This window comes from Lentzea sp. NPDC054927, from assembly GCF_053610285.1.
Genome location: NZ_JBSGXZ010000032.1, coordinates 57,005 through 109,420 on the forward strand (window position 1 = coordinate 57,005; position 52,416 = coordinate 109,420).

Annotated in this window: 50 protein-coding genes (1 of these 50 running past the window's edge); 30 read left to right on the forward strand and 20 right to left on the reverse strand. The window is 68.3% G+C overall.

Annotated elements, in window-relative coordinates:
* A protein-coding gene (locus ACWGE0_RS32170; RefSeq protein WP_452264671.1) for an aldehyde dehydrogenase family protein crosses the window boundary here: on the forward strand, positions 1 to 1,086 show its 3' portion. The gene continues 420 nt to the left of window position 1, outside the view; only the last 1,086 of its 1,506 coding nucleotides appear in the window; its start codon lies beyond the left edge, outside the window; its stop codon occupies positions 1,084 to 1,086.
* Between the two features lie 21 nt (positions 1,087 to 1,107).
* Here ACWGE0_RS32170 and ACWGE0_RS32175 read toward each other — a convergent pair whose 3' ends face one another.
* Positions 1,108 to 2,100 (reverse strand): ABC transporter substrate-binding protein, encoded by a 993-nt coding sequence (locus tag ACWGE0_RS32175; RefSeq protein WP_452264672.1) that lies wholly within the window; start codon positions 2,098 to 2,100, stop codon positions 1,108 to 1,110.
* Positions 2,101 to 2,244: 144 nt separating this feature from the next.
* On the opposite strand from ACWGE0_RS32175, the gene dhaK reads away from it, so the two are divergent.
* From dhaK to ACWGE0_RS32200, 5 genes are all read left to right on the forward strand, one after another.
* Positions 2,245 to 3,237: a dihydroxyacetone kinase subunit DhaK gene (dhaK, locus tag ACWGE0_RS32180; RefSeq protein ID WP_452264673.1), complete on the forward strand. Its 993-nt coding sequence runs from the start codon at positions 2,245 to 2,247 to the stop codon at positions 3,235 to 3,237.
* Between the two features lies 1 nt (position 3,238).
* Complete coding sequence (gene dhaL / locus ACWGE0_RS32185; RefSeq protein WP_452264674.1) at positions 3,239 to 3,865, forward strand: dihydroxyacetone kinase subunit DhaL; 627 nt, start codon at positions 3,239 to 3,241, stop codon at positions 3,863 to 3,865.
* Positions 3,862 to 4,569: a dihydroxyacetone kinase phosphoryl donor subunit DhaM gene (gene dhaM, locus ACWGE0_RS32190; RefSeq protein WP_452264675.1), complete on the forward strand. Its 708-nt coding sequence runs from the start codon at positions 3,862 to 3,864 to the stop codon at positions 4,567 to 4,569. The genes dhaL and dhaM overlap by 4 nt, the downstream gene beginning before the upstream one ends.
* A 464-nt stretch (positions 4,570 to 5,033) precedes the next feature.
* Positions 5,034 to 6,809: a 3-hydroxyacyl-CoA dehydrogenase family protein gene (locus ACWGE0_RS32195; RefSeq protein WP_452264676.1), complete on the forward strand. Its 1,776-nt coding sequence runs from the start codon at positions 5,034 to 5,036 to the stop codon at positions 6,807 to 6,809.
* A gap of 57 nt (positions 6,810 to 6,866) precedes the next feature.
* A complete protein-coding gene (locus ACWGE0_RS32200; protein ID WP_452264677.1) occupies positions 6,867 to 7,454 on the forward strand; it encodes a DUF3558 family protein in 588 nt (195 codons plus the stop codon).
* Here the strand turns inward: ACWGE0_RS32200 and sigJ are convergent.
* Positions 7,451 to 8,338 (reverse strand): RNA polymerase sigma factor SigJ, encoded by an 888-nt coding sequence (gene sigJ, locus ACWGE0_RS32205; RefSeq protein ID WP_452264678.1) that lies wholly within the window; start codon positions 8,336 to 8,338, stop codon positions 7,451 to 7,453. The two genes, ACWGE0_RS32200 and sigJ, sit on opposite strands and share 4 nt — an antisense overlap.
* 65 nt (positions 8,339 to 8,403) lie before the next feature.
* On the opposite strand from sigJ, the gene ACWGE0_RS32210 reads away from it, so the two are divergent.
* A complete protein-coding gene (locus ACWGE0_RS32210) occupies positions 8,404 to 8,775 on the forward strand; it encodes a hypothetical protein (protein ID WP_452264679.1) in 372 nt (123 codons plus the stop codon).
* Here ACWGE0_RS32210 and ACWGE0_RS32215 read toward each other — a convergent pair.
* A complete protein-coding gene (locus ACWGE0_RS32215) occupies positions 8,772 to 8,978 on the reverse strand; it encodes an FmdB family zinc ribbon protein (RefSeq protein ID WP_319965956.1) in 207 nt (68 codons plus the stop codon). The genes ACWGE0_RS32210 and ACWGE0_RS32215 overlap by 4 nt on opposite strands.
* A 32-nt stretch (positions 8,979 to 9,010) precedes the next feature.
* On the opposite strand from ACWGE0_RS32215, the gene ACWGE0_RS32220 reads away from it, so the two are divergent.
* On the forward strand, positions 9,011 to 9,304 hold the full coding sequence (locus ACWGE0_RS32220; protein ID WP_452264680.1) for a hypothetical protein: 294 nt from the start codon (positions 9,011 to 9,013) through the stop codon (positions 9,302 to 9,304).
* Positions 9,305 to 9,322: 18 nt separating this feature from the next.
* On the opposite strand, the gene ACWGE0_RS32225 is transcribed toward ACWGE0_RS32220, so the two are convergent.
* Positions 9,323 to 10,015, reverse strand: coding sequence for an alpha/beta fold hydrolase (locus ACWGE0_RS32225; protein WP_452264681.1), 693 nt, complete (start codon positions 10,013 to 10,015; stop codon positions 9,323 to 9,325).
* Positions 10,015 to 10,557, reverse strand: coding sequence for a GNAT family N-acetyltransferase (locus ACWGE0_RS32230; protein ID WP_452264716.1), 543 nt, complete (start codon positions 10,555 to 10,557; stop codon positions 10,015 to 10,017). Before ACWGE0_RS32230 ends, ACWGE0_RS32225 begins: the two co-directional genes overlap by 1 nt.
* Positions 10,558 to 10,579: 22 nt before the next feature.
* Here ACWGE0_RS32230 and ACWGE0_RS32235 point away from each other — a divergent pair, with 22 nt between their 5' ends.
* The gene (locus tag ACWGE0_RS32235; RefSeq protein ID WP_452264682.1) at positions 10,580 to 11,110 is read left to right on the forward strand and encodes a histidine phosphatase family protein; all 531 of its coding nucleotides are present in this window, start codon (positions 10,580 to 10,582) and stop codon (positions 11,108 to 11,110) included.
* On the opposite strand, the gene ACWGE0_RS32240 is transcribed toward ACWGE0_RS32235, so the two are convergent.
* Both ACWGE0_RS32240 and ccrA read right to left on the reverse strand, forming a co-directional pair.
* On the reverse strand, positions 11,097 to 12,395 hold the full coding sequence (locus ACWGE0_RS32240) for a chromosome segregation protein (RefSeq protein WP_452264683.1): 1,299 nt from the start codon (positions 12,393 to 12,395) through the stop codon (positions 11,097 to 11,099). The two genes, ACWGE0_RS32235 and ACWGE0_RS32240, sit on opposite strands and share 14 nt — an antisense overlap.
* Before the next feature lie 36 nt (positions 12,396 to 12,431).
* Positions 12,432 to 13,745 carry a crotonyl-CoA carboxylase/reductase gene (gene ccrA, locus ACWGE0_RS32245; RefSeq protein ID WP_086663801.1) on the reverse strand — a complete coding sequence of 438 codons (1,314 nt, stop codon included), beginning with the start codon at positions 13,743 to 13,745 and terminating at the stop codon, positions 12,432 to 12,434.
* Between the two features lie 163 nt (positions 13,746 to 13,908).
* Between ccrA and ACWGE0_RS32250 the strand changes: the two genes are divergently transcribed.
* On the forward strand, positions 13,909 to 14,268 hold the full coding sequence (locus tag ACWGE0_RS32250) for an SPW repeat domain-containing protein (protein ID WP_363781209.1): 360 nt from the start codon (positions 13,909 to 13,911) through the stop codon (positions 14,266 to 14,268).
* 69 nt (positions 14,269 to 14,337) lie between these two features.
* Positions 14,338 to 14,922 carry a TetR/AcrR family transcriptional regulator gene (locus ACWGE0_RS32255; protein WP_452264684.1) on the forward strand — a complete coding sequence of 195 codons (585 nt, stop codon included), beginning with the start codon at positions 14,338 to 14,340 and terminating at the stop codon, positions 14,920 to 14,922.
* Here ACWGE0_RS32255 and mce read toward each other — a convergent pair.
* Positions 14,885 to 15,331, reverse strand: a complete 447-nt coding sequence (gene mce, locus ACWGE0_RS32260) for a methylmalonyl-CoA epimerase (RefSeq protein ID WP_452264685.1) — start codon at positions 15,329 to 15,331, stop codon at positions 14,885 to 14,887. The two genes, ACWGE0_RS32255 and mce, sit on opposite strands and share 38 nt — an antisense overlap.
* 124 nt (positions 15,332 to 15,455) lie before the next feature.
* Between mce and ACWGE0_RS32265 the strand changes: the two genes are divergently transcribed.
* The 5 genes from ACWGE0_RS32265 to ACWGE0_RS32285 all read left to right on the forward strand — a co-directional run bounded on the left by ACWGE0_RS32265 (position 15,456) and on the right by ACWGE0_RS32285 (position 20,727).
* A complete protein-coding gene (locus tag ACWGE0_RS32265; protein ID WP_452264686.1) occupies positions 15,456 to 16,646 on the forward strand; it encodes an acetyl-CoA C-acetyltransferase in 1,191 nt (396 codons plus the stop codon).
* 11 nt (positions 16,647 to 16,657) lie between these two features.
* A complete protein-coding gene (gene meaB, locus ACWGE0_RS32270; protein ID WP_452264687.1) occupies positions 16,658 to 17,608 on the forward strand; it encodes a methylmalonyl Co-A mutase-associated GTPase MeaB in 951 nt (316 codons plus the stop codon).
* Complete coding sequence (locus tag ACWGE0_RS32275) at positions 17,605 to 18,213, forward strand: hypothetical protein (RefSeq protein WP_452264688.1); 609 nt, start codon at positions 17,605 to 17,607, stop codon at positions 18,211 to 18,213. Before meaB ends, ACWGE0_RS32275 begins: the two co-directional genes overlap by 4 nt.
* 361 nt (positions 18,214 to 18,574) lie before the next feature.
* Positions 18,575 to 20,083 carry a GAF domain-containing sensor histidine kinase gene (locus ACWGE0_RS32280; RefSeq protein ID WP_452264689.1) on the forward strand — a complete coding sequence of 503 codons (1,509 nt, stop codon included), beginning with the start codon at positions 18,575 to 18,577 and terminating at the stop codon, positions 20,081 to 20,083.
* Complete coding sequence (locus ACWGE0_RS32285) at positions 20,074 to 20,727, forward strand: response regulator transcription factor (RefSeq protein WP_319965940.1); 654 nt, start codon at positions 20,074 to 20,076, stop codon at positions 20,725 to 20,727. The genes ACWGE0_RS32280 and ACWGE0_RS32285 overlap by 10 nt, the downstream gene beginning before the upstream one ends.
* An 11-nt stretch (positions 20,728 to 20,738) precedes the next feature.
* On the opposite strand, the gene ACWGE0_RS32290 is transcribed toward ACWGE0_RS32285, so the two are convergent.
* On the reverse strand, positions 20,739 to 22,061 hold the full coding sequence (locus ACWGE0_RS32290; RefSeq protein WP_452264690.1) for a glycosyltransferase family 2 protein: 1,323 nt from the start codon (positions 22,059 to 22,061) through the stop codon (positions 20,739 to 20,741).
* A 346-nt stretch (positions 22,062 to 22,407) separates the two neighbouring features.
* Here ACWGE0_RS32290 and wecB point away from each other — a divergent pair, with 346 nt between their 5' ends.
* Genes wecB through ACWGE0_RS32305 form a run of 3 tightly spaced genes read left to right on the forward strand, consistent with a single transcriptional unit; the run spans position 22,408 to position 26,068 of the window.
* Complete coding sequence (gene wecB / locus ACWGE0_RS32295; RefSeq protein ID WP_452264691.1) at positions 22,408 to 23,664, forward strand: non-hydrolyzing UDP-N-acetylglucosamine 2-epimerase; 1,257 nt, start codon at positions 22,408 to 22,410, stop codon at positions 23,662 to 23,664.
* Complete coding sequence (locus ACWGE0_RS32300; protein WP_452264692.1) at positions 23,661 to 25,442, forward strand: DUF2334 domain-containing protein; 1,782 nt, start codon at positions 23,661 to 23,663, stop codon at positions 25,440 to 25,442. The genes wecB and ACWGE0_RS32300 overlap by 4 nt, the downstream gene beginning before the upstream one ends.
* Before the next feature lie 11 nt (positions 25,443 to 25,453).
* Positions 25,454 to 26,068 (forward strand): hypothetical protein, encoded by a 615-nt coding sequence (locus tag ACWGE0_RS32305; protein WP_452264693.1) that lies wholly within the window; start codon positions 25,454 to 25,456, stop codon positions 26,066 to 26,068.
* On the opposite strand, the gene ACWGE0_RS32310 is transcribed toward ACWGE0_RS32305, so the two are convergent.
* The 8 genes from ACWGE0_RS32310 to ACWGE0_RS32345 all read right to left on the reverse strand — a co-directional run bounded on the left by ACWGE0_RS32310 (position 26,053) and on the right by ACWGE0_RS32345 (position 35,670).
* Positions 26,053 to 27,582 (reverse strand): alpha/beta hydrolase, encoded by a 1,530-nt coding sequence (locus ACWGE0_RS32310; protein WP_452264694.1) that lies wholly within the window; start codon positions 27,580 to 27,582, stop codon positions 26,053 to 26,055. The genes ACWGE0_RS32305 and ACWGE0_RS32310 overlap by 16 nt on opposite strands.
* 11 nt (positions 27,583 to 27,593) lie before the next feature.
* A complete protein-coding gene (locus tag ACWGE0_RS32315; RefSeq protein WP_452264695.1) occupies positions 27,594 to 29,132 on the reverse strand; it encodes an alpha/beta hydrolase in 1,539 nt (512 codons plus the stop codon).
* A gap of 14 nt (positions 29,133 to 29,146) precedes the next feature.
* Positions 29,147 to 30,673, reverse strand: a complete 1,527-nt coding sequence (locus ACWGE0_RS32320) for an alpha/beta hydrolase (protein ID WP_452264696.1) — start codon at positions 30,671 to 30,673, stop codon at positions 29,147 to 29,149.
* A 193-nt stretch (positions 30,674 to 30,866) separates the two neighbouring features.
* The gene (locus tag ACWGE0_RS32325) at positions 30,867 to 31,841 is read right to left on the reverse strand and encodes an ABC transporter substrate-binding protein (protein ID WP_452264697.1); all 975 of its coding nucleotides are present in this window, start codon (positions 31,839 to 31,841) and stop codon (positions 30,867 to 30,869) included.
* Between the two features lie 16 nt (positions 31,842 to 31,857).
* Positions 31,858 to 32,898, reverse strand: coding sequence for an ABC transporter permease (locus ACWGE0_RS32330; protein WP_452264698.1), 1,041 nt, complete (start codon positions 32,896 to 32,898; stop codon positions 31,858 to 31,860).
* Entirely contained in the window at positions 32,898 to 33,662 is a 765-nt protein-coding gene (locus tag ACWGE0_RS32335; protein ID WP_452264699.1) for an ATP-binding cassette domain-containing protein, read from the reverse strand. The genes ACWGE0_RS32330 and ACWGE0_RS32335 overlap by 1 nt, the downstream gene beginning before the upstream one ends.
* Positions 33,659 to 34,657 carry a class I mannose-6-phosphate isomerase gene (locus ACWGE0_RS32340; protein ID WP_452264700.1) on the reverse strand — a complete coding sequence of 333 codons (999 nt, stop codon included), beginning with the start codon at positions 34,655 to 34,657 and terminating at the stop codon, positions 33,659 to 33,661. Before ACWGE0_RS32340 ends, ACWGE0_RS32335 begins: the two co-directional genes overlap by 4 nt.
* 29 nt (positions 34,658 to 34,686) lie before the next feature.
* On the reverse strand, positions 34,687 to 35,670 hold the full coding sequence (locus ACWGE0_RS32345; protein WP_319966085.1) for a LacI family DNA-binding transcriptional regulator: 984 nt from the start codon (positions 35,668 to 35,670) through the stop codon (positions 34,687 to 34,689).
* Positions 35,671 to 36,049: 379 nt separating this feature from the next.
* Here ACWGE0_RS32345 and ACWGE0_RS32350 point away from each other — a divergent pair, with 379 nt between their 5' ends.
* The 7 genes from ACWGE0_RS32350 (at position 36,050) to ACWGE0_RS32380 (ending at position 45,534) form a co-directional block, all read left to right on the forward strand.
* The gene (locus ACWGE0_RS32350) at positions 36,050 to 37,504 is read left to right on the forward strand and encodes a glycoside hydrolase family 47 protein (protein ID WP_452264701.1); all 1,455 of its coding nucleotides are present in this window, start codon (positions 36,050 to 36,052) and stop codon (positions 37,502 to 37,504) included.
* Positions 37,505 to 37,711: 207 nt separating this feature from the next.
* A complete protein-coding gene (locus ACWGE0_RS32355; protein WP_452264702.1) occupies positions 37,712 to 39,928 on the forward strand; it encodes a GH92 family glycosyl hydrolase in 2,217 nt (738 codons plus the stop codon).
* Positions 39,929 to 39,956: 28 nt separating this feature from the next.
* Positions 39,957 to 42,203 (forward strand): helix-turn-helix transcriptional regulator, encoded by a 2,247-nt coding sequence (locus ACWGE0_RS32360; RefSeq protein WP_452264703.1) that lies wholly within the window; start codon positions 39,957 to 39,959, stop codon positions 42,201 to 42,203.
* A 110-nt stretch (positions 42,204 to 42,313) separates the two neighbouring features.
* Positions 42,314 to 43,108: a hypothetical protein gene (locus tag ACWGE0_RS32365; RefSeq protein WP_452264704.1), complete on the forward strand. Its 795-nt coding sequence runs from the start codon at positions 42,314 to 42,316 to the stop codon at positions 43,106 to 43,108.
* Between the two features lie 78 nt (positions 43,109 to 43,186).
* A complete protein-coding gene (locus ACWGE0_RS32370) occupies positions 43,187 to 44,098 on the forward strand; it encodes an ABC transporter ATP-binding protein (protein ID WP_452264705.1) in 912 nt (303 codons plus the stop codon).
* Positions 44,095 to 45,138, forward strand: a complete 1,044-nt coding sequence (locus ACWGE0_RS32375) for an ABC transporter permease (RefSeq protein WP_452264706.1) — start codon at positions 44,095 to 44,097, stop codon at positions 45,136 to 45,138. The genes ACWGE0_RS32370 and ACWGE0_RS32375 overlap by 4 nt, the downstream gene beginning before the upstream one ends.
* 60 nt (positions 45,139 to 45,198) lie before the next feature.
* Complete coding sequence (locus ACWGE0_RS32380) at positions 45,199 to 45,534, forward strand: DUF3817 domain-containing protein (protein ID WP_452264707.1); 336 nt, start codon at positions 45,199 to 45,201, stop codon at positions 45,532 to 45,534.
* Here the strand turns inward: ACWGE0_RS32380 and ACWGE0_RS32385 are convergent.
* The 3 genes from ACWGE0_RS32385 to ACWGE0_RS32395 are packed head-to-tail and all read right to left on the reverse strand — an operon-like array spanning position 45,506 to position 48,122.
* On the reverse strand, positions 45,506 to 46,549 hold the full coding sequence (locus tag ACWGE0_RS32385) for a phosphotransferase (protein ID WP_452264708.1): 1,044 nt from the start codon (positions 46,547 to 46,549) through the stop codon (positions 45,506 to 45,508). The two genes, ACWGE0_RS32380 and ACWGE0_RS32385, sit on opposite strands and share 29 nt — an antisense overlap.
* Complete coding sequence (locus ACWGE0_RS32390) at positions 46,546 to 47,592, reverse strand: phosphotransferase (protein WP_452264709.1); 1,047 nt, start codon at positions 47,590 to 47,592, stop codon at positions 46,546 to 46,548. Before ACWGE0_RS32390 ends, ACWGE0_RS32385 begins: the two co-directional genes overlap by 4 nt.
* A gap of 32 nt (positions 47,593 to 47,624) precedes the next feature.
* Positions 47,625 to 48,122 (reverse strand): MarR family transcriptional regulator, encoded by a 498-nt coding sequence (locus ACWGE0_RS32395; protein WP_452264710.1) that lies wholly within the window; start codon positions 48,120 to 48,122, stop codon positions 47,625 to 47,627.
* 50 nt (positions 48,123 to 48,172) lie between these two features.
* On the opposite strand from ACWGE0_RS32395, the gene ACWGE0_RS32400 reads away from it, so the two are divergent.
* The 4 genes from ACWGE0_RS32400 to ACWGE0_RS32415 are packed head-to-tail and all read left to right on the forward strand — an operon-like array spanning position 48,173 to position 52,144.
* A complete protein-coding gene (locus tag ACWGE0_RS32400) occupies positions 48,173 to 48,478 on the forward strand; it encodes an MTH1187 family thiamine-binding protein (protein ID WP_319965911.1) in 306 nt (101 codons plus the stop codon).
* Positions 48,479 to 48,535: 57 nt separating this feature from the next.
* Entirely contained in the window at positions 48,536 to 50,332 is a 1,797-nt protein-coding gene (locus tag ACWGE0_RS32405; protein WP_452264711.1) for a hypothetical protein, read from the forward strand.
* A 10-nt stretch (positions 50,333 to 50,342) separates the two neighbouring features.
* Positions 50,343 to 51,167, forward strand: coding sequence for an SCO6745 family protein (locus tag ACWGE0_RS32410; RefSeq protein WP_452264712.1), 825 nt, complete (start codon positions 50,343 to 50,345; stop codon positions 51,165 to 51,167).
* Positions 51,164 to 52,144, forward strand: a complete 981-nt coding sequence (locus ACWGE0_RS32415; RefSeq protein ID WP_452264713.1) for a tetratricopeptide repeat protein — start codon at positions 51,164 to 51,166, stop codon at positions 52,142 to 52,144. Before ACWGE0_RS32410 ends, ACWGE0_RS32415 begins: the two co-directional genes overlap by 4 nt.
* Positions 52,145 to 52,416 lie beyond the last annotated feature (272 nt).

A 52,416-nucleotide genomic window follows, 5' to 3' on the forward strand; every position in this document is an offset into this window, starting at 1 on the left:
TTGGGCGTCATCGGCGTCATCGGGCCGTGGAACTACCCGGCGCACACTCCGATGGGATCGATCTCCTACGCGCTGGCCGCCGGCAACGCCGTGGTGTTCAAGCCGTCGGAGTTCACGCCGGGCGTGGGCACGTTCCTCGCGTCCGCCTTCGCCGAGGCCGTACCGGAGTACCCGGTCTTCCAGGTGGTCACGGGCTTCGGCGAGACGGGCGCCGCGTTGTGCGCCTCGGGTGTCGACAAGATCGCGTTCACGGGCTCCACGCGGACCGGCAAGAAGGTCATGGCCGCGTGTGCGACGACGCTGACGCCGGTGCTGGTCGAGTGCGGTGGCAAGGACGCGTTGATCGTCGACTCGGACGCCGACCTGACCGCCGCCGCCGAGGCCGCGATCTGGGGCGCGGTGTCGAACGCCGGCCAGACGTGCGCGGGCGTGGAGCGGATCTACGTGGCCGAGGACGTCGCCGACGAGTTCATCGAGATCGCGGTGAAGCGGGCGAAGAAGCTCAAGCCGGGCGGCGAGCCGAACGCGAACCTCGGGCCGATCACGATGCCGTCGCAGGTGGAGATCATCCGCGAGCACGTGCAGGACGCGCTGGACCGCGGTGGCAAGGCGCTGGTGGGCGGCCCGGACTCGATCAGGCCGCCGTACGTCGAGCCGGTCGTGCTGACGGACGTGCCGGAGGACTCGCTGGCCGTCACCGAGGAGACCTTCGGGCCGACCGTGGTGATCAAGCGCGTGCCGAACGCGCTGGAGGGCGTGCGGCTGGCGAACCAGTCGAAGTACGGACTGGGTGCCGCCGTGTTCTCGAAGTCGCGCGGTGAGGAACTGGCGGCGGAACTGCGGGTCGGCATGGTGTCGATCAACTCGGTGCTGACCTACGCGGCGATTCCGGGGCTGCCGTTCGGTGGCGTCGGTGACTCCGGTTTCGGGCGCATCCACGGCGACGACGGGCTGCGCGAGTTCGCCTACGCCAAGGCCGTGACGAAGCTGAAGTTCGCGTCGCTGATCAACATGGCGACGTTCGACCGGTCTTCCATGGCGGGCAAGCAGATGCTGCGGCTCGCGCGGATGCTCTTCGGACGCTGAGCACCCGCGCGGCCGGGGGTCTTACGCGCCGAGCTGCTTCTTCATGTCGTCCAGGACCACGTTCGCGGCGAGCACGCCGAGGCCGAGGAAGTAGGTCTCGTCGAGCACCGGCTTGGCCTTGCCGGCCTTGACGGCGTTCAGACCGGTCCACAGCGGACCGCCGACCACCGAGGCCGTCGCGGTCTTGGCCGGGTCGCCGTAGGTGGAGTAGAGGATGAAGTCGCCGTCGGCCTTGCCGATCTGCTCCGCGCTCACCTCGGCGGCCAGGTCGTCCACCTGGGACGGTGTGGGCTGCCCGATCTTGGCGTCGATCAGGATCGTGCCGATGAAGGACTTCTTGGCGTACAGGCGGATGCGGCCCGGCATGAAGCGCAGTGCCGTCACGGTCGGGCGCACGCCGAGCTTCTTCTCGATGGCGTCACCGGTCTCGGTGGCCTTCTTCGTGTAGTCCTCGAGCATCTTCGCGGCGTCGGCCTGGCGGTCGAGCGCGGCGGCGTTGAGGAGGAAGTTCTCCTTCCACACGTAGCCGGGGCGCACCGAGAAGACGGTGGGGGCGATCGCCGCGAGCTTCGGGTAGAGGGCTTCCGCGCGCAGCTGCGAACCCAGGATCAGGTCCGGGTTGAGCTTGGTGATGGCCTCGAGGTTGAGGTTGTTGGTCGTGCCGACGTTCTCCGGCGTGCCGCCCTTGTCGCCGATGTAGGTGGGCATCGTGGGCGAGCCGTCGGTGTACGCGATGCCGACGGGCTTGATGCCGAGCGCGACGACGTTGTCGAGTTCGCCGGTGTCGAGCACGATCACCCGTTCGGGCTTCTTCTCGAGCTTGGTCTCACCCATCGCGTGCTTGATGGTGCGGGGGAACTCGCCGGGCTTCTGCGTCGTGCCGAACCCGTTGCTCAGTTCGTAGGCCTTGCCGAAGTCCTCGCCGCCCTGAGCGACGGTCGGTTTGTCCGGCGTGCTCGAGCATGCGGTCAGGGTCAGGGCGACTGCGACGAGCAGCGCTGCTCTCTTCGACACGACGTTGTTCCTCCACTACGGAACGTGATTTTGACCAGCGGTTGTTAGGGCGGCCTAACGGTACCGGGGTCGTTTGCCCGTTCCGAGTGTCAGACCCCCGGAGTAAGAAGGAACACGGTCACCGCCGATCGGGAGGGCAGTTCGATGAAGAAGATCATCAACGATCCGGAAACCGTGGTGCAGGACGCGCTGCGGGGCATGCAGGCTGCCCATGCCGATCTGCTGACCGTGCACTACGACCCAGCGGTCGTCGTGCGCGCGGACGCCCCGGTGCAGGGCAAGGTCGCGATCATCTCGGGAGGCGGATCGGGCCACGAACCGTTGCACGGCGGGTTCGTCGGGCGCGGCATGCTCGACGCGGCCTGCCCCGGCCCGGTCTTCACGTCGCCGACGTCGGACCAGGTCGTGGACGCGGTCGCACGGACGGACGGTGGCGCGGGCGCGTTGCTGATCGTGAAGAACTACACCGGCGACGTGCTGAACTTCGAGATGGCCGCCGAGCTCGCGGAGTCCGAGGTGCGCAGCGTCGTGATCGACGACGACGTGGCGGTGAAGGACTCGCTGTACACGGCGGGGCGGCGCGGTGTCGGCGGCACGGTGCTGCTGGAGAAGATCGTGGGCGCGGCGGCGGAGCGCGGCGACGATCTCGCGTCCTGCGAGGCGTTGTCCCAGCGGGTGATCTCGTCGGTGCGGTCGATGGGGCTCGCCCTGACCTCGTGCACGGTGCCGCACGTGGGCTCGTCGTCGTTCGACCTGGCGGACGACGAGATGGAGATCGGCATCGGCATCCACGGCGAGCCGGGCCGTCACCGCGTGCCGGTCGGGTCCGCGTCCGAGATGGTGTCGGCGTTGCTCGACCCGATCCTGGAAGACCTGCCGTTCGCGTCGGGCGACCGGGTGCTGCTGTTCACGAACTCGATGGGCGGAACTCCGTTGATCGAGTTGTACTTGGCGCACGGCATCGCGGAACAGCTGTTGGCTGATCGGGGGATCACGGTGGAACGCAGGCTCGTCGGCCCGTACATCACCAGTCTGGAGATGCAGGGCATGAGTCTCACGCTGCTTCGGCTGGACGACGAGATGATCTCCCTGTGGGACGCGCCGGTGCACACGGCCGCACTCCGGTGGGGAGTCTGAGGTGGGGTGCACGGCATCCGACGTCGTCGCGGCGTTGCGGGCGGCCGCTCTCGTGGTGCAGGAGCACCGCGACGAACTGGTGCGCCTCGACCAGGCGATCGGCGACGCCGACCACGGCGAGAACATGCGGCGCGGCTTCACCGCCCTGCTGTCCCGGCTGGACACCGAGGAGCCGGCCACCCCGGGCAAAGTGCTCAAGCTGGTGGCCACCACCCTGATCTCCACCGTGGGCGGCGCCGCGGGCCCGTTGTACGGCACGGCTTTCCTGCGCGCGTCGGCCGCGGTCGGCGACCTGGAGGAGCTGGACTGCGACGCGGTGGCACGCGCTCTGCAGGCGGCCCTGGACGGCGTGGTGGCGCGCGGCAAGGCCGTGGTGGGCGACAAGACGATGGTGGACGCCCTGACCCCCGCCGTGACAGCAGCTGCCTCGGTGAACGGCTCAGTGGCCGCAGTGCTGTCCGCCGCCGCCGATGCCGCGGAGGAAGGCGCCGAGTCAACGGTGCCGATGGTCGCGCGCAAGGGCCGCGCGTCCTACCTGGGTGAGCGCAGCGCCGGCCACCTGGATCCGGGATCACGCTCGACCGCCCTGTTGCTGCGGGCCTTCGCGGACGCGGCGGCCAAGGCATGACGGCGGCCTCGGACACCGGCCGCGTAGGGCTGGTAGTCGTCTCCCACAGCGACATGCTGGCCAACGGCGTGGCCGAACTCGCCGGCCAGATGGCGCCCGACGTCTCCGTGCTGCCCGTCGGCGGCACGGAGGAGGGCACCCTCGGCACCGACTACGCCTCCGTGGTCGAAGCCCTGGCGGACGCCGACTCCGGCGCGGGCGTCGTGGTCCTCTACGACCTGGGCAGCGCCAAGATGACCGCCGAGATGGCCGTGGAGTCCGCCGACGACCCGTCCCGCTACTCCGTGGTCGACGCACCTTTGGTGGAAGGCGCGGTAGCTGCCGCCGTTGCTGCACAAGGAGGTGCCTCGCTCGCCGACGTCGCCACCGCCGCCGAGGGAGCCTCGGGCGAGGCCCCGGTGGCCGCGCCGACCCGGCCCGCCCTGCACCTCGTGCCGGACGCGGTGTCGGCGGAAGTGTTGCTGACCAACGAGGTCGGGCTGCACGCGCGCCCGGCTGCGTTGCTGGCGCGGACCGTGGCCGAGCTCGACGCCGATGTCGTCGTCCGGTACGGCGACGAGGAAGCCAGCGCGGCGAGCGTGCTGGCGTTGATGGGGCTCAGCGCACCTGGCGGGAAGTCGATCACCGTGATGGCGACGGGGAAGGACGCCAGGGAGGCGGTGCGGCGGATCGAGGAGCTGGCGGAGAGGGGGTTCGACGACTGAGCGCTGCCTGGCGTTGGAAGGCGAGGGGCTGCGGACGCAACGCGGGGTTGTTCAGCGAGGCGAGACTCTTCGGTGGGGTGTGCTGCGCGAGGGGCGGCCCTCGGGTTCCCCTGAGGCCGCAGGATCAGACGTGCGGCGCATCCCGCGCCACCTATACGCGTCCGTACCCAGGTACCGCGTGTGCGGTCGCCCGTGCCGCCCCACTGCCCCCAACACCCGAGCCGAGCGCAACCCGCGCCGCCCTCTCGCGCCCCGAAGACCGCGGCCCCACCCCGGATGGCGCAACTTCGCGTTGCCCCACATGGGTTCATCAGGCAGAACGCCGGGTCTAGGCGTTTGCTAGACCGATAACTGTTTCGATCCTGATGGCGAAGCTCACGGCGCCCGTTTGTGTTGGGAGTGGCATAGTCGCCCGCAAGTTACTCCTTGGTAGCCCACGCTTTACCCCGCATGGGAGGTCTGCAGTGGCGCGCGAAATCAACACCGTCGGAGTCGTCGGCTTCGGAACCATGGGCGCGGGCATCGTGGAGGTACTCGCGCGCACCGGGCTCGCGGTGAAGGTGGTGGAAGTCGACGCCGCCGGTGTCGAGCGTGGCCTCGGGCACCTCGAGCACTCCACGAAGCGGGCCGTCCGGCGTGAGAAGTTGACCGAGGAAGAGAACGCTGCGCTGCACGGCAGGGTCGAGACCAGCCTTGAGCTGCAGAGCCTCGCCGGGTGCGATCTGGTCATCGAGGCGGTGCCGGAGAGCCTCGAGCTGAAGGTGCGGATCCTCAAGGAGCTGGACCAGATCCTCGAGCCCGAGGCGATCATCGCGTCGAACACGTCGTCGCTGTCGATCACCGAGATCGGTGTGGTCACCAGGCGGCCGGGCAAGGTCGTCGGTCTGCACTTCTTCAACCCCACGCAGGTGTTGAAGCTGGTCGAGGTCGTGCGCACGGTCGTCACGGAGCCGGACGTGATCACCGACGTGGTGGCGTTCGTCGAGCGGCTGGGCAAGTCGCCGGTCGTGATCGGCGACCGGGCGGGCTTCATCGCGAACGCGCTGTTGTTCCCGTACCTCAACCACGCGGTCAAGATGCTGGAGTCGCGGTACGCGACGCGCGAGGACCTCGACGCGGCCATGCGGTACGGCTGTGGTTATCCGATGGGCCCGTTGGCGCTGTTGGACCTCATCGGTCTCGACACCGCGTACGAGATCCTCGACACGATGTACCACCAGTCGCGCAACCGGCTGCACGCCCCGGCGCCGCTGCTCAAGCAGATGATCACGGCGAACCTGCTGGGCCGGAAGACCGGGCGCGGCTTCTACACCTACGACGGGCCGGACTCGCCGGTCGTCGTCGAGGACGCGCAGACACCGTCCGAAGTGGACACCAACGTGCTGACCAGGGAGGTCCAGCGGGTCGGCGTCATCGGCACCGGCACCATGGCGACCGGCATCGCGGAGGTCTTCGCGAAGCGCGGGTACGACGTGGTGCTGCGGGCTCGCAGCCTGGAGAAGGCCGAGACGGCGATCGGTGCGGTGCGCAAGTCGCTGGACCGCGCGGTGTCCAAGGGCAGGCTCGCGGAAGCCGACAGGGACGCGACGCTGCAGCGGATCACGCCGGCCGTCGAGTTCGTCGAGCTCGCGGACTGCGACCTGGTGGTCGAGGCGGTGGCCGAGGAGATCGGGATCAAGAAGGAGGTCTTCGCGGCGCTCGACGAGGTGTGCAAGCCCGGCGCCGTGCTCGCGACGACCACGTCCTCGCTGCCGGTCATCGAGGTCGCGGCGGCCACGAGCAGGCCCGCTGACGTCGTCGGCCTGCACTTCTTCAACCCCGCGCAGGTCATGAAGCTGGTCGAGATCGTCGAGACGATCTCCACGGGCGCCGACGTGGTCGCGACGGCCCGCAAGATCTGCCTCGACCTCGGCAAGCACCCGGTGCACTGCGGCGACGTGGCCGGCTTCATCGTCAACGCGCTGCTCTTCCCGTACCTCAACGACGCGGTGAAGATGCTGGAGGCCCACTACGCGGAGGCCGACGACATCGACAACGCGATGAAGGTCGGCTGTGGTCTGCCGATGGGACCGTTCGCGCTGCTCGACGTCGTGGGCCTGGACGTGTCGCTGGCGATCCAGCGGACGCTCTTCAACGAGTTCCGCGAGCCCGGTTTCGCGCCGGCGCCGCTGCTGGAGCACCTGGTCACGGCCGGTCGCCTCGGCCGCAAGACCGGCAAGGGCTTCCGCGACTACTCGTGACGGACGTGAGGTGAGCCGCTAACAGGGGCACCATGTCTCGTCTGGCATGGTGGTGACATGCGGCGACTGGTGCTCCTGTTGGCTGTCCTCGTGCTGGCTTCCGGCTGTGCCCGGACGACCGTCGGGGGCAGTCCGGTCGCGCAGTCACCGCTCGACGCCGAGTCGCCGTTCGGCCAGGAGAGCTCGACGGATCCGAGCGCCTCCGAGGAGCCGGACCCCGAGACCGCGCCGATCGACGGCGAGGTGCAGGGCGTGTGCGCGAAGCTCAAGTGGACGGATCTGCCGTATCCCGGCGCGAAGGCCGAGACGCCGCCCACCCAGATCAACTACGACTCGACGTTCGACCAGTCGTGCCGGTGGACGACGAAGATCGACAACGTCGAGGTCGGCGTCTCCCTGCGGTTCCGCGAGGGCAGGCAGGTCACCATCGAGCGCACCACCGGTGACTGGGACGTCAAGGGCCACAAGGTCAGCTACCTCGACCGCTCCAGCGAAGAGGGCGTCGAACCCTCGTGCGTGCTGGTCGTGCCCTACGACGGTGGTGGGCTCGGAATCATCATCATCGACTCGTCTGGCAAGTTCGGCACCGTCTGCGACCAGGGCCGCAAGATCGCCGAAGTGATGATCGACCGCGAGACCTCCTAGTCCTGGTCTTGCTCCTGTCCCGCGGTTCGCCAGGGCTTGAGCTTGTCCGGGTTCCGCACCGCCCAGATCCTGGCGATCTGGTCGTCCTCCACCTGGAAAGCCGCCACCGTCACCGCGACACCGTCGTAGGTCGCCACCAGGCCCGGCGTGCCGTTGACCGTCCTGGCGAGGATCTTCAGATCCGGCGCCAGCTTCGCGATGCCGATGAGGTAGCGGGCGATCTGCTCACGGCCTTCCACCGGCTTCAGCGCAGTGCCGACCTGGCCGCCGCCGTCGGCGATCATGACGGCCGCCGGGTCCAGCAGGGCGATCAGGGCCTGGATGTCCTGCGCTTCCCACGCTTGCTTGAAATCTCGCACCACGTCCGCCTGCCGCGCGGCCGGGATCTCGTCGCGCTGCGATGCCCGAATCCGGCGCCGCGCGGACGTGGCCAGTTGCCGGCACGCGGCGGGGCTCCTGCCGACGATGTCCGCGACCTCCGCGAACGGGAACCGGTAGACGTCGTGCAGCACGAAGCTGACCCGTTCCGCCGGGGTCATCTGCTCCAGCACCACCAGGAACGCCATGGTGACCGACTCGTCCAGCGTGACGAGGTCCGCCGGGTCCAGCCCGCCGCCCCATTCCTCCCGGTGAGGGAGCGGCTCCGGGATCCACTCGCCGACGTAGCGCTCCCGCCTGGCCCTGGCCGAACCCAGCAGGTCCAGGCAGATGCGACCGGCCACCCTGGTCAGCCACGCTCCGGGCGACTCGATGGCGTCCCGCTGGTCCGGTGACAGGGCGTACCACCGCGCGTAGGTCTCCTGCAGCACGTCCTCGGCGTCGGCCAGCGAACCCAGCAGGCGGTAGGCGAGGTTCAGCAGTTGCCGCTGTTCGCTCACGATCACGTGCACACCAGGATCAGCCAAGGTCCCCCGCCTCACATTTCCGGCCGCTGCGTCGTCGGACTGTCATGGCCACGCAAACCACGGCGAAACCCGCCAACCTCAAGCTCCTGCACGCCACTGTCCTGGTGCAGACCGCAGCCGTCTTCCTCCAGTCCGTCACCGCGGGGCTGATGATGACGCTCCCGTACGGGCACGTCCTGCACAGCGCGGGCTCGTACACGTTGTGGGTCGTGACGGTCGTCCACGTCGTCGTCGCGGTTCTCGCGTGGCGGCCGGGCGGCGGGTCGCCTCAACCCATCTGGTACGCGGCGGGCTTTCTGGCGTTGATCACTGCTCAGGTGTACATCGGCGTGTTCCACCTCACGGCCCTGCACGTTCCCCTCGCCGCGGCGCTGCTCATCGCCAGCGTGGTCTACCTGTTCCGGATCCGGCGCTAGCCGCAGCAACCTCCACCGCAACAACCGCCGCCGCCACCACCCGCGGGCTGCTGCTGGGTGCCGCCGATACCGGCCATGGACAGCAACTTGACCGTGTCCGGGTGACCGTCGGGGCAGCTCGCGGGCGAGGACGACTCGCTCATCGGGCGCTGCAGCTCGAAGGTGTCGTCACAGGTTCGGCAACGGAACTCATAGGTCGGCACGACCTGATTCTACGAGCGGTTACCGTTTGATCGTGCCACGTCGTAACAGCCCCAAGCCAGAAGATCCCCGACCCGTCGGTGGCGGCGTCGGCTGGGCGCGCACCGAACAGGGCCCGGACGGCGACTACCTGGTCCGCGCCATTTCCGGTGCGCAGGCGCAGAAGACCTACCGGTGTCCCGGGTGCGACCACGAGATCCGCCCCGGCACACCGCACGTCGTCGCCTGGCCCGCCGAGGACACCGGCTCGATCGAGGAACGCCGCCACTGGCACCAGGCCTGCTGGGACTCGCGCGGCCGCCGTAGCCCGACCTCGCGCCGTTGGTGACCTAGCGCACTTACGCCACTAGAGCCCCACCTGCGCGCGCCATCGTTCAAGCCGCGCGCGGAACTCCTCGGGTTGCTCGACCGGCGGCAGATGCCCCGCGTCCTCGATGCGTTCGCTCGTCGCGTGTCGCAGCGTGACCGCGAGCTTCGCGGCCACGTCCGGGGGCGTGAGCTTGTCGTGCTCGCCCACGAGCACGAGCGACGGTACGTCCAACGTCTCCAGCACCTCGGTGGAGTCGGGCCGCTTCGCCATCGCGCGCTGCCACCACGCCACGTCCTCGGCTTGCTGGTCCAGAATCATGGTGCGCACGAACGCCCGTGCGGTGTCGGAGGCTTTCGGGCCGAGCAGGTTCGGCAGCATCGCGTCCGCGAGCCACTCGCCAACGCCCTCGCTCTCCACCCGTTCAGCCATTGCCAGCCGCGTTTCGACGGCCTCAGGTGCGTCCGCGCTGTGCTTGGTGTCGACGAAAACGAGGCCCTTCACCCGTTCCGGCGCACGCCTGAGCAATGCCATCGCGACGTAGCCGCCCATCGAACAACCGCCGAGCACGACCTGATCGAGACCGCGCGCGTCGAGCTCGGCCAGCACGCTGGACGCGACCGTGTCGAGATCCGGCTCTCCGCTGCCGCGCAACGAGGGCGTGAACGCGTCCGGCACGTCCCACATCCGCGAGTCGAGCGGAAAGGCGTGCAACAGCACCAGATCGTTCATCAGCTCTCCCACTCCGGTGCCAGCAACGACCACACCTCGAGATCCTGCCGAACCCCGCGATGCACGTGGTACGAGCGCAGCACCCCGTCCTTGGTCATCCCGAGCCGCCGCGCGACCGCGATGCTGGGCGTGTTCTTCGACGACACCATCCACTCAACCCGATGCACGCCGCGCTCGCGAATCGCCCAGTCGATCAGGATCCGCGCCGCCCGCGTGATCAACCCCCTGCCGGTCGCGGCCGGTTCGAGCCAGCACCCGACCTCCGCTCGCCCCTGCGGGATGTTCATCTCGCGGAAGATGACGCCGCCGACCAGCTTGTCGTCGAGCCAGATCCCGTAGATGCGCGCGGTGTCGTTGGCGGTGTTGTCGGCGTAGCGCTGCAACAGACTCCGCGCGCCCTCGAGGTCTTTCGCGGCGTCCGCGAACCCGATGTGCGTGCCGATGAACTCCCTGCCGCGCTCCATGTGCGCGAAGAACTCCTCGGCCTGCCACGGTTCCAACGGCCTCAGCTCGGCCCCGTCGCCCAACGACCTCACGAACATCACTTCCCCCATGATGAGTGGTGTGCCTACACGAATCGTATTAGTGCGCCATGCACAGTCCGTCCGGCCACAGCTCGGTTCGCCTGACTACGACCAACGGCCGTTGACCGCAGCCGGGTTGGCGGCGGCGGAGGCGCTGGTGTCGCGTCTCGTGGGGTTCTCGCCGGCGGCCGTGTTGTCGAGTCCGCAGTTGCGTGCGGTGCAGACCGTTGCGCCGACTGCCGCTGCGCTCGGGCTGGCCGTGACGACGTGGCCCGAGCTGCGGGAGTGGGAGTCGGGGCTGCTGCCGAGTGCGGACTGGGAGACGTTGTACGCCTACAGCTGGGCTCATCCCGGCTTTGCGCACGGGTCTGGGGAAAGCCTTGACGCGCTGACTGTGCGGGCGGGAAAAGCGTTGGCGCGCATGGCTGACGAGCACCCCGACGCGACCGTGCTGGTGGGCTCGCACGGAACGTTCGCGTCGCGCGCGCTGATCGCGGCGGGGCGGCAGGCGGACTGGGAGTTCTGCCGGGCGATGCCGATGCCGGCGATCTACGAGGTCAGTACTTCTTGACCGGCTTCGGACGCGTGAGCTTGGCGGTCGGCCCGTCGACCTGAGGGGTCTGGGCGGGCTTGTTCGGTGAGGCAGGACCCTGCGTCGCCGGTGCCTGGGGTGCGGACTGCGCCGAACCCTGCTGCGGTGCCGCCGGAGCCTGAGGCGCCGGAGCCGCCTGAGCCTGTGGCGCGGCCTGGGCCGGAGCCGTCTGGGCCGGAGCGGACTGGGCGGGCGCGGCCTGGGCCGGAGCGGGCTGGGCCGGGACCTGCGAGCCGTCCTCCGCGGGACCCGCCGCCGGCTCCTTCTCCGCCTCCACCGGGTCGAGCAGCGGCACGACCTCCTGCAGCGCGGTCCGCACGTTGTGGAGCTGGTGCGAGAGGCGGTTGCGGAGGTTGCGGAGCTGGTCGACGCGCTGCGTGGCGGCGGTGGTGCGGCGGTTGGCTTCCTCGGTGGCCTCGCGGACGCGGCGGTTCGACTCGTCCGTGGCTTCCTGGATGCGGGCGGTGGCCTCGGTGATCGAGTCGTGGCGGCGGCGGTTGGCCTCTTCGGTGGCTTCGCGCACGCGGCGTTCGGCGTCGGCCTTCGAGGTGGCCTGTTCCTGGGCGATGGCGGCGCGCACGCGAGCGGCTTCCTCGGTGGCTTCGCGGACGCGGCGGTCTGCCTCGGCCTTGGAGGACGCCTCCTGGGTGGCCAGCGTGGCCATGGCCTCGGAGCGGCGGGCGGCCATCGCGATCTCGAAGTCCTCTTCGACGGTCACGCGGCGCTGCTCGGACTCGTCGTTGATCTTGCGGGCGGCGGCCTCGGCCTCGGAGACGATCTTCTCGGCCTCGTTGCGCGCGGTTTCCAGGACGCCCTTGTGCTCGGCCTCCATCACGGCGCGGCGCTCGTCCAGTTCCGCGATCAGCGTTTCGTAGCGCTGGCGCAGCACACCCGCGTCGGCTTCCGCCTTGGCGCGGATGTGCCCGCCCTCCGCTTCGGCACGGGCCTTGATCTCGTTGGCCTCGTCCTGGGCCAGCCGCAGCATGCGCTGGAGGCGCTCGGAGAGCCCCTCCAGCGTCGTCGGCGGCAGCGACAGGCGCTCGACCTGGTTGCGCAGTTCGGACATCTCCGAACGAGCGGCTTCCAGCTGGCGCGCCAGATCGGACGTCTGGGAGACGGCGGCATCGCGATCTGCGGCCAGCAGCCGCAGATCCGAGTCGAGGCGTTCGAGATGATCCTCGACCTGGGCGCGGTCATAACCGCGCTTGACGATGTCGAAGCCGGATCCCAGTGGGACGAGGTCACGGTCGTCGGCGAGGCCCATGCCCCTCACGCTACCCGTTCGGGTAACCCCAGAAGGTCACACACCCCGGAATCGGTTGATGGCCGTGAGGTGTTGTGCGCGCAGTTCGTGATCCAGCACACCAAGACCCTCTTCCGGGGCAAGGCAGAGCACGCCGACCTTGCCCTGGTGCGCGTTGCGGTGCACGTCGTGCGCGGCCTGGCCCGTTTCGTCCATTGAGTACACCTTGGACACTGTCGGGTGGATCTTTCCCTTGGCGACCAAGCGGTTCGCCTCCCACGCCTCGCGGTAGTTCGCGAAGTGCGAGGAGATGATGCTCTTCAGGTTCATCCACAGGTAGCGGTTGTCGTACTGGTGCATGTACCCGGAGGTCGACGCGCACGTCACGATCTTGCCGCCCTTGCGCGCCACGAACACCGAAGCGCCGAACGTCTCACGGCCGGGGTGCTCGAACACGATGTCCGGGTCCTCGCCACCGGTGAGTTCACGGATCCGAGCACCGAACCGCTTCCACTCGCGCGGGTCCTGCTCGTGCTCGTCCTTCCAGAACTTGTAGCCCTCCGCGGACCTGTCGATGATCAGTTCGGCACCCATGGAACGAACGATCTCCGCCTTCTCCGGCGAGGAGACGACGCAAATCGGCGTCGCGCCACCGTTCAACGCGAACTGCGTGGCGTACGAACCGAGTCCGCCGGACGCACCCCAGATCAGGACCGTGTCGCCCTGCTTCATGTTGGCGCCGTTGGTGGACACCAGCTGCCGGTACGCGGTGGAGTTCACCAGGCCCGGCGACGCCGCTTCCTCCCACGTGAGGTGCTTCGGCATCGGCATCAGCTGGTTCGACTTCACCAGCGCCAGGTCCGCGAGGCCACCGAAGTTCGTCTCGAAGCCCCAGATCCGCTGCTGCGGGTCGAGCATCGTGTCGTTGTGCCCGTCGGGCGCCTCCAGCGGCACGTCCAGACAGTGCGCCACGACGCGGTCGCCCGGCTTCCACGCGGTGACGCCGGGACCCGTGCGCACGACGACGCCGGCCAGGTCCGATCCCACGACGTGGTACGGCAGGTTGTGGCGGCCGCCCAGCTTCTTGAGGAAGCCGAACGTGGACACCGGCTCGAAGATCGAGGTCCACACGGTGTTGTAGTTGATCGCGGACGCCATGACCGCGACCAGCGCCTCGCCCGGACCGAGTTCGGGCGTGGCGACCTCGTCGACGTGCAGCGACTTGCGCGGGTCTTTGTCCCGCGTCTCAAGGCCTGAGAACATGTCGGCCTCGTCCGCGTGCACGGTCACGCCCCGATAGCTCTCCGGAACGTCCAAGGAACCGATCGCGTCCAGCTCATCGGCCAGGATCGCGTCAAGGATCTTCTGCACGGCGGCATTCCTTCCCAAGTGAGGGATAGTCGCAGGTTGCCGGAGGTTACTCAGTAGTAACCGATTCAGAATCCCGCTTGTGAGGGATTCCACTCAGAAGAGTTGACCGGGCGGCCAACCAAGAGGAGCATCGAAGGGGTCCGAGAAGGAGGAGGTGGTGGAGATGACCAAGGCGTGGACCAGGTGGCAGGACTGGGCAGAGGTAGCGATCGGCGTGCTGGTGCTGCTGTCTCCGCTCGTCGTGGACACCTCGAACGCGGCCATGTGGACGATGATCGTGCTCGGCGCGCTCATCGCGATCGACGGACTCGTCGACCTCGCCATGCCCGCGATGATCTACGGGGAGTACGTGCAGATGGTGCTCGGCGCACTGCTGTTCATCTCGCCGTGGGTGATGAGCTACACCGACATGACGGCGGCCTCGTGGGCGTCCTGGGTCGGTGGTGTGCTCACCGTGGCCGCGGGGGCGCTCGCAATGCCCGCCGCGAACGCCGCACACTCGGCAGCGGCTCAGCCGCACTGATCAGTCGGAAAACCTGTGGGCCCAGGAGAGTTCTTGGGCCCACACACTCATGTTTCGCGGGAGGAACGCGTGGAGGATTCGGCCAAGGAGCGCATCCTGGCCGCGGCCGAGGAGCTGTTCGCCGACTCGGGCTTCGACGCCACCCCGACCTCGCGCATCGCCGAACGCGCCGGCGTGCCCAAAGGCCTGGTGCACTACTACTTCAACCGCAAACGGGACCTGCTGGCCGCACTGGTCGCACGGCTTCCGGACAGCACGGTTGACCACCGCAGGGTCGTCGTCGCGGGAGACATCGCGGAGTCGTTGCGCAGGCTCGTCGCGGCACTCGACGCGCGTTTGAACGCCTCACCGCTGCTGTCGCACCTGCTGTGGCGTGAAGCGGATACGCATTCAGCGGTCCGCGACGCGATGCAGGCGCGCTACGACAACGTCGCGGCGCAGATCAAGCAGGTCATCCTCGCCGCGGGCGGTGCGGCGGTGGCGATCAAGGACGTCGAAGCGGCCGCGGCACTCCTCGCGCTGGCCGTGAGCTACCGGCACTCGGTGGCGCGGCACAGCGACGAGGAGGACCCGATCGATCGCGAGCTGTCGTTCGTGGCCAGTGCGCTGCAGCGGGCTAGTGCTTCGCCGCCGCAGGTTCGACCAGCTCAATGAGCACGCCGCCGGCGTCCTTCGGGTGCACGAAGTTGACGCGGCTGTTCGACGTGCCGCGTCGCGCCTGGTCGTAGAGCAGGCGCAGGCCCTTGTCCCGCAGTGCGTCCGCCGCGACGTCCACATCGGACACCCGGTAGGCGAGCTGCTGCAGGCCGGGGCCGGAGCGGCCGATGAACTTGGCGATCGTCGAGTCCTCGTTCAGCGGCGCCAGCAGCTGGATCGCGGTGCCCTCGTGGTCGCCGGGCGCGTGCAGCATGGCTTCGCGAACGCCCTGCTCCTCGTTCACCTCTTCGTGTGCAACCTCGAGACCGAAGTTGTCGCGGTAGAACGCGATCGCCACGTCCAGATCGGGCACGGCGATGCCCACGTGGTCGATCGCGGTCACGAATCGAGCGAGGTCTGCGTTCATGGGAGGGAAGGGTAACTACCTGATCGGTGCAGGTGCGTCTGTGCGTGGGCTCACACGATTACCGCCCAGTAGCCGCGGGTATGGTGCCTAGTTAACGACCGTTCGCTCTTCCATGGAGGCAGCTGTGTCCGGTTCCGTCATCGTCGCCGGGGCGCGCACCCCGATGGGTCGACTGCTCGGATCGCTCAAGGACTTCTCCGGCGCCCAGCTCGGTGGCGTCGCGATCAAGGCGGCACTGGAACGCGCGGGCGTGGCTCCCGAGCAGGTTCAGTACGTGATCATGGGTCAGGTGCTCACCGCGGGCGCCGGCCAGATCCCGGCCCGCCAGGCCGCGGTCGCCGCGGGGATTCCGATGAGCGTGCCCGCGCTGACCATCAACAAGGTGTGCCTGTCCGGCATCGACGCGATCGCGCTGGCTGACCAGTTGATCCGCGCCGGTGAGTTCGACGTCGTCGTGGCCGGTGGCCAGGAGTCGATGACGCAGGCGCCGCACCTGCTGCCGAAGTCGCGCAGCGGGTTCAAGTACGGCGACGTGCAGCTCCAGGACCACATGGCGCACGACGGCCTGTTCTGTGCGTTCGACCAGGTCGCGATGGGCGTCTCCACGGAGAAGTACAACGCCCGTTACGACGTCACGCGTGAGGAGCAGGACGCGTTCTCCGCGCGTTCGCACCAGCTCGCCGCGAAGGCCGCCCAGAACGGCGTCTTCGAGCAGGAGATCGCGCCGGTCGCGATCCCGCAGCGCAAGGGTGACCCGATCCTGTTCAGCACCGACGAGGGTGTTCGTGGCGACACGACCTCGGAGACGCTGGGCAGGCTCCGTCCCGCGTTCGCCGCGGACGGCACCATCACCGCGGGTTCGGCGTCGCAGATCTCCGACGGTGCGGCCGCCGTCGTCGTGATGAGCAAGGCCAAGGCCGAGGAACTGGGCCTGGAGTGGATCGCGGAGATCGGCGCGCACGGCGTCGTCGCCGGTCCGGACGCCTCGCTGCACGAGCAGCCGTCCAACGCGATCAAGGCCGCCTGCGCCAAGGAGGGCATCGAGCCCGCCGACCTCGACCTGGTCGAGATCAACGAGGCGTTCGCGGCGGTCGGCATCGTGTCGGCCCGTCAGCTCGGCGTGTCCGAGGACAAGGTCAACGTCAACGGCGGCGCCATCGCGCTGGGCCACCCGATCGGCATGTCCGGCGCCCGCATCGCCCTGCACCTCGCTCTCGAGCTGCAGCGACGCGGCGGCGGCGTGGGCGCGGCGGCCCTGTGCGGTGGTGGTGGTCAGGGCGACGCTCTGATCATCCGCGTGCCTGCCAAGGCCTAGTGTCTTTGGCTGTGGCCAAGGTCGTTGACGTAGCAGGACTGGTCGACCGCGCGCGTGACGGCGAACCGCGCGCGGTCGCCAGGCTGATCTCCCTGGTGGAGCAGGGGAGTGCTCAGCTGCCTCTGGTGGCGGCGGCCCTCGCTCCGCACACGGGCCACGCTCAGGTCATCGGTCTGACCGGCGCACCCGGTGTCGGCAAGTCGACGTCCACCAACGCGTTGGTGCGTGCCTTCCGCGCGGACGGCAAGCGCGTGGCGGTCATCGCCGTCGACCCGTCCAGCCCGTTCTCCGGCGGCGCGCTGCTCGGCGACCGCGTGCGGATGGGCGACCACGCGACCGACCCCGGCGTCTTCATCCGCTCGATGGCCACCCGCGGCCACCTCGGCGGCCTGTCCTGGGCCACCCCGCAGGCGTTGCGCGTACTGGACGCCGCCGGCTTCGACGTGATCCTCGTGGAAACCGTCGGCGTGGGGCAGTCCGAGGTCGAGATCGTGGCGCTGGCCGACACGACCCTGGTGCTGCTCGCCCCGGGCATGGGCGACGGCATCCAGGCGGCCAAAGCCGGCATCCTGGAGATCGCGGACGTCTTCGTGGTCAACAAGGCCGACCGCGACGGCGCCGACCAGACGGCGCGCGACCTCAAGTACATGATCTCCCTGGGTCGCCGCGACCGCGAAGGCCCGCAGTGGCGCGTGCCGGTGGTGAAGACCGTGGCCGCCCGCATGGAAGGCCTGGACCGCGTAATAGAGGCCATCGCCTCACATCAGGCCTGGATGGCCGAGCACGGCGAACTGACCGAACGCCGCCTGCGCCGCGCCGGCGCCGAAATCGAGGCGATCGCCGTGGAACGAGTGCGCACCCGCTTCGGCCCGGTCGACCAGCTGGCCAAGCGCGTGGTGGCGGGTGAACTGGACCCGTTCGCCGCCGCGGAGCAGCTGATCAGCGGTAATCTGCGGCCATGACCGCTTGGGGAGCGCCTCCACCTGTTGTCATCGACCTCGGCAAGAGCGACACCCGCAAAGTGCTGATCGGCGGCTCGGTCGCCGGCGTGCTGGGCATCCTCGCCCTGGTCGGCGCCGTGACCGCTTTCGTGGACGGCGAACCCGTCGGCGGCAGCATCGCGGCGATCATCGGCATCGCCTTCACCTTCATCGGCGTGATGGCCGTCGTGAAGTGGAAGACCATCTCCCGCCCGCGCAAACTGATCATCGAGCAACAGGGCATCCGCCTGGACGACCCGCAGGGCATGCCGTGGGCCGTCGGCTGGCAGGAGCTGGGCGCCATCTCGATCTCCCGAACCCAGGAACGCGCCGTCCAACTGGCCGACGCACTGGTCCGCCGGACTTTGGTCCGCGTCGACCTGCACCCGCGCGACCCGCAGCAGTTCCGCCCGGCGCACCCGACGATGGAGCCCCTGTGGGAGTTCCACCGCGTGCAGAACGGGTACCGGCTGCCGCTGGGGGACTCGGCGGGGTTCATCGGGCCGATCGACCAGGGGCTGCGGATGTTCGCGCCGCAGATCTACCGGGGCGTGATCGACGAGGGCTTCACGGTCGGCCTGCACTGAGCCACCCGCCAGGCACCCCGTGGAGCTGTGGAACACGGCCAGTCGACGCGTCCAAGCCCACTCGCCCGGTCAGCCCAAGCCCACCGGCGCACTCGCCCGGCGGACACAAGCCCACCCCGCGCGTCGAACCCGGTCGCGCAACCGACCCACCCGCCCGGCCGACCCCACTCGTCACACTCGCATGCGCGCCGGTGACCAACCGCAGTCCCCATCACGCGCCGACCACCAATTGAGACCAATCTCTACTCTGAGTAGTCTTCATTTTCACTGTTTGCAGTGATGGTCTCCCCCTTGACTACTCTGGGGAGTTACTCTCGGTCGTTCGTACGGTGTCACTTTTATCCCCCCAAGGGGTGAAGCCGTGGGCGGCAACGTGAGCACGGAACAGCGGGTGCTGGACGTCGTGCTGTCGTTCGCCGAAGACGACACCCTCCCCGATCTCCTGCGCCACGTGGTCGAGTCGGCATGTGAGCTGGTCGGAGCCCCGTACGGTGCGCTGGCTGTGATCAACGGTCACAAGGAGCTGCTCGAGTTCACGCAGCACGACGGCCAGACGCACATCACGGCCGGTGACCCGCGCTCGATCGGCGTAGCGGACTTCCTCAGCGCGCCCGTCAAGGTCCACGGCGAGACCTTCGGCAATCTCTTCCTGGCGGGCAAGGACCAGTTCACCGACCAGGACCGGGACACCCTCACCGCACTGGCGACAGCCGCGGGATCGGCAGTTGGGCACTTGGACCGCTATGAGCAGACGCGCAAGCGTGAGGCTTGGCTGCGCGCCGCCGCCGAGGTGACCACCAACCTCCTGACGGGCACGAACGGCAGAGACGCGCTCTACCTGGTCGCGAAAACGGCACGCAGGACCGCCGACGCCGACTTCAGCGCAGTGGTGCTCCCCGACCACAACGGTGATCTGGTCATCGAGGTCGCCGATGGCGGCACCTTCGACGCCGAGGGCATGCGCGTGCCGAAGGAAGGCTCGGTGAGCTACCGCGTCTACGAGTCCGGCCAGGCCGAGTGCCACGCCGAGGGCACCGTGCCGACGGTGCCGGGTCCGTGTGCGGTCGTGCCACTGGCGGTGGGCGAACGCACGATCGGTGTGCTGATCCTCGCGAGACCGAAGGACGGACCCAGCTTCGAGGACCCCGAGCTGATCGAGGCCTTCGCCGCCCAGGCCGCGCTGGTGCTGGAGTTCACCAGGGCACAGGGCGACACCGAACGGCTGGCGGTGCTCGAGGATCGGGATCGCATCGCGCGGGACCTGCACGACCTGGTCATCCAGCGGCTGTTCGGGCTCGGGCTCGGGTTGCAGGGACTGACCGGGATGACCGCCCGGCCTCAGCTCTCCGAACGGATCAGCGGGTTCGTGGAGGAGGTCGACCACACGATCCGCGAGATCCGCCGAACCATCTTCTCCCTGCAGGAACCGCCGTCCGGGGGCACGAGCCTGCGCGGGCAGATCCTCAACGCGGTGCACGAGTCCGCGCGGTTGCTGGGGTTCGAGCCCGACGTGTCGTTGGAAGGGCCGCTGGACTCGGTGGTGCCGGACCAGCTCAGGCCCGATCTGCTGGCCACGCTCCGGGAGGCGCTCACGAACGTGGTGCGTCACGCGCGAGCGAAGCACGTCGCTGTCGCCGTGAGCGTGAACCGCACGATGACCCGGCTGGAGCTCACGGTCAAGGACGACGGCAGAGGCTTGCCGTTGGCTGACGATTTCCGCGGCGTGCCCCATCACGCGGGCGGGCTCGCGAACATGGCGGCGCGTGCGCGGCGTCACCACGGCGACTGCGCGGTGGACTCGATCCCCGGTGCGGGTGTGGGCATCACCTGGTTCGCCCCGCTGGTGCTGCAGGAGGCGAGATGGCGATAGCGGTGCTGGTGGTGGACGACCACGAGATCGTGCGGCGCGGGCTGGTGCAGTTGCTGGCGCAGGCCGACGACATCAACGTCGTGGGACAGGCGGACAGTGCGGCCGCCGCGGTGGCCCAGGCGCCGCGGCTCAGACCCGACGTGGCGATCATCGACGTCCGGCTGCCCGACGGCGACGGGGTCACCGTGTGCCGGGAGATCCGCAGTTCGGTGCAGCCGCCGCCGGCCTGCCTGATGCTCACGTCCTATTCGGACGATGAGGCGTTGTTCGGCGCGATCATGGCCGGCGCGTCCGGGTACATGCTGAAAGAGGTTTCCGGCAACGATCTCGTCGCCGCCGTCCGCACGCTCGCCTCGGGTGGATCACTGCTGCACGCCGGGGTCACGGCGACCGTGTTGCAACGGCTCCGCGGCGGACCCGAGGAAGATCCGCGCTATGCCGCGTTGAGCCCGCAGGAACGCCGCATCCTCGACCTCATCGCCGAGGGCATGACGAACCGGCAGATCGCGAACCGGCTGTTCCTCGCCGAGAAGACCGTGAAGAACTACGTGTCGTCGTTGCTGCACAAGCTCGGCTTCGACCGCCGTACCGAGGCGGGCGTCTACGCGGCCCGGCGCAGACGCACCCACCCCGGCACGTTCTAGCTACCTTCCGGCTAAGCGATCTTCGGAACCGGTGCCGCGCTCAGCACCGGAACTTCCTTCTCCGCCAGCCGTTCCGTCTTCGCCCACGCGTTGCGGCCCGCGAAGTGCCGGTAGAGCGCGCGCAACGTGGAGATCGAGCCCAGGATCAGGAACAGCGGATAGGCCAGGCCGACCGCGAGGCAGCGCAACAACGGCTCGTCACCGTGCTTGAGCCGGTGCACCACACCCCAGATCAGGCCGGGCAGCACCAGTGCCACGAACCAGATCCCCAACGCCAGCAGGGTGTTCGCGGTGCCGGCGGTGACCCCGCCGAAGTCGTGGCCGCTGAGCTGCGCGTAGAAGTTGAAGCCCACCAACGCGGTGATGAGCAACGTCATCGGCGCGACCAGCCACGGCGTCAGCAGGTACTGCAGGAACTCCATCAGCGCGACGGATCCCACGTGCTTGGCCCTGACCAGCTTCGGCACGTACCCGAGGCACTGCAGGTTGCCCTGACCCCATCGGGTTCGCTGGCGCAGCAACCGTTGCACGTCGGTCAGCCCTTGCTGGGTGATCGTCGCGTGCGTGGCGTACCGGATGCGCTGGCCGGTCAGGTGGACGCGGAGGCCCAGCTCCAGGTCCTCGACCAGACAGGCGGACCAGGGTGCGTCGCCGAGACCGATCAACGCCGACAGCCGCACGAACTGGCCGTTGCCGCCCAGCCCGACCGTGCCGACGACGTCGCGCAACGACTGCGAGGCGTCCACGACACAGCTGAACTCCAGGTCCTGCAGGAACGCCAGCAGGTTGGTCCGGTTGTGAATGCGGACACGGCACTGCACGGCGCCGACAGCGCGTTGTGCGAAGTACGCCGTGATCTCGGACAGCATGCCGGGCTCGCCGCGGCCGTCGCCGTCGATCACACCGACGATCGTGCGGTGCACGGTGCCGGCCTCCTCGGCGATGCCGCGGATGTACCGGAACGCGTGGTTCAGCGCCTCACCCTTGCCCTTTCGGGCTTCCGGCGGGTTGCGTCTCAGCACGTGCAGCCGATGGTCGTCGATCTCCGCCAGCACGTGCGGAGTGCGGTCGTCAGAGCCGTCGTCCACGACGACGACTTGAACGGGTGTGCGCGCGCCGTCCAACGCGAGCGCGGAACGCACTGTGTTGGCCACAACGCGTTCCTCGTTCAACGCCGGAATGATGATCCAGTACTGCAACGGATGCCGTGACGGAACTTCTGGTCCACCCGGTTTCGGGCGCCACCAGACGAACAGTGCGAGCACCAGGTTGTAACTGGGCCAAAACACGAGCAGGACGAACATGAACGTCGCGAATTGTGTCGTGTCACTCATGACACAAACCTGTCTACAAAAGCGGTTGTGCTGGCAACAACAGCCAACCGGATGTGAAGTTGAGGCATTGCTGCTCCTGGTAACGATGCGCTGGGCCGGTGCGAAATACCAGACAGCAAGGCCGGGAGCTGGTGTTCGAGGCGAGACTAGAGGCTGGTGAAGCGGAGCGTCAACCGGCCATATCGGGGACGAATGCACCTTCGTTACACGAAGTTCGTCAAGCTAATCACCGATATGGCGGTACCTGCTCGACGCGGGTACCAATTGATTGTGAGCGACCATCTAGTCGCTACATGTGATGGCGCACGTTCGCCGCGCGTGCCTGAAGAGTCCAAAGAGGTAAAAGATGGGACTAAGTGCCCTGGTGCCCGGCCCTCGGCAGTTCGACCGGGGCCAGGTTCCCGAAGTTTTCCTCGTCGCGGGAACGCGCCCGGAGGCGGTGAAGATGGCGCCGGTCGCCGCCGCGATGTTCGCGGGCGGGCGCATCCGGCCCGTGCTGGTGAACTCCGGGCAGCACCCGGAAATGGTCGAGCAGGCCCTGGAGTCGTTCGGCTTCGCGGCCGACGTCAGACTCAAGCTGAACCGCGTCACGGGCGGCCAGGCGGAGCTGACCAGCCAGCTGATCGAGGAGCTCGACCGGCTGTTCACCGAACGGTCGCCGGCCGCCGTGCTCGTCCAGGGCGACACGACGACGACGCTGGCAGGCGCGCTCGCCGCGTTCTGGCAGCAGATCCCCGTCGTGCACCTGGAGGCAGGCCTGCGCTCGCACGACCTGACCTCGCCGTTCCCCGAGGAGGGGAACCGCAAGATGGTCGGCCAGCTCGCCTCGCTGCACCTCGCGCCGACCGCCGACTCCGCCGCGCACCTCGCCGCGGAGTCGTTGCGGGGCAACAACGTGCTGACCATCGGCAACACCGTGGTGGACGCCGTGCTCGACGTGGCCGCCCGCCGTGCCCCGTACGGCGACTCCCGGCTGCAGGAGATCGAGAACCGGGTCCACAGCGGGCAGTCGCGCCTCGTGCTGGTCACCACGCACCGCCGCGAGTCGTGGGGCGAGCCGCTCGACCGCGTGCTGCGGGCGGTGGCCGACATCGTCGAGGCTCGGCCCGACGTCGAGATCGTGCTGCCGGCGCACCCGAATCCGGCCGTGCGGCAGCAGGTGATGGACGTGCTGGGTGGAGTCAGCCGCGTGACGATCACCGATCCGTTGCCGTACGCGCAGATGGCCCGGCTGCTCGCGCAGTGCACGCTGGTGCTGTCCGACTCGGGCGGCATCCAGGAGGAGGCGCCGTCGTTCGGCGTCCCGGCTCTGGTGCTGCGGGACGTGACCGAGCGGATGGAGGCCGTCACCGCGGGCTGCGCCGTGCTCGTCGGCACCGACCGCGAGCGGATCACGTCGCTCACCGTCCAGCTGCTCGACAACCCCGCCGCACGCGAGGTCATGACCGCCGAAGGCAATCCGTTCGGCGACGGCCTCGCGTCCGTGCGCACCGAACAGGCGTTGGCCTGGCTGCTGGGCCTTCAGCAGCAACGACCCGTTGAGTTTGCTCCGTACGCCGGCAGCGCGACTGTGCGCGTGTCGGGAGAGGTGGATGTGGCATGAAGGCCAGACTTTTCAAGTTGGCCGTCGGGGTAGCCCTCGCGGTCGCCATGGTTCCCGCGCCCGCTCAGGCGGCGCCGCTCTCCCTCGTCGAGAACGTCGGTGAGCTCGTCGACAGCGTGCTGCCCGCACCGCCCGCGCCGCCCACGAAGCCTTCGACCACGAGCACCCGGATCGCCCAGCGCACGACGCAGCCCGGCGTGATCTCGACGGTGCTCGGCACCCTCGGCCTGTCCGCGACGGCCCAGGCCGCCGCGACCGGCACGAACGGCGGCGGTGCGCCCGGCGCGAAGTCGACGCAGAAGACGTTGGTCCTCTACGACAACACCGGCCCGTGGGCGTGGCTCGGTGAGGCGTACGCGGTGCAGGCCGGCAACCTCGTCTCGCACGGCAGCCCGTACGTCATGCACCCGGTCGGGGCCTACACCGCCGGGGAGATCTCCGGTTACACCGGCGTGATCTACATCGGCTCGACCTACGACGAGCCGATCCCGGTGGCGTTCCTCGACGACGTGCTGGCGACCACCAAGCCGGTGTTGTGGATGGCGAGCAACATCTGGCAGCTCACCGCCCGTGCGCCGAGCTTCCAGACGACCTACGGCTGGAACTGGGTGCAATACGACTTCGGTGCCGCGACCACGGTCCGGTACGAGAACACCGACCTGGGCCGCAACGCCCTCGCGACCCCGTCCGGCCTGATGATCACCTCGATCACCAACCCGGCGATCGCGTCGGCACCGGCGATCGCGAACGGTTCCGCGGCCGGCCCGATCAACTGGGCCACCAAGGCCAAGAACCTGACCTACATCGGCGAGATCCCGTTCAGCTACGTCGACCACGGCGACCGCTACCTGGCCGCCGCGGACCTGATCTCACGCGTGTCGAACCCGACCATGGCCGACCGCAAACGGGCCTTGGTGCGCATCGAGGACGTCGGCCCCGACGCCGACCCGAACGAGCTGCGCGCGGTCGCCGACTACCTGTACGCGCAGAAGATCCCGTTCAGCATCGCGGTCTACCCGCGCTTCGAGAACCCGCTGGGCGCCGACAACAACGGCGTGCCCGAGGCGGCGAACCTGGCGCAGCGGCCACAGGTCGTGAACGCACTGCGGTACATGACCCAGCGCGGCGGCACGATCCTGATGCACGGCTACACGCACCAGTTCGGCAAGGCGATCAACCCGTACGACGGCCGAAGTGGCAACGACTTCGAGTTCTACATGGCCCACGTCAACGAGAACGACAGCGTGATCTACGACGGCCCGGTCCCCGGTGACTCGGCGTCGTGGATGCAGGGCAGGATCAACTCGGCGTCGACGGCGCTCGCGCTGGCGGGCTTCCCCCGTCCGACCATCTTCGAGCCGCCGCACTACGCCGCGTCGGCCGTGGACTACCAGGTCATCCAGCAGAACTTCGGCAAGCGCTACGACCGCGGCCTGTACTTCGGCGGGTACTGCCCCGGCGGCGCGTGCGGCACCGGTGCGCCGCAGTACGACAAGATCTACGGCCAGTACTTCCCGTACCTGGTCCGCGACGTCTACGGCTCCGTCGTGGCGCCGGAAGCGGTGGGCAACGTCGAGCCCGAACCGTTCAACAACCACCCCGCCCGCCTGCCGGCCGACCTGGTCAAGACGGCGAACCAGCTCAAGGTGGTCGATGATGGTGTCGCGAGCTTCTTCTACCACCCGTACCTCGGTACCGGGTACCTGCGAGACACCGTCAACGGGCTGAGGAGCGCGGGCTACACGTTCGCGTCCGTCGGCACGGTGATGGCCGGGTAACAGGAGGTTTGGTGCGCTGGTTGTGGGTGGTGCTGGTCCTGGCCGGATGTTCCGCCGGTCAGGTCGGCCCACCCACACCCGGTGGCACGGACGAAGGCTGGCAGGTCACCGTCTACTACACGGCGGTCGAGTCGTTCCACAGCGGATCGTCGGTGCCCGTGCGAGGGTGCCTGGTCATCGACTGCGAGAACGGCAAGGACCTGCTCGGCACGTTTCCGCAGTCGTTCGCGAAGGCGGTGAAGGACGAAGGTACCGGGCGGACTGCTTCCGGGCGGTACCTCAACTGGTCGCACGACAAGGGCTACTGGCTCGACTCGGAGCCGCGTGACGCGTTCGGGAAGCCGTTGAAGCCGTTCGTGTCCGCGGCTGCCGACGGGCTGAAGACCGGCTCACGGATCAAGCTCGTCTCGTGTGGACAGACGCCTGAGGGTGCGAACGTCGACTTCGCTGTCTGCCAGAAGCTCGCGGCCTCGTCGTGGGAGATCACCGACGAGTTCACGCCGGGGCTGGGCGGGGACCGGCACATCGACCTCTATCTGGGCGAGGAGACCGGCCCCCGGTTCACCGAGAGTCCCTGGTACACCACCTTGTCCGAGGCGGTGCTGGAGGTTCACCAGCCGAGCTGAACCGCCAGCTGCCGCGCCTTGGTGAGCGGGTTGCCCGTGCCCTCGCCGGGCGCCGGCAGCGGCACCCCGGGACAGCTCAGGTCCTTCGCCGGCACCACGCCGTCGACGAGATAGCTCTCCACGACACCGCTGACGCAGTCGTTGCTGAACCCGTAGATGCCGTGGTCACCCTCGTCCTGCACGGTGAGCAGGCGCGAGTTCGCGAACTTCCGGTGCGCCCGTTGCGCGCCTTCGAGAGGCGTCGCGGGGTCACGCACGGACTGCACCATCAACGACGACGCGACGCCGATACCGTTGGGGCGCTTGAGGTTCACGTCAGGACGGTCCCACCACGCGCACGGGCCGGTGATCTGGTAGCCGCCGACGAGCGAGTACTGCTTGACGCTCTTGGCGCCCTCACGCTCCAGAGTCCTGCGGTCGCCGCGGAACGGGGTGTCGTTGCACAGGATCGACATCTGCGTGCCCATCACCGAGTCCGGGTACTGCTTGGGCGGCTGAGCCTTGGCCGCGGTAGCAGGCTGGATGCCGGCGATGTACCCGAAGAGGACGGTCGTGGCCTCGAACGAGTCCTTGTCGTACAGGCCGGTGAAGATCAGTGCGTCCAGCAGGACCGGGGTCACGACGGTGCCGTCAGGCAGCGTGACGGGTTGCTGGGCCAGCTGGGCGCGCGTCGCTTCGTACTTCTGGCGCACCTCCTCCGCGGTCTTGCCGAGGTGGAACACGTTGTCGTACTTCGCCACCCACGGCAGGTAGTCGACGCGGAACCGACGTTCGGCGCCGGCCGGGAGGTTGTCGAGGACCTTCTGCCACGACTCGGTGAACTCGGTGTTGGAGTCGAGCACGATCTTGTCGAGGGTCTTGGGGAAGTACGTGGCGTAGTAGGCGCCCAGCCAGCTGCCACCGGAGTAGCCGAGCCAGCTGATCTTCTTGCGGCCCATGACCTGGCGGAGCAGGTCCAGGTCGCGCACGGTCTGCTCGGTGGTGATGTAGCGGCCCAGTTCGCCGGACTTGGTCTGGCAGAACCTGGCCTGCAGCTCCATGCCGCCGTAGATCAGGTCGAGGTTGGCCTTGCTCCGGTCACGCCAGTCGGTCGCGAGCCGGTGCTGGTAGTTGCCGCAGGTGACGTTGTCGCTGCCACCCGTGCCGCGGACGTCGATGCCGACGATCTCGGCGTTCTCGCTGAGTTTCGGCCTGTTCAGATAGACCAGAGGCAACGTGCGTCCGGCGCCGCCCGGTCCGCCCGGGTTGGTGAAGACCGTGGTCTTCGCGTTGCCGCTCAACGGAACCGTGCGGCTGACCGCGATCGTGATGGTCTTGCCGTTGCGAGGGTTGTGCCAGTCCATCGGTGCGGTGATCTCACCGCACTGCAGCCGTTCGAAACCCGGCTCGTCGGTGCACTGCCGCCACTGGATTTCCTGGTCGGCGAGGCCGCTCTGCGCTTGTACCGGTGGCGCGAGCAGCAGGGATGTCGCTGTCGCGACAGCCAGTGCTGCCGCGGTTCTCGTGCGGTACATCGGTTTTCCCCTCATTTCCAGCCGAGCTGAACCGCGAGCTTCCGCGCCTGCTCCAGCGGACCGGCCTGCTGCGTGCCAGGTTCGGGCAGCGGCACTCCGGGGCAGGAGAGGTCCTTGGCCGGCGTCACGCGGTCGACGAGGTAGCGCTCGACGACGTCGTTGACGCAGCCGTTGTCGAACCCGTAGATGCCGTGGTCGCCCTCGTTCTCGACGGTCAGCATCCTCGAGCCGGCGAACCCGGCGTGTGCCTTGCGGGCACCCTCGATCGGCGTCGGCGCGTCCCGTTCGGACTGCACCATCAGCGTCGGCGTGACGCCGATGCCGTTGGGGTGCTTGAGGTTCACGTTCGGCCGGTCCCAGTACGCGCAGGGGCCCATGATCTGGTAGTAGCCCAGCAGCGGCCACTTGGCGCCGTCCTGGGCCGCGTCACGCTCCAGGAACTTGCGGCCACCGCGGAACGGCGTGTCGTTGCAGACGATGGAGTGCAGCGTGGCGTTCGCCGCGTCCGGGTAGCTCGCCTGCGCCTTCATCTGCGCGGGCACCGCACCGGCCAGTTCCGCCAGCTTCCGCGCGGCGCCGTCGAACGCGTACTTGCTGTACTGGCCCTGGACGAGCACGAGGTCCAGCGTGACCGCGCTGTAGACGCCTTCCGGCAGGGTGACGGGCTGTTCCGCGAGCTTCTTGCGCGTGCGCTCGTAGCTTTGCCGCACCTCTTCACCGGTCTTGCCGAGGTGGTAGACGTCGTCGTGCTGGGCGACCCACGGTGCGAAGTCGACGCGAAATCGCCGCTCGAAACCCCTGCCGAAGTCGCCGAACACCGTCTGCCACGGGCCGGTGAACTCGGTGTTCGAGTCCAGCACGACCTTGTCGAGCGTCTTGGGGAAGTAGGTCGCGTAGTAGGCACCCATCCAGCTGCCGCCGGAGTACCCGAGCCAGTCGACCTTCTTGCGCCCGAGCACCTGGCGCAGCAGATCCAGGTCCTTCACCGTCTGGTCGGTGGTGATGTAGCGGCCGAGCTCGCCGGACTTGGTCTGGCAGAACTTGGCCTGCAGCTCCATGCCGCTGTAGATCAGGTCCAGGTTGGCCTTGCTGCGGTCGCGCGGGTCGGTCGAGCCGAGCGTGTCGAACATGCCGCAGGTGACGTTGCTGCTGGCACCCGTTCCGCGCACGTCGATGCCGTAGATCTCGGCGTTCTCGCTCAGCTTCGGCCTGCTCAGGTAGACCATCGGCAACGTGCGTCCTTCGCCGCCGGGACCGCCGGGGTTGGTGAAGACCGCGGTCTTCGCCTTGCCGTTCAACGGAACCGTGCGACTCACGGCGATCGTGATGGTCTTGCCGTTGCGGGGGTTGTTCCAGTCCATCGGCGCGGTGAAGCTGCCGCACTGCAACCGTTCGGCGCCGGGCGGGAAACCGGGCGGGACCGGGTCGAAGCACTTCTGCCACGTGATTTCCTGATTGGCCAGGCTGTTCTGGGCCTGTGCCTGTGGAGCGATCAGCAAAGACGTTGCGGTGACGACTGTGAGCGCCGCCGCGATTCTCTTGCGGTGCATCGGTTCCCCCTCTTCTACCAACCGAGCTGGGTGGCGAGCTGCCGTGCCTTCGTGAGCGGGTTCTGCGCGGCCTCACCGGGCGCGGGCAGCGGAACCCCGGGGCACTTCAGGTCCTTCGCGGGCGTGACGCCGTCGACGAGGTAGCGCTCGACGATGTCGTTGACGCACTTGTTGCCGAACCCGTAGATGCCGTGGTCGCCCTCGTCCTCAACGGTGAGCAGCACCGAGTTCTTGAAGTTCTTGTGCGCCGCCTGGGCGCCTTCGAGCGGCGTCGCCGGGTCGCGCACCGACTGCACCATCAACGTCGGCGCGACACCGACACCGTTGGGGTGCTTCAGGTTCACGTTCGGCCGGTCCCAGAACGCGCAGGGGCCCATGATCTGGGTGTAGCCGACGAGCGGCCACTTCGCGCCGTTGACGGCGGCCTCGCGCTCCAGGAACTTCCTGTTGCCGTGGTACGGGGTGTCGTTGCAGATGATCGAGTACGCCGTGCCGTTCTGCGCGTCCGGGTAGCTGGCCTGGGCCGTCAGCTGCGGCTGGGCCGTGCCCGCGAGCTCGGCCATGGTCTGCGCCGCACCGGCGAAGGCGTCCTTGCTGTACATCGCGCCCCGCAGCAGGAAGTCGAGCGTCACCGCGTAGTAGGTGCCCTCCGGTCGCGTGACGGGCTGCTCGCCGAGCTTCGCGCGCGTGCGTTCGTACGACTGGCGAACCTCCTCGCCGGTCTTGCCGAGGTGGTAGACGCTGTCGTACTTCGCCACCCACGGCAGGAAGTCGACGCGGAACCGGCGCTCGAAGCCCATGCCCCAGTCGTCGAAGATCGGCTGCCACGGCCCGGTGAAGTCGACGTTGGAGTCGAGCACGATCTTGTCGAGCGTCTTCGGGAAGTAGGTGGCGTAGTAGGCGCCCATCCAGCTGCCGCCGGAGTACCCGAGCCAGCTGACCTTCTTCTTGCCGAGCACCTGGCGCAGCAGGTCCAGGTCCTTCACGGTCTGGTCGGTGGTGACGTACCTGCCGAACTCGCCGGACTTGGTCTGGCAGAACTTGGCGTGCAGCTCCATCGTGCCGTAGATCAGGTCGAGGTTGGCCTTGCTGCGGTCACGCGGATCGGCGGTGCTGTCGGCGTTGGAGTTCCCGCAGGTGACGTTGCTGCTCGCGCCGGTGCCGCGCACGTCGATGCCGATGATCTCGGCGTTCTCGCTGAGCTTCGGCCGGTCCAGGTAGACGAGCGGCAACGTGCGACCGGGCCCGCCCGGCCCGCCGGGGTTGGTGAAGACGGTGCTCTTCGCGGTGCCGTTCAGCGGCGTGAGCCTGCTGACCGCGATGGTGATGGTCTTGCCGTTGTTCTGGTTGTTCCAGTCCATCGGCGCGGTGAAGCTGCCGCACTCCAGCCGTTCCGAACCCGGCGGGAAGCTGGGCGGTGGCGTGTCGAAGCACTTCTGCCACTGGATCTGCTGGGTGGGTGCTGCCTGGGCCTGTGGTGCGATGAGCAGCGACGTTGCGGTGACGACGGCGAGTGCCGTCGCGACTTTCCTGCGATGCATTGGTTGATCCCCCTTCAGCGTGTGTCCAGCTCATCGCTTTTGGTGATCCTGAACATCGGCTGAAGGGTGATGACTCGTACAACTCTGGTCTTAGCCCAACGCGGCCAAGCGGCCATGACATGCGTCATCAGGGGGCCGAACGGCCGAAGGGCCGTCCCCTGGATGGGAACGGCCCTTCGGCGTCAGTCGTGGATCAGCAAGATTCCTTGTAGAAGTACTTCGAGTTGGCCGCCGCGTCGTCCTTCGTGATCGCGACCAGGTCCGTCTCGATGTTGCGCTTGTTCTCCTTGCCGTCGATCGCGGCCAGCGCCTGCTCGACACCCTGCTTGCCGATCGTGCCGGGGTCCTGCGCGATCAGCGCCTGGACCGAGCCGGCCTGCAGGTCCTTCACCTGCTTCGGCGAGGCGTCGAAGCCGACCAGGTTCACCGCACCGGTCTTGCCGGCGTTGCGCAGACCGGTCGCGGCACCCTCACCGGTGTTCAGGTTCGTCGCGAACACGCCGATCAGGTCCGGGTTCGCGGCCAGGGTCGCGGTCACCTTCGAGGCCGCGGTGGCGGGCTCGTTGTCGGTGTACTGCTGGCCGATGTACTTGAGGTTCGGGAAGGCCTTGATGGCGTCCTCGAACCCCTTGGCGCGGGCGTCCGTCGTGGAGGTGCCGGCCTTGGTGTTCAGGACCAGCACCGAGCCGGACTTGCCGGCCGCGAGCTTGTTGAGCGTCTCGGCGGCGAGCTTGCCGCCCTGCTCGTTGTTGGACGAGATGGAGGAGACGCCGATCGAGGTGTCCTGGAGCTTGGTGTCGACCTCGACGACCTTGATGCCCGCGTCCTTGAGCTGCTTCATCGGACCGGCCATGGCCTTGTCGTCGGTCGGCGCGATCAGGACCGCGGCCGGCTTGGAGGCCAGGACGCCCGTGACGATCGGGGTCTGCTGGGCCGCGTCGAACTTGGCCGGAGCCTGCGTGTCGAACTCGTAGCCCGCCGCCTTGGCCGCGTCCTGGAAGCCGCACTGCATCGAGATGTAGAACGGTTCCGCCGAGATGCCGGGGATCAGCACCAGCTTCTTGTTCGCGGCGGAGTTGCCCGAATTCGAGTCACCGATCTGCCCGCCTCCGCCACACGCGGTGAGCAGGAAAGCGGCGGTGATTGCCACTGCGGAGCGGATCTTCATTGGTCCAGCACCTTCCCTAACGTTGGTTGCGCGCCCGCCGCCGTGTCTGGTCCAGCCACACGGCAGCCACCAGCACGATCGCCACGGCGATCGGCTGCCAGAACTCCTTGACCCCGATGATCACGAGGCCCTTCTCCAACACGGCCGGGATGAACACGCCGAAGACCGTGCCCAGCACCGAACCCATGCCGCCGAAGATGCTCGTCCCACCCAGGACGACGGCGGCGATCGCGTTCAGGTTGTCCGTCTCGTGGCCGGTGACGACCGCGACCCGGAAGAACGCGTTGCCCATGAAGCCCGCGAGACCCGCGAGAGTGCCCGCGAGCAGGTACACCTTCGTCAGGTGGCCGCGCACCGAGATGCCGACGCGCCGGGCCGCCTCCTCGTTGGAACCGACCGCGTAGGTGTAGCGGCCGAAGCGCGTGGTGGACAGCAGCAACGCGCCGAGGGCGGTGACGATCACGGCCACGATCACGATGTTCGGGATGCCGAACCACGTGCCGGAACCGAAGGTGGTGTTCAGCTTGTCCGGAATGCCGGACACGTTGGAACCGTTGTTCAGCAACAGGGCCGCGCCCTGCGCCGCGCCGAACGAACCCAGGGTCACGATCAGCGGCGGGATCTTCGCGCGGGAGATCAGCAAACCGTTGAGCAGTCCCCACACCGCTCCGCTGACCACCGCGACCAGCAGGCCGAACGCGATCACGCCCCAGCCCGCGTTCGTCGCGTCGCCGCCGGACACCGAGTTCATCGCCATCGCGGACGAGACGCTCGCGAACACCAGCACCGAACCGACGGACAGATCGATGCCGGACGTGATGATCACGAACGTCATGCCGACCGAGAGCACCAGCAGCACAGCGGTTTCCGCGAGCAGGAACTGCAGCGTCGTCACCTGGAAGATCGCGTCCGGGCGGATCGCGCCGAACACGGCGACCAGCACCAGCAGCACCAGGCCGATCCACAGCGTGTTCGCACCGGTCAAACGCTTCAGCAGCGGGGTGCGCCGCTCGTCCGACAAAGAGTTAGACAACGTTGTCTTCTCATCGGTCGTCATTACGCCGCGTCCTCCTGGGTCAGCGCGCCGGTCATCGCGCCGACGAGCTCTTCCACGCTGGTGTCCGCGGCCTTGAAACGGGCCACGCGACGGCCGAGGCGCAGCACCTCGACGCGGTCGGACACCGACAGCACCTCGGGCATGTTGTGCGAGATCAGCACCACCGCGATGCCCTCGTCGCGCACCCGTTTGATCACTTCCAGCACGCGTTCCCGTTGCACCACACCGAGTGCGGCGGTCGGTTCGTCCATGAACACGAGCTTCGACGCCCACGCCACCGACCGCGCGACCGCGACGGACTGGCGCTGACCACCGGACAGCGCCGCGATCGGCACGTCGATGCTCTGCAGCGTCGCGCCGAACCGGCTGAAGTGCTCGGCGGCCTGCTGGCGCATCGCCTTCTTGTCGAGCACGCCGAGCCAGCCGAGCGGGCCGGACCTGAGGATCTCCCTGCCCAGGAACATGTTCGCGGCCGGGTCGAGGTCCGGCGCGACCGCGAGGTCCTGGAAGACGGTCTCGATGCCCCGGTCGCGGGCGTCGTTGGGAGAGCTCAGGACGAGGGGCTTGCCGTCGAACAGCAGGGTTCCGCTGGTCGGCTGCTCCACCCCGGACAGGCACTTCACCAGGGTGGACTTGCCCGCGCCGTTGTCGCCGATGAGCGACACGACCTCGCCGGGATAGGCGCTGAACGCGGCACCGCGGAGAGCTTCCACGGTGCCGTAGTTCTTCGTGAGATCACGAGCCTCCAGCAACGGCTGGCTCATGGCGTTACACCCTCCACTGTGGACAGTACGGGCGGTCGGCAGCGGATCGCCACCAGGTCACCGGTCAGCCCGATCTCGCCGGCCGCGTGCGGCACGACGACGGTGCTGCCCTTGTGCACCTCCAGCTCACCGAGCTGGCCGGCACCCTCCAGCACCACCAGCACGGCGAACGACGGCTCCAGTGCGAAGGAGCCCTCCACGTGCAGGCGGTCGGCCTGGAAGAACGGGTCCGCGTCGTGGCCGAGCAGATCGACCGACGGCGCCCACTTCTCGGACGTCTGGCGCACCAGCTTGTCCAGCTGACCGGCCCAGCCCTGCCGGTCGACGCAGTCGAGCGCGACGTCGTAGCCGAGGCCGAGGTGGCCGATGTCGCCGTTGGCCAGGAAGCCCTGCCACTCCAGCGTCACCGAGAAGTCGGTCGGCTGCTGCAGTTCGACGATGAACACGCCCTCGCCGATCGCGTGCGGGACACCGGCGGGCACGAAAACCGTGTCACCGGCCCGGACGCAGACCGGGTTCAGCGCGTCCAGCATCGCCGCGGTGTTCTGCGTGGCGACCCAGTCGGCGACCGTCTCCGCCGGCACGTCGTCGCGGAATCCGATGTAGACGGTGGGGTCCGAGCCGGTCGTGCCGACGACGATCCACGCCTCCGTCTTGCCGTGACGGCAGTTCAGGTGCGAGGCCGCGAAGGCGTTCGACGGGTGGCAGTGCACGGGCAGGCGCTGGCCCGCGTCGAGCAGCTTCACCAGCAACGCCGTGTCCGCGCCGAACTTCGCCGCGTGCTCGGGCCCGAGCCACCCGGTCGGGTCCGCCGCCACCGCGTCGCGCAGCAGCACACCGTTCGGCAACGTTGTCAACCCGGCATCACTGCGTCCGTACAGCGTTGTCGTCGACGCAACCCAGTCCTCCGGGCCGAAGTCGCCGCTGGTGCCACCGCGCAGTGCGGCGATCGCCTCACCACCGCGGTAGAACTGCTTCGGCTGGTTGGCGGGCAAGTTGACAGGCTGGTGGAGAACACCAGAACTCACGCGTGGACCTCCCCGGATCCTCGTGGCACCAAACGCACCGGCAGCACGACGCGGCGCGGTGGCGAGTTGTCGCCGTCCAAGCGGGCGAACAACAAATCGGTGGCCGCCTTGCCGAGCGCGCTCGCGTCGTGCGCGATCACGGTCACCGGCGGCGACAACAGGTCGGCGAGCTCGAAGTCGTCGAAGCCCACCAGAGCGGGACGTTCGGCGGAACCGGCGAGCGCGCGCAGGATGTGCACGGTGATGCGGTTGTTGCCGGCCACCACGGCCGTTGCGGGCTCGCGCATGCTTTGCAGCCGTTGCAACGTGGTGGCCACGCTGCTCTCGTCGTGCGGCCCCATCGCCACGAGTTCCTCGTGGTAGCCGATGCCCGCACGCACACAGCCCTCGCGGTAGCCGCGCAAGCGCTCGTTGGCGGTGAAGATGTCCGGCGCGTCCCCGAGGAACGCGATGCGGCGGTGCCCATGTGCAGCCAGATGGGTGACCGCCTCCACGGTGCCGCCGATGTTGTCCACCAGCACGGTGTCCGCCACGACGTCGCCCGCCGGCCGGTCCAGGAACACCACGGGCGTGCCCGCGCGCATCTCCGGCACCAGGTAACTGTGCTGCAACCCGGCGGGCACGATCAGCAGCCCGTCGACCCGGCGGCTGCAGAACTCCAGCGCCAGCTCGCGTTCCCGCCCGGGATCCTCGTCCGACGACCCCGAGATCACCTGTCTGCCGCGCAACCGGGCGATTTCCTCGACAGCGCGGGTCACGCCGGAGTAGAACGGGTTGCCGACGTCCTCCAGCACCAGCCCGATCGTGCCGGTGGACGAGCCTCGGCGCAGGTTGCGGGCACTCAGGTTCCGCCGGAATCCGAGCTGGTCGATGGCTGCCAACACGCGTTCGGCGGTGGACGGGTGCACGCCCGGTTCGTCGTTGACCACGCGCGAGACGGTCTTGATGCTCACGCCCGCCAGCCGCGCGACGTCGTTCATCGTCGCGCGCCGCACCTTGCGCTGACCGGCTACCGGTCCGATGGGGGACAACGTTGTCATAGTGGGCGTATCTCACCTCGCCTTTACGCCCTTGTCAACCGTTCCGGAACCGGTCAAGGGGCTCTTCATTTCCGCACTTGCTGTCCTGAACGAGACAGGTGGCCCGACTGGTCTTGACCACGACCGTGTGCGCTCCGCAAGGATCGGTGACAGACAGCGTTGTCAGTGTTTGACGGCCTCGCCTTCGGCACGGCGGCGATTTCGTCGAGAAGTCGGTCGTCCGGCCGACTCCTTCTCGGCGAATTGGGCTTCGCCGAATCCGCCGAGAAGGGGTGACCGGACGACCGACACGAAATCGCTGAGCGAGGGGAGCTGAACCATGCGTGACCTGCCACGCCGAAGTGTTCTGAGCCTTCTCGGTGCCGCCGGGCTCGTCGGACTGCCCGGTGTCGCTGCTGCCCAACCGTCTCCATCCGCGCCGCCACCATCGGCCGACGGCGGCGCGGTTCCTTCCATCGGCGCCACGGCCCTGGCGCCGCCTCCCGGTGGCTGGCGTGCCGTCGCCGAGGACGTGCGCAACGAGGTCCGCTGGGCCTGGCGGTCCTATGTGGACCGGGCGTTCGGCCACGACCAGATCAAACCGGTGTCGGGCGGCTTCGAGGAGTTCTTCGTCCCCGGCCACCCGATGGGCCTCACCGTCGTCGAAGCCCTGGACACGTTGTGGCTCATGGAACTCGACGCCGAGTTCGCCGAGGGCGTCCGCTGGGTCAAGGCGAACCTGAACTTCGACGTGAACGCCTCCTTCCAGGTGTTCGAGACCAACATCCGCATGCTCGGCGGCCTGCTCTCCGCCTACCACGTCAGCGGCGACCCGGCCCTGTTGTCCCTGGCGCGGGACCTGGGCGACCGCCTGCTGGTCGCCTTCACCAAGTCGCCGACCGGAATTCCTTACCGCTACGTCAATCTGCGCACGGGAGCCGTCTCCTCGCCGGAGACGAACCTCGCCGAAACCGGCACGTACATCACGGAGTTCGGGTCGCTCTCGAAGTGGACCGGCGACCGCAAGTACTACAACGCGGCCAAGAAGGCCCTCAAGGTCACCTTCGACCGTCGCACGTCCTACGACCTGCTGCCGTGGGACGTGCACGCCGAAACCGGCGCCTGGCGCAACCGCATCGCCACGATCGGCCCGCCCGCCGACTCCTACTACGAGTACCTCTGGGACGGCTGGCACCTGTTCGGCGACCGCGACCTCAAGCAGTGGTGGGACGTCCTGCTCCGCGCGATCTTGCGGCACCAGACAGACGTCGTCGGCGGACGGTTGTGGTTCTCGCAGGTGGACGCCTTCACCGGCCGCCGCGACTCACGAACCCAAAGCGAGCTGGCGGCGTTCTTCGGCGGCCTGTTCGCCGAGAGCGGTGACATCGCACGCGGCCGCTCCTACCACGACTCCTGGACGGCCGTTCAGGACCGCTACGGCGTGCTGCCCGAGGGCATCAACTACACGTCGCTGCGGCCGACCTCGGTCGGCAACCAGCTCCGGCCGGAGTACGCCGACGGTGCGTTCTTCCTGTGGCTGGCCACGCGTGACGAGGTGTACCGCCAACGCGCGTACCGGCACTACCAGGAGATGAAGCGGACCTCGAAGACCAACTACGGGTACACGATCCTGACGGACGTCACCACCGGGGCGAAGGGCGACTTCTGCCCGGGGTACTGGTGGTCCGAGCAGCTCAAGTACTACTGGCTGATCTTCGGTGACGCGCGCCGGTTCGACTACACCAGCCACTACCTGTCGACCGAGGGGAACATCTTCCTCGGCGCCAAGAGGTAGGGGCCGCACGCTCCGGGTCTGAGCGCCGATCACTTGGCGGCGGCGGCGCTCAGACCCGGTCCACGTGGTGAGAGGTCCTGTTGGTGGTAGGTAGCGGCGGTCTGACCATGAGTTGGTGGTACTTGCAGACGCCTCAACTCGCAGCCGGTGGGGACCACCCGACTGGACCACCGGGCCACCCGCGCGGGACCCGGATTCCCAACTAGGGTGGAACCCGTGGACGCACTGGATCCCATTGAGTCGGTCAACACGTTCATCGGCACAAAGGACGAGGGCAACACGTTCCCCGGCGCGTCCATGCCGTTCGGCAAGGCCCACTCGAGCCCTATCGGCTCCCACTACGCGGGCTATCGCTACGACGACCAGCAGATCGGCGGCTTCGGCCACTTCTTCCTGTCCGGCGCCGGCTGCTGGGAACAGGGCGGCCTGGTCCCGATCCTCCCGGTCACCCAGCTCCCCACGAGCTTCGACCACAAGCGCTACGCCACCGGGTACTCGCACGACGGCGAGATCGGCAAACCCGGCTACTACAAGGTCAAGCTGGACCGGGACATCACCGTCGAGTGCACCGCGACCACCCGAGCCGGAGTCGAGCGGTACACCTGGTCCGCGGGCGCAAGCGGCACGCTTCTCGTCAACGTCGGCCAGGCCAACGACAAGGAGCCGGTGAGTGCGAGCTCCATCAAGGTCGTCGACGACCGCACGATCACCGGAACCGTGGAAACACAGGCGTTCTGCGGCGGACGGCCCTACCTCACGTACTTCACGACCAGGTTCGACCGCCCGTTCCAGGAGTTCGGCACCTGGACCCCGACCGGACCTAAGCCCGGCCAACGGGATTCCGCGGGCGGCGGCGGGCTGAGGGGTGCCTGGGTGACGTTCACCCCGGGCCCGGTCACCGCGTGCACCGCACTGTCCCAAGTGGACGAACAGGGCGCGACGAACAACCTGACCGCCGAGACCGCGGGCAAGTCGTTCGACGACATCCGCAACGAGGCCCAGGACGCCTGGCGCCGGGATCTCGGCTGCATCGAGATCGAGACGGACGACTGGGACGAGCGCGCGGTCTTCTACACCGCGCTCTACCACGTGTTGCTACAACCGTTGACCGGCAGCGACGTCGACGGCCGGTATCGCGGGTTCGACAACCAGGTCCACCAGGCCGAGGGCTGGACGTACTACGAGTACTACTCGCTCTGGGACACCTACCGCGCCCACAACCAGCTGCTGGCGTTGATCCGCACCCAGCGCAGCAAGGACATCGCCAGGAGCGTCCTCGCCATCCACGAACAGGGTGGCTGGCTGCCGCGCTGGGCGTATGCGAACCAGGAGACGAACTGCATGACCGGCGACCCGGTGACGCCGTTCCTGGTCGACCTGTGGCGGTTCGGCCACCTCAAAGGCTTCGAGGAGCAGGCTTACCGGGCGCTGCTGCAGAACGCGGACGGCATCCCGCCGGAGAGTTCCCGGTTCCAGGGGCGGTCCGGCAACCCGAACTACCTGAAGAACGGATTCGTCCAGTACGACATGCGCTTCCCGAAGAAGGGGCAGGACACCGACCCGCACCACGGCGCGTCCGCGACCCTCGAGTACGCGCTGGCCGATGCCACGCTGGCGATCATGGCGGAAGCGCTCGGGCACAAAGGGGACGCCGAGCGACTGCGCAAGCGCGGCCTCAACCACCGCAACCTCTGGGACCACAGTGTCACCGACCGCGGCTTCACCGGGTTCCCGCGGCCGAAGCTGGGCAACGGCGCGTGGCTGAGCCCCTTCACGCCGCAGGGGCCGGAGGGGTTCCACGAAGGCACCGCTTGGCAGTACCAGTGGCTCGCCCAGCACGACGTGCCCGGCCTGATCACGGCGCTCGGTGGCAAGGCGGCGGCCGAGGCGCGGCTCGACGACTTCTTCGCCTACGCGGATCTGTTGCAAGATCCCGCGAGGACGGTTCGCGAGAAGTGGGTTGTGGGGCCGTACGACTACTACAACCAGTTCAGGTACAACCCGAACAACGAGCCGGACCTGCACGCGCCGTGGATGTACGCGCTGATCGGCAAGCCGGAGAAGACGTCGGTGGTCGTCAGGGCCGCGCAGACGTTGTTCGTCAACGGGCCCGCGGGCGTCACGGGCAACGACGACCTCGGCACGATGTCGGCCTGGTACGTGTTCAGCGCGCTCGGGATGTACCCCGCGGTGCCGGGAACTGGCGAGTTCGTGTCACACGCTCCCAGGTACACCAAGGCCGTGGTCCACCTGGAGAACGGCAAGGACATCGTGATCAAGGCCGAGGCCGCGGACACCACGAAGACGCAGGTGGTGGAGCGGATTCGGAGTGGCTGGCGGAACAAGGCGAAGGATCGGATCGAGCTCGCGGAGCTCCAGTCGGGGACCACGCTCGAGGTCGACCTTCACACACTTTCCAATTGAGACGCCAAAACGGTCGTACGCTCGTGCGATGGGCACCTGCGCGGGCTGCGGCACGGAATTCGCGCCCCTGCCGTCGCGGGCGCGGTATTGCTCGAACGCGTGCCGTCAGCGTGCCTATCGTCAGCGTTCCGCCGGTACGTCCACTGTGGTCGCCGAGGTGCCTCTTTACGACGACGCGTTCGTGGGCAGGGACCGCGAGCTGGCGGAGCTGCTTTCGTTGCTGCGCAAGCACAGGATGCTCACGCTCGTCGGTGCGGCCGGGGTCGGGAAGACGCGGCTCGCGGTGGAGGTTTCCAGGCGTGCCAGGAGAACCGAGGTCCGCACGGTCGAACTGGGCAAGCTGAGCAGATCCGACCAGGTGGTCCAGGCGTTCGCGGAAGCCGTTGGGGTGTACCAGCACGCGGGTGTCGCGCTCAGGACCACGTTGCTGCACGAACTCGCGAACCGCAGGATCTTGCTGCTCGTCGACAACTGTGAGCACCTCGTCGAGGAGTGCTGCGATGTCGTGGACGCGCTCTTGTCGCGCTGTCCGAACGTGCAGGTCCTGGCCACGAGCCGGGAAGCCCTGAGAGCGGTCGGCGAGGCCGTCTACCCGCTGCATGGCATGGACGAGGACGCGGTCCGGCTCTTCACCGAACGCGCTGGAGCGACCGGCGACCAGGACGCGATCGCGGCGGTCTGCGCGCGGCTCGACGGTGTGCCGCTCGCGGTGGAACTGGCCGCGAAGCTCTCCAGATCGGTACCGCTGCACGAACTCGCGAACCGCCTGGACCATCGGCTCGACCTGCTCAGCGACGCCGACGAGCAGGCGCGGCACCAGAGCCTGCGCGCGGCCATCGCGTGGAGCCACGACCTGCTGACCACGCAGGAGAAGGAGTTGTTCCGCCGGCTCGCGCTGCTGCCGGGCGGGTTCGGGCTGGAGATCGCCCAGGTCGTGCACGGCAGCCCGGTGATCGGCCTGATCAGCGCGTTGCAGGCGAAGTCGTTGGTGGTGCGGGAGAACGACGGCCGCTTCCGGATGCTCGAATCGGTCCGGCTCTATGCGGAGGAACGGCTGCGCGAGCAGGGCGAGTACGACGTCACCGCCGAACGGATCATCGCCTGGCTGTGCGAAAGGGGCGAACCCGGCGTCACGTCGTCGATCCTCGCGCCCGAGCAGCTCAAGGCGCTGCACCAGGAGTACGACAATGCGACGTACGCGTTCGCCCATCTGGTGGCACGCGAGGACGGTCGCCGGTTGATGCTCGCCACGATGCTGCTGAGAGTGTGCTTCGACCGCGGCTACTACGCCGAGGCGGGCGCGGTGCTGATGCAGGTGCTCGACCGGTCGTCCGCCGACGCCCGCTACCTGACCCTCGCCCTGGAATACGCGTCGTTGCTGGCGGGATACGAGCAACGGCACGACGAAGCCGTGAAGTACGCGATGGCCGCCGTCGAGACTGCCGAGACCGGCGGGCAACACCTGGTCATGTGCCGGCTGTACCGCACGTTGGCGAGCGCTTACGAGGGTGCGGGCGACGTGCCGAACACCTTGTGGGCGTTGCGCCAATCGATCGAGCACGGCGTACGCAACGGCAACGAGGTGAGTGTTGCTGTGTCCAGCCAGAACCTCGGCTGGGCGCTGCTGATCCGGGGCGACGTCGACGGTGCCGCCGAGCTGGTCGAAGACGCGTTGCCGGCGTTGAGAACACATGCACGGCCGGATGTCGTGGCAATCGCGGTGCACACGGCGGGCTGCATCGCGTTGGAACGCGGCGATCTGACGACGGCAAGCGCCCGATTCGCGGAAAGCGCGCGAATTGCGGCGAAACTGCCGCGTGCGGTGCTGGAATCGGTCGAGGGTTGCGGGCTGGTCGCGATGTTGTCGGGGCGGCACGAACTCGGCGTGCGACTGCTGGCCGCCTGTCAGCAGATGCGCACCGCGTGGGTTGTTCCGGCGGAACCCTGGTGGCGGGGGAAGATGGACGCCGCGCTGGACGTCGCACGGGAATCCCTGTCCCGCACGGCTTTCGCACGTGCCCTGAACGCCGGCCAGGCGATGGACGTCCGCCACGCACTGGAAACCGCTTTGGACAAGGAGATCGTGCGCGACGGGGTGCTCAGCGACCGGCAGCGCATGGTCGTCGAACTGGTGGCGCAGGGAATGACGAACGCGCAGGTCGCGGCCAAACTCGGAATCTCGCACCGAACTGTGGAATCCCACGTGCACAACGTGAAAGCGGTGTTGAATCTTTCGTCTCGCGCGCAACTCGTGGCTTGGACCCAATCGAACTGAGACAGTCGGCTGACCGGTCCAACTGAGACGTAACGCTGCGGTTCATCCGGATGACTTCACGCCCCCCGGCGTTCATTGTGAGTACAACCAACGGAAGGGGAGGGGGCGACGTGGAACCGTTCCGTCTGCTGCACCCCGACCTCGTGCCGCAAAGACGCGAGTCGCTGCAGCACGCTGCGTCCATGCTCGTCCAGATGGGGCTGGACGACACGGTGCTGTCCGCGCCGCCCGTGCACCAGCGGCTCGCGCGCGTGGTGCTCGCGAGCAGCGACGTGATCGAGTGGAAGCCCGGTTACGGGGTGCAGAGCGCAGGCCACGACGAGCGCTTCGGCATCGTGCGGGTCGGCGGCGACCGCGGTGGCGTGTTCCTGTCCGGCATCCTGATCGCCTACCTCGACGTGCTGGAGAACGCGGCCAGGACGGGCACCTCGATCTCCGAGGACTCCTGGCGCACCCTGCTCTGGGCCCCGACCGCTCTCTTCGACCACGTGCTGCGCCGCCCCCAGGTCGGCATGACCGTGGTGATGCCCGGCCCCGGCACCGATCACCTGCCCTTCGAACGCACCCAGGCCGGCCAGCGCCTCCACCTCGCGCTGATGCAGGCCGTCCGGTTCGCCGTGAGCGGCGTCGTGCGGGCCCAGGACGACCGCACGCTGGTCGAGGACTGCGTCACGCTCGCGACGGCCTGTCTGCGCGCCGCGACGGTGGCGCTCGCGTTCGCCTGCGACGTCGGCGACGACCAGCCGTTGCCGATCATGGAGACCTTCGAGCACCGCTACCTGTGGCAGATGATCAGCGAGGTGCGCACGGCGGTCCCGCGGGCCCGCTTCGAGCAGTTCGCCGCGGCACTGCGCCGGCTCAACGACGTGTACACCGCGAGCCCGCTCCTCGTTGTGGGCAGCTGACTTCGAACGTCTCGACTTCGCGCCGACTTTCGTCGTTTCGCCACGCGAAGCAATCCTCGGTGACCTAACGTCCGGGCCATGACAGAGGAACGGTCGGCGGTCGTCGTGCGGGACATCCGCAAGAGCTACGGCCAGCTGAATGCGGTGGACGGGGTGTCGTTCACCGTGGCCGAGGGGGAGTTCTTCGGCATCCTGGGGCCCAACGGCGCCGGCAAGACCACCACGCTCGAGATCATCGAGGGGCTGCGCAAGCCCGACAGCGGCGAGGTCACGCTGTTCGGCGAGAGTTCGTGGCCGCGCAACGTGAAGCTGCTGCCGCGCATCGGCGTGCAGCTGCAAGCCACGGCATTCTTCGACAAGCTGACCGCGAAGGAGCAGCTGCAGACGTTCGGCGCGCTCTACGGCGTGAGCCACGGGACCGCGGCCGACATGCTGGAGCTGGTCGGCCTCGCGGACAAGGCGAACGAGCAGGAGAGCAAGCTCTCCGGCGGTCAGCGCCAACGGCTCTCGATCGCGTGCGCGCTGGTGCACGACCCGGACATCGTGTTCCTCGACGAACCGACCGCGGCGCTCGACCCGCAGGCGCGGCGCAACCTCTGGGACGTGCTGCGCGCCATCCAGGAGCGCGGCAAGACCATCGTCTACACCACGCACTACCTCGACGAGGCCGAGATCCTCTGCGACCGCGTGGCCATCATGGACACCGGCAAGATCCTCGCGCTCGACCCGCCGGCGGTGCTGGTGCGCGGCCTGGACGCGCCGACCCACGTGACGCTGCAGAAGGGCGTGGTGTCCGTCGTGGACGCTTCCGCACTGGACGGTGTCGACGAAGCGCGTGAGGACGAGGTGTCGCTGACGATCTCCACGCGCCGCCCCGCTCCCGTGCTGTCCGCACTGGCCGAACGCGGCGCGCTGGACGGACTGCAGGTCCGCACGGCCACCCTCGAAGACGTTTTCCTCAACCTGACCGGTCGGGAGTACCGCGCATGACCGCGTTCAAGACGCTCTCGGTGGCGATGCTGAAGGGGTTCGTCCGGGACAAGGTGACGCTGTTCTTCACCTTCCTGTTCCCCTTGATGTTCCTCATCATCTTCGGCCTGATCCTGCGCGACGTCGGCGCCGACAAGACCAGGATCGCGGTGGTCGGCGACGGCCCGATCGTCTCGGCGTTGAGGGACAGCGGCGCGCTGGAGCTGGAGCCGTACAACGACGAGAACTCCGCCGTGCAGAAGGTGAAGGACGGCGACCTGCCCGCGGCGCTGATCATTCGCGGCCGGCAGCTCGACGTGCGGTTCGCGCAGAGCGACCAGGTCAAGTCGGCGACCGTGCTCGGCATCATCAACGGGTTCGTGGACAAGGCGAACCTCGCCGCGACCGGCCAGCCGCCGCAGTTCACGTTCGCGGCCGAGAAGGTCGAGGACGCCTCGCTCAAGCCGATCCAGTACCTGACGCCCGGCATCCTGTCGTGGGGTGTCGCGGTGTCCGCGGTGTTCGGTTCGGCGCTGACCCTGGTGTCGTGGCGGCGAAAGCAGGTGCTGCGGCGGATCCGGCTCGCACCCGTTTCGGCCACTTCCGTGCTGTCGTCGCGGTTGCTGGTCAGCGGCGGGGTCGCACTGGTGCAGGGCGCGACCTTCGTCGGCGTGGCGTCGCTGCCGCTGTTCGGGCTGCAGCTGTCCGGGTCGTGGTGGCTCGCGATTCCGTTGCTGCTGCTGGGAACCCTCGCGTTCTTCGCGCTCGGCATGCTGGTCGGCGCGTTCGCCAAGACCGAGGAAGCGGCGTCGGCGGCGGCGAACATCGTGGTGCTGCCGATGGCCTTCCTGTCCGGCACGTTCTTCCCGGTCGACCAGGCGCCGGCGTGGTTGCAGACGGTGTCGAAGATCTTCCCGTTGCGGCACATGAACGACGGCATGCTCGACGTGCTGGTGCGGGGCAAGGGGATCGAGGCTCTGGTGATGCCCGCGTCGATCCTGGTCGGGTTCACGCTGGTCGTCGGGTTCATCGCCTCCCGTGTCTTCAAATGGGAGGAATAGGACAGATCCTGACAGGCCCGGTAGTCGTGTGCTCCCCGTCACGGTTCATGATGGGGAGCCATGACGTTCTCCACAGCGGCTGGACGGTTCCGCATCTTCGCCCTCGCCGAGGCGATCTCCTGGGCGGGACTGCTGCTCGGGATGTTCTTCAAGTACGTGGTCGTGCAGAACGAGATCGGGGTCAAGATCTTCGGCCCGATCCACGGCGTCATCTTCGTGGGCTTCATCCTCGTCACGCTGATGGCGAAGGAGCCGCTCAAGTGGGACGTGCGCACGCTGGTGCTCGGCCTGCTGTCGAGCATCCCGCCGTTCGGCACGGTGCTCTTCGAGCGCTGGGCGACGAAGACCGGCCGTCTGAACGAGGCCGCTACCGCACCAGCGCCCGAACAGCTCTGAGCTCGTCCTGCGGGTCGCCCTCGTGGTAGATCCGCTCTGACTGCTCGATGTTGTCCAGGAACACCTGGTACTTCACCGCGTTGTGCAGGTGTCCCGCCCGCCGGGCGACGTCGAGCGCTTCCAGCGGCCGGCTGTCCGGACGGTGTTCGAGCCACGCTTCGCTCCACACCTTCCGGACGTGGTCGCGCATCTCGTCGTCGCAGCGCTCCATCACCCGGCACGCGTCGAGCGCCGGGTGCCCCCACACGGCGTCGGACCAGTCGATGACCTCGCCGCTCTGCCGCCAGTTGCCGGGGTGGAAGTCGCCGTGCGTCAGCGTGTCCGGCAGCCCGAACGACGGCATCGGCACGGTCGTCGGGGTGATCCGCGGCTCGCCGGCCAGCGCGTTCTGCACGGCGACCCAGCGCGGCACGATCAGATCGACGTGCTCGGGCTTGATCGGCCAGCACTTGTCACCAGGTGCGTCGCCCAGCAGCACCCGTTGCGGTGCCGAGGCGATCACTTCCGGGACCAGCGTGGGGTCGTGGGCGGCGACCATCTTGATGACCTCGCCCTCGTCGGCGAAGAACGACGGGATGGCCTTCAGCCACACCGGTCCGTCCGCGGTGGGCAGCCGGTGGATGGTCGAGAGGTTCCAGGTGCGGACCTGGACCGCCGGTCCGGTGCGGTCGATCTGCGTGTCGGCCCATTCGATCAGCTCGGCCGGTCCGCCCATCCGCGCGTACGGCAGCCTGTTCGGGGCGTCCGCCTCGGGCTCCTCCGCGGGGTGGAGCTTCGAGCGGTCGGGTTCGCCGTGCGCCTCGACGTGGTAGGTGACCAGGCCTTCGGTCATCATCGCGCCGCCCCTGACCGAGACCAGCCGCAGCACGCTCGTGGGCACACCGAGCAGCTGCTCCAGGGCCTCGTTGACCGGCTCGACGTGGTTCCAGTCCGACGAGTCGACCGGGAACAACTCCGTTCGTCCGGCGAACCCGCTGGGCGCGCTGACCAGGGCGATGACGGTTCGTCCCGTCATCGGAGCACCAGCTTCAAGGCAGCCCTCAGTTCGTTCGCGGGGTCGTCACGGTGGTAGATGCGCTCGGAGTCCTCGATGTTGTCCAGGAACTCCTGGTACTTCACCGCGTTCAGCAAATGCGAGCTGCCGCGGGCGGCGTCGAGCGCTTCGAGCGGACGGCTGTCCGGACGGAGTTTCAGCCACGCCTCGCTCCACACGGCACGGATGTGGTCGTGCAGCTCTGGCGGGCAGAACTCGATGAGCCGGCCCGCGTCCAGTGCGGGATTGCCCCACACAACGTCGGACCAGTCGATGACCACACCGCTGTCGAACCAGTTGCCGGGGTGGAAGTCGCCGTGCACCAACGTCTCCGGCAGCCCGAAGGACGGCATCGGCACGGCTGACGGCCGGACCCTGGGCGCACCGGCCAGCGCGTCCTGCACCGCGACCCAGCGGGGCACGACCAGCTCGACGTGCTCGGGCGTGACGTCCCAGCAGTCGTCGCCCGCGGCGCTGCCGAGCAGGACGCGGAACGGCGCGGAGGCGATCACCTCGGGCACCAGCGTCGGGTCGTGCGCGGTGACCATCCTGATCACCTCGCCCTCGTCGGCGAAGAACGGCGGGACGGCCTTCAGCCACGCGGAACCGTTCGCGGTCGGCAGGCGGTGCACCGAGGACAGGTTCCAGCTCTTCACCTGGACCGCCGGTCCGGTGCGGTCGATCTCGGTGTCGGCCCAGGCGACCAGCTCGGCCGGTCCGCCCAGCCGTGCCCACGGCAGCCTGCGCGGGGCGTCGGGTTCGGGTTCCGCCGCGGGCTGGAGGTGGGTCCGGTCGGGTTCGCCGTGTGCCTCGACGTGGTAGGTGACCAGGCCGCCGCCGGGTGCGTGGCCGCCCTCCACCGAGACCAGCCTGAGCACGCTCGTCGGCACGCCCAGCAGCTGTTCCAGCGCCTGGTTGACGGGTTCGGCGTCGGCCCACCACCGGCTGGTCACCGGGATGGCCTCGGTGCGGCCGGCGAACCCGCTGGGCGCGCTGACCAGGGCGATGATCGACCGTTCCGTCACGCGACCATCATCGCGGCGCGCTCAACCGGATTTCAGTCCTCGAAGTCGCCGCTGGCCCGGCGGACCTTCGCGAGCAGGTCGGTGAGCTGCTCGGTCTGCCGGTCGGTGAGCCCCTTGAGGCCCAGGTTGACGTCGACGACGGCCGCGGTCGCCTCCTCGCGGCGCTGCAGGCCCGAATCGGTGATCTCGACCAGCGTGGTGCGGCGGTCGGTCGGGTGCGGCGTGCGGCGGACCAGGCCGTCGCTCTCCAGCCGGTCGACGATGTTGGTCACGCTCGTGGGGTGCAGCTGCAGGCGCTCGCCCATGACCCGCATCGGCAGCGCGCCCTTGCGGGAGAAGAAGAGCAGCACCAACGCCTCGTACCGCGCGAACGTGAGCCCGTGCGGCTTGAGGGCTGCGTCCACGGCGGACTGGATGATTTGCTGGACACGCATGACGCTCGTGACGGCGGCCATCGACGTGGCCGAACCAACGCGCTCGTCCCACAGTTCGGCCGCGCGGGCGATCGGATCGAACGGCAGCGGTGTCATGAGGCCCGAAGCTACCAGTCAGTACACCAGAGGATCATCAGGAGGCTCGTGTGCTTGTCGCGTTCAGCGTTGCTCCGTCCGGTTCGGACGAATCCGGAAGCGTCGCGAAGGCCGTCGCCGAGGCGATCCGGGTCGTGCGGGAGTCCGGCCTGCCCAATGAGACGAACGCGATGTTCACCTTGATCGAGGGGGAGTGGGACGAGGTGATGGCCGTGGTCAAGCGCGCGACGGAGGTTGTGCAGGCCAGCGCCTCGCGGGTCTCGCTCGTGCTCAAGGCGGACATCCGGCCCGGCTACACCGGGCAGCTGACGGCCAAGGTGCGACGGGTTGAGGAGCACCTCTCCGACACGCCATGATCGTGGTCCGCCGCCGACTTTGTACGGAGTCGAGCGGAGGCACATCTCGTGAGATTCGTGATCATCTTGCTGACCGCGGTGCTGGCGGTCATTCCGTCCGCGCACGCCGGACCGTCCACCAGGTGGGACAACATCGGCCCGAACGGCGCGGGCGGATACCTGGCGTTCGCCCAGAACGTCGCCTACGTGCTGCCGGGCGCTGGCCAGCAGGTGTTCCGGTCCGACGACCGGGGCCGCAGCTGGCGGCAGGGGAGGTTGTTCCCGGAGATGCGCGGCGCCGCGCTGGCCGCCGATCCGGCGCGGCCGGACAGCGTGCTCGTCGCCGGGTACGAGGGCGGCGGTGGTGCCGGGACCGTGCTGCGGTCTGTCGACGGCGGCCTGTCGTTCTCGGTCGCGTTGCGGACACCTTCTGAGGTGCAGGACGTCGCGTTCGGGGCGGCGGGTGTGTCGTACGCGGCCTCCGCGGAGGGCGTCTATCGAGGCGTTGGCGGGCTGGGGTGGTCGTTGCTGCCCGGATCGCCGGCCGCTGCCGAGGACGTGCAGGTCGTGGGGCCGGATCTCGTTGTCGCCGCGGGTGGCGTGGTGCACGTGCTGCGGGCCGGGAGGTGGTCGGCGTCCGCAGTGCCAGCCGACAAGATCAGTTCGCGCGGTGATGTCGTGGTGGCGCGCAAGTTCAGCGGCGGGGTGCACCTGTCCGTCGACCGCGGGGTTTCGTGGCGTGCGGTGACGGGGCCGTGGACGGCGTCGTGGATCTTGTACGGCGGGATCACGGCCAACGGCTGGATCCAGGTGCAGACGTTGGACGGGCACTTCATCAGCGCGGACCTGGGAGTTTCCTGGAAGCGGACCGACGCGGTGGAGCAGATCGACGTCTACACCGAGATCGGCAGCTTCCCGGACCTGCCGGACTGGCAGTGGGTCTACGGGTCCGGCGGCGTCTACGCGACTGCCGATCACGAGCACTTCAAACGGGTCGGAGTGCCTGGAGCGCACGTGCTGTCGCTGGCCGTGTCCGGGCGGTCGATCATCGCGGGGACGATGCAGGGGTCCTATCGGACCGATCTGCCCGTGGCGTCGCAGGAGTGGGACTTCGACGGGTCCGCGCCGCCGGCCATCGGGAACCGGGTCGGGGCGTTGGCGGCTCGTGACGGGGTCGTGCTGCGAGGCCGCAACGGGTATCGCGGGTCGATGGACACGATCTTCGTGGAACGGTCGCTGGACGGTGGCCGTTCGTGGGTGATCACCGCGGAGATGCCGGGAAACACGCGTTCGCTGGTGTACGACCCGGTTTTGCCTGGTCGGGTGTACCTGGGTGCGTACCTCATCAACGCGTTCTACGTGTCCTTGGACGGTGGGTCGTCCTTCGTGCAACGGGTGCACGGTCCGTTGCGCGGGATCAAGACCATCGCGGCTGATCCCGGTGGCATCTGGCTCGCGGACGCCGGTGGGCTCTACCGGTCGACGGACGCCGGTGTGACGGTGAAGCAGGTGCTGCCAGGGCGGATGAACTCGGTGCTGGTGGATCCGCGCGATCCGCGGCACGTCGTGGCGGTCGGGCAGAACTCGGTGTTCGTGTCGTTCGACGGGGTCTCGTTCACCGAGGTGCCCAAGGTTTCGGTTGAGCAGCTGTCCGCGATCGCGATCGCGCCCAACGGTGTGCTGTACCTCGGCTCGATCTCGTTCGAGGGATCCAGCAAAGGGGTGCTGCGGTCCTCTGACGGCGGCCGTTCCTGGACCGTGTTCGGCGGCCCGGACGTGGAGCGTGGTGTGGAGGCGCTGCTCGTCTCCTCGGATGGCCGAACGCTCTACGCCGGCACGGTGAGTGGATCCGTGCACCGGCGTTCACTGGGTTAGCGTGTCGGGCGTGGACGCGAGGCAGCTGTGGTTGAGGTTCGAGCCTTACCACGACGTCACGTACTTCACGCCCGAATCCCGCGCGGCAACCGACGCGCTGGGCTGCAAGGGCGGGTGGATGGGCTACTTCGGCATGCGCGCCGCGCCTTTGGGTGCCGCCTCCCCGGAGTTGGTGACGGCCGTCTTCTACAACTTCGCCCCGCGCATGGTGTCGCGCGCCCTTCCGGACGCGTGGGCGGTCGCTTCGCCAGAGGAGTTCCTGCGCGTACGGCTCCAGGGCGTGGACGGGGCGTTGCGGCGGTTGCTGGGCGACGTCGACACGCCCGTTGTGGAGGAAGCCGCTTCATTGGCCCGTGCAGCTGCTCTGGCCGCTCCTCTTGCGGGACGTCCATTGGCTGCCGCGAACCGTGCGTTGCCATGGCCCGTTGAACCGCATTTGGCGCTTTGGCACGCCTGCACGATCTTGCGTGAGGCACGCGGAGATGGTCATGTTGCTGCGCTTGTGGCTCATGGTGTGGGACCGTGCCAAGCGCTTGCGCTCTACGCCCGTGAGCATTCCCTCGATCCGGCATACATGCGCGCCGCGCGTGGTTGGACAGTCGAGGAGTGGGAAGCCGTTTCGGGCCTGCCCGGTGATCTTCCCGCGGTCGAACGAGCAACTGATGCCGCTGCTCTGACCCCGTGGGAGGCGTTGGGCGAAGGTCCGACGTCGCGGTTCATCGACCTGATGACACCGCTCGCTCTACGCATCGCTTCGGCCAACGAGGCGATGCGCGTCAACCCGATGGCCCTGGACCCGGTCCGGGAACTAGCCGTGCCAGGATGGAACACGTGACAAGGCCTGATCCTCGCAAGACCGCCGCACTGTCCGCCGCGCTCTCGGGCGCCGTCGACCTCGGTGCCCTGAAGGCGCGCGCCGACGCCGCCCGCACCGCCGCCGCCACGCCCGCAGCCGCCGCTGGTTCGCCGGCCGGTGGCGCCGAGAACGGCTCCGCGCCGTGGATCGTGGACGTCACCGAGGCGTCTTTCCAGGCTGTGGTCGAGCAGTCCCTGCAGGTGCCCGTCGTGGTGCTGCTGGGTGCCTCCTACAGCCCTGAATCCCAGCAGCTGGCCGCCTCGCTGACCCGGTTCGCGTCCGCCTCGGGCGGGTCGTGGATCCTGGCGCGGGTCGATCTGGAGACCGCGCCTCGGATCGGGCAGGCGTTCGGGGTTCAGTCGGTGCCGACCGTGGTGGCTGTTGCCGCTGGTCAGCCCATTGATGCGTTTGCCGGGCCGCTGGCCGATGCGGAGTTGTCGGCCTGGATTGCCCGGTTGCTGGACGCGCTGCGGGAGCGGCTGCCGGGGATTCGGGCTGGGGAGGCTCGGGCCGGGGCGCCGGTTGTGGCCGAGGAGGACCTGATTGAGGATCCTTTGATCGTGGCTGCCGAGGAAGCCTTTGAGCGTGGGGATTATGTCGCTGCTCAGGGGTATTACTCGCAGATTCTGGCTTCTGAGCCGGGGAATGAGCTGGCCAAGGAAGGGTTGGCGCAGGCGCGGTTCGCTGAGCGGGCCGAAGGGGTTGACCCTGCGGTGATCGCCAAGGCTGATGCTGCGGTTGAGGATGTCGAGGCTCAGTTGGCTGCGGCTGACGCGCAGGTGGCGTTGCAGCAGGTTGAAGAGGCTTTCAAGCGGTTGGTGGATACGGTTCGCCGGGTTTATGGGGATGATCGGGACCGGGTTCGGCAGCATTTGGTCGGGTTGTTCGAGTTGTTCCCTGCGGATGATCCTCGGGTTGCTGCGGCTCGGCGGAATTTGGCTTCGGCGTTGTACTGAGGGTTTTTAAGGTCGCCTGGTCCGTAGGTGGTTGGGTTGCGGGCGGCGCGGTTGCGTTGAGTGCGTTTCCTGGGGGCGCTGCCCCCAGACCCCCGGCAATCTGATCGGGGGTCCGGCGCCACACGTGGGTTGATGGCACGCCTGTTGTGTTGGGCGGCGTTGCGTTGCGTAGGTGGTTGCGTTGGCGGTGGGGTCCCGTCACGAGTCACACCAGAGCGAGCCACCCACGAGGAGGGGTGTCAAGCGGGCGAAAAGCGTGCCCGCTTGACACC

What these genes read in the sequence shown, in the direction of transcription:
- dhaK (WP_452264673.1), top strand. Translation starts at nt 2,245, where the DNA reads ATGAAGAAGATCATCAACGATCCGGAAACCGTGGTGCAGGACGCGCTG.
- dhaM (WP_452264675.1), top strand. Translation starts at nt 3,862, where the DNA reads ATGACGGCGGCCTCGGACACCGGCCGCGTAGGGCTGGTAGTCGTCTCC.
- ACWGE0_RS32200 (WP_452264677.1), top strand. Translation starts at nt 6,867, where the DNA reads ATGCGGCGACTGGTGCTCCTGTTGGCTGTCCTCGTGCTGGCTTCCGGC.
- ACWGE0_RS32210 (WP_452264679.1), top strand. Translation starts at nt 8,404, where the DNA reads ATGGCCACGCAAACCACGGCGAAACCCGCCAACCTCAAGCTCCTGCAC.
- ACWGE0_RS32225 (WP_452264681.1), bottom strand. Translation starts at nt 10,015, where the DNA reads ATGAACGATCTGGTGCTGTTGCACGCCTTTCCGCTCGACTCGCGGATG.
- ACWGE0_RS32230 (WP_452264716.1), bottom strand. Translation starts at nt 10,557, where the DNA reads ATGTTCGTGAGGTCGTTGGGCGACGGGGCCGAGCTGAGGCCGTTGGAA.
- ACWGE0_RS32240 (WP_452264683.1), bottom strand. Translation starts at nt 12,395, where the DNA reads ATGGGCCTCGCCGACGACCGTGACCTCGTCCCACTGGGATCCGGCTTC.
- ACWGE0_RS32250 (WP_363781209.1), top strand. Translation starts at nt 13,909, where the DNA reads ATGACCAAGGCGTGGACCAGGTGGCAGGACTGGGCAGAGGTAGCGATC.
- mce (WP_452264685.1), bottom strand. Translation starts at nt 15,331, where the DNA reads ATGAACGCAGACCTCGCTCGATTCGTGACCGCGATCGACCACGTGGGC.
- ACWGE0_RS32275 (WP_452264688.1), top strand. Translation starts at nt 17,605, where the DNA reads ATGACCGCTTGGGGAGCGCCTCCACCTGTTGTCATCGACCTCGGCAAG.
- ACWGE0_RS32285 (WP_319965940.1), top strand. Translation starts at nt 20,074, where the DNA reads ATGGCGATAGCGGTGCTGGTGGTGGACGACCACGAGATCGTGCGGCGC.
- ACWGE0_RS32290 (WP_452264690.1), bottom strand. Translation starts at nt 22,061, where the DNA reads ATGAGTGACACGACACAATTCGCGACGTTCATGTTCGTCCTGCTCGTG.
- wecB (WP_452264691.1), top strand. Translation starts at nt 22,408, where the DNA reads ATGGGACTAAGTGCCCTGGTGCCCGGCCCTCGGCAGTTCGACCGGGGC.
- ACWGE0_RS32300 (WP_452264692.1), top strand. Translation starts at nt 23,661, where the DNA reads ATGAAGGCCAGACTTTTCAAGTTGGCCGTCGGGGTAGCCCTCGCGGTC.
- ACWGE0_RS32310 (WP_452264694.1), bottom strand. Translation starts at nt 27,582, where the DNA reads ATGTACCGCACGAGAACCGCGGCAGCACTGGCTGTCGCGACAGCGACA.
- ACWGE0_RS32315 (WP_452264695.1), bottom strand. Translation starts at nt 29,132, where the DNA reads ATGCACCGCAAGAGAATCGCGGCGGCGCTCACAGTCGTCACCGCAACG.
- ACWGE0_RS32320 (WP_452264696.1), bottom strand. Translation starts at nt 30,673, where the DNA reads ATGCATCGCAGGAAAGTCGCGACGGCACTCGCCGTCGTCACCGCAACG.
- ACWGE0_RS32325 (WP_452264697.1), bottom strand. Translation starts at nt 31,841, where the DNA reads ATGAAGATCCGCTCCGCAGTGGCAATCACCGCCGCTTTCCTGCTCACC.
- ACWGE0_RS32330 (WP_452264698.1), bottom strand. Translation starts at nt 32,898, where the DNA reads ATGACGACCGATGAGAAGACAACGTTGTCTAACTCTTTGTCGGACGAG.
- ACWGE0_RS32335 (WP_452264699.1), bottom strand. Translation starts at nt 33,662, where the DNA reads ATGAGCCAGCCGTTGCTGGAGGCTCGTGATCTCACGAAGAACTACGGC.
- ACWGE0_RS32345 (WP_319966085.1), bottom strand. Translation starts at nt 35,670, where the DNA reads ATGAACGACGTCGCGCGGCTGGCGGGCGTGAGCATCAAGACCGTCTCG.
- ACWGE0_RS32350 (WP_452264701.1), top strand. Translation starts at nt 36,050, where the DNA reads ATGCGTGACCTGCCACGCCGAAGTGTTCTGAGCCTTCTCGGTGCCGCC.
- ACWGE0_RS32360 (WP_452264703.1), top strand. Translation starts at nt 39,957, where the DNA reads ATGGGCACCTGCGCGGGCTGCGGCACGGAATTCGCGCCCCTGCCGTCG.
- ACWGE0_RS32370 (WP_452264705.1), top strand. Translation starts at nt 43,187, where the DNA reads ATGACAGAGGAACGGTCGGCGGTCGTCGTGCGGGACATCCGCAAGAGC.
- ACWGE0_RS32375 (WP_452264706.1), top strand. Translation starts at nt 44,095, where the DNA reads ATGACCGCGTTCAAGACGCTCTCGGTGGCGATGCTGAAGGGGTTCGTC.
- ACWGE0_RS32380 (WP_452264707.1), top strand. Translation starts at nt 45,199, where the DNA reads ATGACGTTCTCCACAGCGGCTGGACGGTTCCGCATCTTCGCCCTCGCC.
- ACWGE0_RS32385 (WP_452264708.1), bottom strand. Translation starts at nt 46,549, where the DNA reads ATGACGGGACGAACCGTCATCGCCCTGGTCAGCGCGCCCAGCGGGTTC.
- ACWGE0_RS32395 (WP_452264710.1), bottom strand. Translation starts at nt 48,122, where the DNA reads ATGACACCGCTGCCGTTCGATCCGATCGCCCGCGCGGCCGAACTGTGG.